Consider the following 40,632-nt stretch of genomic DNA (forward strand, 5'->3'; position numbering starts at 1 on the left):
GAAAAGATAACAACTTGACAAGAAAGAGCGGTGAGCAATAAAAACAATAAAGAAACAATTTTTTGTCTTTTGTGACGCGTGGTTAGCATTGATGTCGGTAATATTACCAATAAAAAAAGCCTGGCGGTTGCCAGGCTTTTTTGACACTCGAAAGAGTGAGCACCAAAAGCGAATTAACGCTTGGAGTACTGCGGACGCTTACGAGCTTTGTGCAGACCGACTTTCTTACGCTCAACCTTACGGGCATCGCGAGTAACAAAGCCTGCTTTACGCAGTTCGGAACGCAGGGTTTCATCGTACTGCATCAGAGCACGAGTGATACCGTGGCGGATCGCACCAGCTTGACCGGAGATGCCACCACCGTTAACGGTGATGTACAGATCCAGTTTCTCGGTCATCTCAACCAGTTCCAGCGGCTGACGAACTACCATGCGGGCAGTCGGACGACCGAAGTACTGCTCCAGGGAGCGCTGGTTGATTACGATCTTACCGCTACCCGCTTTGATGAATACGCGAGCAGTGGAGCTTTTGCGACGGCCGGTACCGTAGTATTGATTTTCTGCCATGTTGCCAGTTCCCGATTAGATATCCAGTACTTGAGGTTGCTGAGCAGCGTGAGCGTGCTCGGCGCCTGCGTAAACTTTCAGTTTACGGAACATGGCACGGCCCAGAGGACCTTTCGGCAGCATGCCTTTAACAGCAGCTTCGATTACCATTTCCGGTTTACGCTGAATCAGCTTGTCGAAGCTGATGGACTTGATACCACCCGGGAAACCGGAGTGAGCGTGGTACATTTTGTCGGTAGTTTTCTTACCGGTAACACGTACCTTCTCAGCGTTTACAACGATGATGTAATCACCGGTGTCAACGTGCGGAGTGTATTCAGCTTTGTGCTTACCACGCAGACGAGCAGCGATCTCGGTTGCGATACGACCCAGAGTTTTACCTTCTGCGTCCACAATGTACCAGTCACGTTTTACGGTTTCTGGCTTGGCAACGAAAGTTTTCATTAAGTTAAACCCAATTACCTGTTACAGACCCAATTGTTTATGGGGGCTCTCCCACAAACAACAAACGATGGCCTACCTGTACCCCTTCGAATACAAGTAAAGCTTAAAGTGTTGCTGTCTTATCGACAGCTGTAACGTGGGCCGGGCGATTATAAGTGAAGTTGCCTTAAATATCACCTGCTAATTTCACTGCCATGAAGCTAGCAAATGTCGCCCGGCCCTACCTGCCGCAGATGCCCATCCGACTGGCAGGCGCGGTATTGTGACTAAGGAAGGTGCACTCTGGCAAGGTATTCGTGCGATTGCATTTCCTGAAGCCGTGAAAGACAGCGTTTGAATTCGAAATTCAGCAGCCCTTCGCCGTAGAGTTCTGCCATGGGAACAGCTGCCGACATGATGAGCTTGACGTGCCGTTCATAAAACTCATCGACCATGGCAATGAAGCGGCGGGCCGCGTCATCCGTGCCTGTGCCCATTGGTTGAACATTGGCCAGCAACACGGTGTGGAACAGCCGGGCCAACTCGATATAGTCGTTTTGGGAGCGGGGAGTACAACAAAGTTGCTCGAAACCCATATAGAGCACCCCTTCTCCCATACCCAGCGACGTCAGCTGACGATGATTGACCTCGAACGCCCCCTCGCAAGCAGTGTGCCCACCGGTTAATTGCTGAAAATAGTGGTCAAGATTAGCTTTTGCCTGCAAATCCAGCGGGCAGTGATAAATCTCGGCTTGTTCCAGCGTGCGCAGGCGATAGTCGATACCGCCATCCACGTTAAGCACTTCACAATGACGCTCGATAAGCTCGATAGCTGGCAGAAAACGGGCTCGCTGCAGCCCGTTGCGATAAAGATCCTGTGGCGGAATATTTGAAGTGGCGACCAGCACGACGCCGTGACCAAACAGCTCCTGAAACAGCGTGCCCAGCAGCATGGCATCGGTGATGTCGGAGACAAAAAATTCGTCGAAACAGATGATGTCTGTTTCGCTAGCAAGCTTACTGGCTACCAGCTTGAGGGGATCGGATTGCCCGCTCAGCCCTTGCAGTTCATCGTGAATACGATGCATGAAACGGTGGAAATGGCTGCGCATCTTGCGCGTCCCCGGCAGGCTGTCGAAAAAAGTATCCATCAGCCAGGTCTTGCCTCGGCCCACTCCACCCCACATATATATCCCGAGGACGGGCTCCGGCGGCTTGGGCTTTTGCAGCCAGCCAAGCAACCCTCGAGATCTGGTCGGAGTCGGGCGCCGTAGCAAATCCTGATAGAGTCGCTCCAGCCTGCTAATAGCCATCCCCTGCGCGGGGTCGGCCATAAAGCCGGGGCGCTGCAGATCCTGCTGGTATTTTTGCTGCGGTGTCATCCTTAAGCGCCTCTCCAAGTCCCTGAATCGAGGACAAAATGGTATCACGGCCTCAGGACGCACGGTATAGTGCCATCAAGGCATGGCGGTTATGTCAACCGCATAAACCCACACTGTTTTAGCTGTAACAAGGAGCATCTATGAGTCTGTTAACTGGGATCCTGCTGGCTGTCGCGGCCTTGATTATCGGTATCGTTCTCGGCCGTTTTTCGGTGCGTAGTCGCGATGCCGGCCGTCTGGAACAGGAACTGAAAAAGGCCCACAAGGAGCTCGAAAGCTATCAGGGCCAGATCAACACCCACTTCGCCGACAGCGCCGCGCTGATGGAGCAACTGGCCGAGCAGTATCAGACCCTCTATCGCCATATGGCGGAGCAGAGCAAATTCCTGGCCAAGGCCCAGGAACCCCTGTTCCGTGAATCATTGGTAGAAGAAGCACCAACCAAAGAACCAGAGGAGCCGGGCGTACCGCCTCGCGACTATGCCGGTGCCTCTTCCGGACTGCTCAAACAACCAAACTAGTTCCTCGCGGAACTAATTGGCCTGCCCTGTGGTCTGACCTTGACGATTGCAATGCAACTTTTTCTGGGAGCTGTTTTTCATATGCGTAAACCTCTTTCCATGCTCAGTGTGCTAGCCCTCAGTGTCGGTATCGCCATGTCTGCGGCCCCCGCTCAGGCTGCACTGCCTTCCCTGTTAGGCTCGAATCAGGAGATGCCAAGTCTGGCGCCAGTGCTCGAACAGGTCACTCCTGCCGTAGTCAATATCTCTGTCTCCGGTAAGAAAGTGACCCGTCAGCGCCTACCGGAACAGTTCCGCTTTTTCTTTGGTCCCAACATGCCCGACGAGCAAGTGAGCGAACAGCCGTTCCAGGCTCTCGGCTCTGGCGTCATCATCGATGCCAAGAAGGGGTATGTGATCACCAACGCTCACGTAGTGCACGAAGCGGACGAGATCAAGGTCACTCTGAAGGATGGCCGTGAGTATGCGGCCAAGAAGATCGGTGAAGACAAGCAGTCCGACATCGCCCTGCTGCAAATCAAGGCCGAGGAACTGGTACAGATCAAGTTCGCCGACTCCGACGAACTGCGGGTGGGTGACTACGCGCTGGCTATCGGCAACCCGTTTGGGCTGGGTCAGACCGTCACGTCAGGTATAGTCAGCGCGCTCGGTCGAAGCGGCCTCAACATCGAGAATCTGGAGAACTTCATCCAGACTGATGCGGCCATCAACTCAGGTAACTCCGGTGGTGCCCTGCTCAACCTGCGTGGCGAGCTGATCGGTATCAATACCGCGATTCTGGGCCCGAACGGCGGCAACATTGGCATCGGCTTTGCCATTCCCTCTAACATGGTGCGGGATCTGACCGAGCAAATCGTCAAATATGGTGAAGTACGTCGTGGTCAGTTGGGTATTACCGGCACCGAGCTCACCTCAGACATCGCCAAGACCTTCGGCTACAACAAGAAGGATGGCGCCTTCGTCAACCAGGTCATGCCTGACTCCGCCGCAGACAAGGCGGGCATCAAGGCGGGCGATATCATCGTCAGCATCGATGGCAAGCCGGTTCGCTCCTTCGGCGAGCTGCGAGCCAAGATCGCCACCATGGGTGCTGGCAAGCAGGTCGAGCTGGGACTGATCCGCGATGGCAAGTCACAAACAGCCAAGGTAACCCTGAAGCAAGCCGATGACAGCGAAGTCCGCGCCAGCGTACTGCACCCGGCACTGGAAGGGGCCAAGCTGAGCACCACTACCGATCCGGTATCCGGCGTCGCAGTGGCTGACATTGATCCACGCTCTCCGGCAGCCGCTTCGGGCCTGCAGAAGGGGGACATCATCATCGGGGTCAACCGTCTGCGCATCAACACGTTGGGCGAGCTGAGCAAGGCGCTCAAGAACAAGCCTGACGTACTGGCGCTCAATATCCAGCGTGGTGACTCCTCGCTCTATCTGGTGATCCGCTAACACGCGGTTATTCGCCAACCGCTCTATCACCCGCGGCCTCGCCGCGGGTGATTTTTATCCATTGATAGTGTTATTCTCTGCCCGCAGCCAGCACGGATGAGAATGACATGAAAATCCCCTCTTTAGTCAGTTACTTGGGCAAGTCCATCGGTTTCGGTTTGACCGTCGCCGCACTGCTGTTGCTGCTGTTTCCCAATTTCCGTGGCGGGGCTCAACTGCCCGGCCTGATCACCAATGCCCGCGAACTGAGCTTCTCCTACGCCGCCCACCGCGCCGGCCCGGCAGTCGTCAACATCTATACCCGCAGCTTTGCCTCCAATCAGGGCAATCGCGGACAACTGCAGCCACAGGGGCTGGGCTCCGGCGTCATCATGACCCAGCGCGGCTACGTGCTGACCAACTACCACGTCATCGCCGATGCCGATCAGATCATCGTCGCCCTGCAGGATGGCCGCGTCTTCAGCGCCGAACTGATCGGCACAGACCCGCTCACCGATCTTGCCGTACTTTATATCGAGTCAGATAACTTGCCTGTGATCCCGCAAGATCCGGAACGCTTGCCAGAAGTGGGCGACGTGGTACTCGCCATCGGCAACCCCTATAACGTCGGCCAGACCATCACCCAGGGCATCATCAGTGCGACCGGCCGTACCGGCCTCTCCAGCATGGGGCCCGACAGCAATGGCCGACAGGATCTGCTGCAAACCGACGCGGCCATCAATGCTGGCAACTCGGGGGGGGCTCTGGTCAACGGTAGGGGCGATCTGGTTGGCATCAACACAGCCACCTATCACCTCAACGGCAATCAGGAGAGCTACGGCATCAGCTTTGCCATCCCCTACCGGCTGGCCAAGCGGATCATGGACGAGTTGATCGCCAACGGCCGCGTCATTCGCGGTTATCTCGGCATCTCCAGCGTCGAGATCAACCCCATCGTCGCCCGCATGATGAACCTGGGCGAACTGCGCGGTCTCATCGTCGAGAGTCTGGATCCTGTCGGTCCGGCGGCCAAAGGTGGCCTGCAACGGGGTGACGTGCTGCTCAAGATCAACGGTGAAGCGATCACCGGGGTACGTGCCGCCATGGACAAGATTGTAGAGAGCCGCCCCGGCACCCAGCTGACAATCTCGGTGTTGCGCTCTGGCAAGCCACTCGAGGTGGTAGTGACCATCGAAGAGGATCTGCGCTACCAGAACCGTGCTGCCGCCAGTGCGGCAGGCGCCAGCTAACCTCAACCCCATCTCATCGTTCAAGGGCGGTCAACCGCCCTTTTTCTTGCATGCTGTTTCATAAATACGCCCCGCCTGCGTGAGGCGACTCACACTTTTCGCCAAGGCTCAGCTGCCAGCTGAAAACGGAAAAGTGCGCCTTCGCTCACACTAACCCAGCCTCGTTCAGACCTTTTTCACTCTCTTTTGCCAACAAAAGGCCCTCTTTGACCCCGAATGATCGGGATTTCCGCTTCGAATCGGAAAAAAGCTGCCTCCACTCTCCATCCATGTCGGCTTAGGGTAGAGCCATCCCTTCTGCCAGCCTTGGAGAGCAGACATTGCAAACAGATACCTACGACCAGACCCTGACCCCGGACAGTCCGGCACTGCTGCGCCAGACCGATCAGGTCCTGGCACGCATTCATATTCTGCTGGGCGATCAGGGCATCCACCCCAACGAGGTACAGCAGCAGATGCTGGCCTCCCATATCAAAGCCATGGTGTGGCGCTCCCACAGCGGCGAACCGCTGCCGGAAGTTGACCTCAGCCTGTTTGAGGAGATCTCGCCCCTCTCTCTGCGTCTCGCCGAGCAGGTTGTCAGCTGGCTAGAGCGACTCGCCTACGAAGAGGCACACCTCTTGTCCGTCCATTTTGAAGTAGCCAAAGAAAACGAACTCAGCTCAGTAACAGGAGATAACTAAATGACTGCCATCAAACTCGTGATTGGAGATCGTCTCGGTAAAGGTCAGAAAGTAGGTGCAGGCGCGGAAGCTGCAGGTGCCAACGTGACCATCATCCCCGGCATGGCTGCCGATATGAAGCTCGGCGACGTGATGAACAAGGAGCAGGCTGATCTCGGCATCTCCTTCTGCGGCAGCGGCGGCGCCGGTGCCATCACCGCCCAAACCAAGTACGGCTACAAGTGCCGCTACGGCATGCGCTCCGTTGAAGAGGGTGTCACCGCCATCAACGAAGGTTGCGTGGTGCTGGGCTTTGGCTTCATGGACAAGGAAGAGCTGGGCCAGAAACTGGTCGAAGCCTTCGCCAAGAAGCACGGACGCGCCTGATGAAAGAGAACTTCACCACCAAGGTCACCGTCAGCGGCAAGGGAACCAGCCGTCAGCAGGCATTTGCCTCCGCTCTCAGCCAGGTGCAGCCAACGCTCCTCAAGGACAACCAGCAGGTACTGCTGCGCATTGAGCCGGTCGATGTACAGGTGCTTAGAGCCGAGGAGTCGGTCCGGGTGGAGAAGTTCCTGTTCTTCTTCCTGCCGCGCCAGCGCCGCGAATACCGCGTTCAGCTGGAGATCACAGTTCAGGCCACCAGTCTCGACGTCGCCAGGGTGACGTTCACCCAGGTGTGATCTCCTGACCGGCACCACCCCACAAGAAGGATACGTTGGATGTTTCTAATCATATTTATCAAGTCTCTCATCATTGGCGGCCTGGTTGGCGTCGGGGTGGGGGCCGGCGCGGCGCGGATGTTCCACGCCCCGACCGTACAGGGCATGGGCGCCTTCCGCACCCTGGGCGAACTCAACTCCTGCGAAGGGGATCCCGCTTCCCACTTCTCGTTTGGTCTCGGCTTTTTCTTCAACGCCTGGGCCTCCACCGTGGCGGCGGGCGCCTTCACCCAGGATGTGGATCACCGCATCATTCCGCACTGGGCCACGGCGGCACTGCTGTTCAAGAACCGGGATCTCGCCACCACCCTGCACGACCCGAAAAAGATGGCCATCGCTGGCGGCATCATAGGTGCCATCGTGGTCGCCTTCCTCAACAGCACGGCCGCCGCCGTTCCGGCTGCATTGCAGGTCACAGCAGTCAAGGTGCTGGTGCCAGCCGCCAACCTGCTGGTCAATACCGTCATGCCGGTGATCTTCTGGCTCGCAGCCATCGAGGCGGGCAAGAAATCCGGTTTCTGGGCCACCATCTTCGGCGGTCTGGCCCAGCTCATCATGGGCAACGCGGTACCGGGCCTGGTGCTCGGCATCCTGATCGGCAAGGGCGTGGAAGAGAGCGGCTGGAACCACGTCACCAAGGTGATGATGGCGGCCATCGTCCTGCTGTTCGTGCTGAGCGGCTTCTTCCGCGGCTTCGACATGAAACTGATTGAATCCTTCCATATGGGTGTCCCCCTGTGGCTGGAAAACGTCCATAACCTGCTGAGCGGCAAATAAGGGGTCACACCATGGATGAGAAACTGAAAAACAACTTCTGGTATGCCGACTGGTCTTTCCCCATCTTCGTCGGCCTGCTCTCGGCCGGGGTCTTTGCCGGTACCCACATGTTCTATCTGTACGGGGTCGGAGCCTTCAACGAGGTAGCCTTCGTCGCCATGCTGAAAGCCGGAATGGACACGGGTGCCTACGGCGCAGTAGCTGCGTTCGGAGCCAGCTTCCTGTTCGCCCGCATCATCGAGGGATCCCTGGTGGGGATCCTGGATATCGGCGGCGCCATCCAGACCGGGGTCGGCCTCGGCGTGCCAGCCCTGCTGCTGGGGGCCGGCATCGTCTATCCGGTGGAAAACTTCGGTGCCTCGCTGGCAACCGGCATGGGGATTGGTCTGGCCATCGGCTACGTCATCATTCTGGCGCGCAAGTTTACCATCAACCAGAGCAACTCCACCTACGGCGCAGACGTCATGATGGGAGCTGGCAACAGCTCTGGCCGCTTCCTCGGCCCCCTCATCATCCTTTCCGCCATGGGTGCATCGATCCCCATCGGTATCGGTTCCCTGCTGGGTGCGCTGCTGTTCTACGTGTGGGGCAAGCCCATCACCGGCGGTGCCATCCTGGGAGCCATGCTGCTGGGTACCTTCTTCCCAGTTGCACTTGCATAACCACCAGCCGCCCTGCGGGGTGGCTCGCCAGAGGTCATCAGCATGTACGACATCATCATCAAAGCCGGGCGCCAGGGAGATGGCCAGCTCGTCGATATTGCCATCAGAGAGGGCAAAATCGCCGCCATCGGCTCCCTGCCGGAGACGGCAACGGCGCAACAGTTCCTGGATCTCGCCGGCAAGATCCACGTCAGCGCCGGCTGGATCGATGGCCACACCCACTGCTACCCCGCCTCCCCCATCTATCACGATGAGCCGGACAAGGTGGGCGTAGAGTCCGGCGTCACCACCGTCATCGACGCCGGCAGTACCGGTGCCGACGATGTGGATGACTTCCAGCAGATCGCTGCGGGCTGCAAGACCCGGGTGCATGCCCTGCTCAACATCTCCCGCATCGGTCTGCTGCGCCAGAACGAGCTGGCGGATAGCCGGGACCTCGATATGGATCTCGCCTCGGCAGCCATTCGCCGCCACCCCGACTTTATCGTCGGCATCAAGGCGCGGATGAGCGGTAGCGTGGTAGGCGAGAACGGTCTGCAACCGCTGCGCATGGCCAAGGCGCTGCAACAGGCTCACGGCCAGCTGCCGCTGATGGTGCACGTGGGTAACACACCGCCGGATCTGGACGAGATCGTCGCTCTGCTGGGGGATGGCGATCTGCTGACCCACTGCTTCAACGGCAAACCGAACCGCATCCTGACTCCGGCTGGCGAGCTGCGGGTCGCGGTGCACGAGGCGATGAAACGGGGCCTGTTGCTCGACATCGGCCACGGCGGCGCCAGCTTCAGCTTCGAGGTGGCGGAGCTGGCTATCCGACAGGGGATCCTGCCCCGCACCATCAGCTCCGACATCTACTGCAAGAACCGCATCAAGGGGCCGGTCTACAGTCTGGCACACGTGATGTCGAAATTTCTCGCCATCGGCATGACGCTGGAGCAGGTGCTCGCCTGCGTCACCCATCAAGCGGCCGATGCCCTGCGCCTGTCCGGCAAGGGGCGGCTCGAGGTGGGCGCCGATGCCGATCTGACCCTGTTCGAGGTCGCCAGCGGCCCGACCCTGTTTATGGATACCGAAGCCCAGTCCCGCAGCGGTGACCAACAACTGCAGCCTCTCGCCGCCCTGGTCGGTGGCGAACTGGTTCTGACTCACTATGGGAAATCACACCATGCCTTCTGTGTATGAGAAATATCAGCTCAAACCGGTGATCAACGCCTCCGGGCGCATGACCATTCTCGGCGTCTCCACCCCCGAGCAGGAGGTGGTCGATGCGGTCAATTTTGGCCTTGGCCACTACTTCGAGGTCAAGGATCTGGTCAACAAGACCGGCACCTATCTGGCTGGTTTACTGGATGTGGAAGATGCTGTGGTGGTCTCCTGTGCCAGCGCCGGCATCGCCCAGTCAGTCGCCGCCATGATAGTACGCGGCGATCCCTATCGCCTCGAGCACCTGCATACCCACCCCCATGAGGTGCCGAGTGAAATCGTGCTGCCCAAGGGGCATAACGTCAACTTCGGCGCCCCGGTCGGTACCATGGTCAATCTGGGTGGCGGCAAAGTAGTGGAAGCCGGTTACGCCAACGAGTGCTCTGCTGCCCAACTGGCCGCCGCCATCAATGCCAACACCGCTGCGATCCTCTATATCAAGTCCCACCACTGCGTGCAGAAGAGCATTCTGTCGGTGGCCGAGGCCGCCGAGGTCGCCAAGACCCACGGGCTCCCGCTCATCGTCGATGCGGCTGCCGAAGAGGATCTGCGTCTCTACTACAACCTGGGGGCGGATCTGGTCATCTACAGCGGCGCCAAGGCAATCGAAGGGCCCACCAGCGGGCTGGTACTCGGCAAGCGCCAGTACGTGGAGTGGGTCAAGCAGCAGGCCAACGGCATCGGCCGTGCCATGAAGGTGGGCAAGGAGGGGATCCTCGGCCTCACCCATGCCATCGAGCGCTACCTGGCCAAAGAGAAGGAGAGCGGCGCCGCCATGGTCGCCAAGATGACCCCCTTCATCGAGCGTCTCAACCAGCTGCCCGGCGTCAACGCCAAGGTGGTGTGGGACAGCGCAGGACGTGACATCGCCCGCACCGATATCGCCTTCGACCACCAGCAGATCGGCATGACCACAGTGCAGGTCGTCAGCCGTCTGCAACAGGGCACGCCTGCCATCTACTGCCGTGGCTACAAGGCCAACGAGGGGCATATCGAGATCGATGTACGCAGCGTCACCGTGCCCCAGCTAGACCAAATCCACTCCGCCATTGCCAACCTCGTTCAGGAGAATCGCTGATGTCCCTTACCCCCAACTACTACCGTGATCGGGTCTGTCTCAACGTGCTGGCAGGTTCCAAAGAGAATGCCGTCGAGGTATACGACGCCGCCGAAGGCCACGTGCTGGTCGGTGTGCTCTCCAAAAACTACCCGGATATCCCCTCCGCTGTTGCCGATATGAAGGAGTACGCCAAGCTTATCGATAACGCTCTCTCCATCGGTCTGGGGGCCGGAGATCCACGCCAGTCCGCCATGGTGGCCGAGCTGGCCTGCCAGCTGCAGCCCCAGCACGTCAACCAGGTGTTCACTGGCGTTGGCGCCAGCCGGGCGCTGCTCGGCCAGTCGGAAACGCTGGTTAACGGCCTGATCTCCCCCACCGGCATGCCGGGCATGGTGAAGATCTCCACCGGCCCGCTCAGCGCCGGGCAGCCAGACGGGATTGTCCCCATCGATACCGCCATCGCCCTGCTCAAGGATATGGGTGGCAGCTCGGTCAAATTCTTCCCCATGGGCGGGCTGGCCTGCCGCGACGAGTATCAGGCGGTGGCCGAGGCTTGTGCTCGCCACGGCTTCTGGCTGGAGCCCACCGGCGGCATCGATCTGGACAACTTCGAGGAGATTGTGCGGATTGCGCTGGATGCCGGGGTCGAGAAGGTGATCCCCCACGTCTACAGTTCCATCATTGACAGCGCGAGCGGTCACACTCGCCCCGAGGATGTGCGCGCCTTGCTTGAAATGGTGAAACAGTTATTACCTGAACATGTAGGTAAAGGCTGATATGCCGCCAGCCACTGGCTGATAGAGTTGGCAGTGGCTGGTTTGTTGGTTGCCCCGTAGTTAACATTGATCCTTTATCTCTCGACAGGAGTCTCGCCCCCCCTCATGATCAAGCTGCCCCACCCCAGACTCCATCAGCTGCTCACGCAACTCCATGCGGCGCCGCTACCTCAGGAGGAGCTTGCTCGTCGCCTTAACGTCTCCACCCGTACGGTACGCACCGATGTGGCAACTCTCAACGAGCTGATTGCTAACCACGGAGCTCACCTTATCCATCAGCGTGGCAGCGGCTACCAACTGAAGATCTACAACCAGGGATTGTTTGATGGATTATTGGCCGCACAGGAGCAGGAGTGTACGCTGCCACGCACTAGCCGTGAGCGAGTACTGCATCTGCAGATCTTGTTGCTAACGGCAGAGCAGGGAATCAAGCTCGATGACTTGGCGGATACCTGGTACCTGAGCCGGACGGCACTACAGGGGGATATGGCGGAGGTACGTGAACAACTCGGCCACTTTAGACTCAGTGTCGAGAGCAAACCCCGACAGGGTATGCGCATCCAAGGCTGCGAAACTGCTATTCGCGCCTGCCTCACCCAATTGCTCTATCAGGAGCTATTGCACAGCACCCAGTTACAGAGCCTGCTGCCAAATATCTGTCCCAGCAAGACGATGGAGGTGGTAGGCAACCACATTCATGCCCAACTCGCTCGCCATCAGTTGCGTCTCGCTGACGAGAGCCTGCAGCAGCTCACGATCTACTGTGCCGTAGCTCTGCTGAGGCAAGCGTCCGGTCACGAACTGCACCAGTTCACCAGTGAAGACCTTACCACTCCACTGCTGGAAGCTGCCCGCGATATTTATACTGAGCTACCAACCCTGACGTCACCCACAGATGGCGAAATAGCTAGTCTCGCTATCCAGATCCAGGCTCGTCTGATGGCAGACAGTCCGAGCCTGAGCCCGGTCATGGCAGTGGAAAGCGAACAGCTTGTGACACATTTGCTGACCTACATCCATCAGCACTACCCCTATGACTTGCGTGGTGACCAGCAACTGCGAGCCGATCTGCAGAGCCACATTAGCGCCATGTTGCTGCGGGTCAAATACCAGATTGGCAGCCACAATCCACTGGCAGATCACATCAAGCAGTACTATCCCCTTGCCTATGACATCACCCTGGCGGCCATTTCGGAGTGGATCAAGCAGACCCCCTACCGACTGACCCACCACGAGATCGGCTATCTGGTGATCCATATCGGGGTAGGTCTGGAACGTAACTATGATATCGGCTACACCAGACGCCCGCTGGCACTGCTGTTATGCGACGCGGGAAATGCCACCTTCAGGGTGCTGGAGGCGCGCATCAGACGAGAATATCCCCAGCTACAGCTGACCACGCTGGAATCGGTGCGTGATTATGAAGGGTTGGCACACATCGAGCAGGACTTTGTCATTAGTACCGTCAAGGTGAGCGAGAAGGGGGGACCTGTCGTACAAGTCGACCCCTTCCCGACCCAGTACCAGCTGGAGCAACTCGGCAAGCTGGTGCTGATCGATCGCACCCGCCCCTACATGCTCGACAAATATTTCGATGCGAACCACTTCATGGTGGTGACTGAACCTCTCAGCCAATATCAGCTTTTTACACAGGTTTGCGATCAGCTGGAAGACGAGGGACTAGTCGAGCAAGATTTCCGCACGTCGCTGCAGGAACGGGAAAGCATCGTCTCCACCATGTTGGGAGAAGGGATCGCCCTGCCCCACTCCCTCGGCCTGCTGGCACGCCGCACTCTGGTTTACACCGTGCTGGCACCGCAGGGGATCGAATGGGGCAATGGCGAAGTCGCGACGCTCATCTTCGTACTGGCCATCAGCAAGGCCGACTACGAAGAGGCTATGGGTCTCTACGACCTGTTTCTGGCACTGATGAACGAAAAAGCCAACAGGAATCTGCTGGCTTGCAGGGATTTTGCCAGCTTCAAAGCGCTGGCGCGTACCGGTTCATAATATCGAGCGAGGAGTGACTACTCCTCGTTGAAGCCGGAGGTGAACAGCTCCACCACGGCAGCAAGGGCCTCCTCCTCTTCGGGGCCCTCTACCTGAACCTCTACCTGCCTGCCTTGAGCCGAATCGAGCATCAACAAGCCAATAATGCTGTCGGCATCAGCCTCCACACCATCTTCATTGCGCAGCAACACATGGGCATCGAAACCCTGCACCAGTTCGAACAGCATCATGGCCGGTCTGGCATGAATACCCAGCTTGTTTTTCACTTCAACCGAGGCGGAAACAGTCATCGGATCGTCCTATTGGTCCGTCAGGATTGGGGGGCACTCTTGTCGAGAGTGCGGTGGCGGATCTGCACGTTCTTGCCAAGCAAGCGGAAAGCACTCGCCAACCGCTCGGCGATAAAGACCGAGCGGTGCTGCCCACCGGTACAACCGATACCGACCGTCAGGTAGCTGCGATTATTGCGCTCCAGATGGGGCAACCAGGTCACCAGCATGTTTTCGATCTGCTGGGTAAACAGCATCACGTCAGCCTGCGCCGAGAGGTAGTTGGCAACCGGCTCATCCTTGCCGGTAAACGGCTTGAGTTCGGGAATCCAGTGTGGATTGGGCAGGAAACGGGCATCGAACACGAAGTCGGCATCCTTGGGAATGCCGTACTTGAACCCGAATGACTCGAAGACCAGCACCAGCTCGTTCTCTTTCTTGCCGAGAACCCGGGTCTTGATGAGCTCGCTCAGGTCGTGAATGCTGAGGGTGGTGGTGTCGATACGCAGGTCAGCAGTCGAGGAGAGTGGCGCCAGCAGGTGGGTCTCCTCCCGAATCGCCTCATCCAGCGATAGCTTGTTGCGCGAGAGGGGGTGCAAACGGCGGCTCTCGCCATAACGCTTGAGCAGGGTGCCGTTGTCGGCGTCGAAGAAAAAGCTGGAGAACTCTACCCGCCCCTCATTGCGCACCTGAGCCAGCAGATTTTCCAGTTTCTCCGGATCGCTCGGCAGGTTGCGCACATCGATGCTGACCGCCAGTTTGTCATATTGGCTCTCCACAGAGACAATCAGCTGGGGCAGCAGATTGACCGGCAGGTTGTCCACACAGTAGTAACCCAGATCTTCCAGCACTCGCAGGGCTACCGTTTTACCGGAGCCCGAACGTCCACTTACCACGATTAACTGCATCTTGTTCCCTCACGCCAAAACGGGTGTCTCATCCTTGGCCTGCTGTCAGGCCGAGGTCATGATCTGATAGAGCTCTTCGTCGCTGGTTGCCTGACGCAACTGGCGGCAAACCGCCTTGTCGCCCAGCTTGGAAGCCATCAGAGAAAGGGTCTTGAGATGCTGCTTGCACTCGCTTTCCGGCACCAGCAAGGCAAACAGCAGGTCAACCGGTTGATTGTCGATGGAGTCGAAAGGAATAGGATCGGCAAAGGTCATCAGGATCGCGGTTGGCGGGAACTCATCGTCAATGCGACCGTGGGGGATCGCAATACCGGCACCGATCCCGGTACTCCCCATCTTTTCGCGGGCCAGCAAGCATTCAAACAGCGCCTGACGGGAGGTGCCAAGGCGTTCGGCGGCCAGCTCGCTGATGATTTCGAGGGCGCGTTTCTTGCTGGTACAAGGGACTGCACTCTTGGTGCAGTCCCGACTCAGTATGTGTTCAAGTTGCATGGTTATTTTTTATTTAACTTATCTTTGTGCTTGATGATCTGCCTGTCGAGCTTGTCGAGCAGGGTGTCTATTGCCGCATACATGTCGGCATGCTCGGAATTGGCAAACACCTCGCCACCGCTGACATGCAGCTTGGCTTCGGCAATCTGGTTCAGTTTTTCCACGCTAAGCACCACATGAACATTGTTGATGTGGTCGAAGTGACGCTCGAGTTTGGCAAATTTGTTATTCACATAATCACGCAGAGCTTCGGTGATCTCGACATGGTGTCCGGTCAGGTTAATTTGCATAACATCATCCTTTTGTTTTGCCTAAACCAGGCGTTTGCGCTGATTGGAAGGTGGGATAAACAAGGATTCGCGATACTTAGCGATCGTGCGTCTCGCCACCATAATACCCTGTTCGGCCAGCAAATCCGCGATCTTGCTATCACTTAACGGCTTGGCAGGATTCTCTGCCGTGACCAGCTTCTTGATGAGCGCGCGAATTGCGGTCGATGAGCACTCTCCTCCTCCTTCGGTGTTCACATGGCTGGAGAAAAAAAACTTCAATTCGAAGATACCACGGGGGGTATGCATGTACTTCTGGGTCGTCACCCGGGAGATGGTCGACTCATGCATCTCTACCGCTTCGGCGATGTCATTGAGCACCATCGGCTTCATCGCCTCTTCACCATACTCGAAAAAGCCCTGTTGCTGCTCGACAATGCAACTGGCCACTTTCAGCAGGGTGTCATTGCGACTTTCCAGACTCTTGATGAACCACTTGGCTTCCTGCAAATGGGAGCGAATAAACTGGGTGTCGGTGCTGCTGCGAGCGTTGCGAGCCATGGCGGCATAGGTCTCGTTGACCCGGATGCGGGGGGCGGAGTCGGGATTGAGCTCGACCACCCACTTGCTGCCCTTCTTGACCACGGAGACGTCGGGGATCACGTACTGGGAGTCGCTCTGGATGATGCCGTTACCGGGACGCGGCTCCAGCAGCTGGATCAGATCCAGCACCTCCTTGAGGTCGCTCTCTTTGAGTTTTGTCTTGCGGGCGAGGGTGCGGTAATCCCGGTTGCCGAGCAGCTCCATGTGCTCGAGGATCACCTCCTTGGCCTCGTTGAGCCAGGGGGTCTGCGGGTCATACTGATCCAGCTGGATCAGCAAACACTCCTGCACAGAACGGGCAGCAATACCGACCGGATCGAAGTGCTGAACCCGCTTGAGTACCGCCTCGACCTCATCGAGTTCCACCTCTACGTCATCGCTGGTGACGGCAGCCTGGATATCCTCCAGCGCAACGGTCAGATAACCGGATTCGTCGATGGCATCGATGATGGCGAGCGCGATGGCGGCATCCACATCGCTGAACGGTGTGAGTCGCATCTGCCACAGCAGATAATCCTGCAGGTTTTCGGTGGTTTCACCCTGATAGACGCTATCTTCCCCATCGTGGATGGGGCCCGCGCTCTGGGCGGTGCCGGCAGAGTAAACCTCGTCCCAGGTGGTATCCACCGGCAACTCATCCGGCATCTGCTCTTGGGCCATGGCATCGCTGGAATCCAGCTGGCTGGCATCGACCGGCGCTTCCGGACTGGTCTCTTGCGCCTCGCTCTCTTCCTGCTCCAGCAGAGGGTTGTTTTCGAGCGCTTGCTGAATTTCCTGCTGAAGTTCCAGAGTGGAGAGCTGGAGCAGACGAATCGCTTGTTGTAATTGCGGCGTCATGGTCAGGGACTGACCGAGACGCAACTGTAATGTCGGCTTCATCTACGTCGGGATATCCTTATGTTCAGCGAGGCACTCGTCAAAGGAAATGAAGGCATGCCCCCTTACTATAGACTGAATTGATCGCCCAAATAGACGCGCTTGACCTGCTCATCGGCAAGGATGTCAGCCGGTGCACCTTCGGCAATCATCTTGCCGTGGCTGACGATATAGGCCTTCTCACATACGTCCAGAGTCTCTCTGACGTTGTGGTCGGTAATCAAGACGCCAAGGCCTCTATCTTTCAGATGCTGAATGATCTTCTTGATGTCTATCACAGAAATCGGGTCAACCCCTGCAAAGGGTTCATCCAGCAGAATAAAACGCGGCTCGGCCGCCAGCGCACGGGCAATTTCGACCCGACGGCGCTCACCGCCGGAGAGGCTCTGACCCAGGTTGTCGCGAATGTGGGTGATGTTGAACTCTTCCAGCAGTTGCTGAACCTTGTCTTCACGCTCCTCACGGCTCAACCCCTTGCGGGTCTGCATCACGCCCATCAGGTTGTCGAACACCGACAGGCGACGGAAGATGGAGGCCTCCTGTGGCAGGTAACCGATGCCGTTACGCGCCCGCACATGCATGGGCTGCAGGCTGATGTCCTGATCGTCGATGGTGATGAGACCTGCATCGCGCTGCACCAGCCCCACGATCATGTAGAAGGAGGTGGTCTTGCCCGCCCCGTTGGGGCCGAGCAGGCCGACAATCTGGCCAGTGCCCACTTCAAGGCTGACGTCACTCACCACCATGCGGCGCTTGTAGCTCTTCTGCAGACCCACTGCTTTCAACACTGCCATGGCTTATTTTCCCTGCTTCTTCTGGTCGGCGGGCTTGTCGAAATTCTCTACCTGATCCGGCAGGAACACGGTTTTGACCCGCTGGCTCGGGCTCTTGCTCTCGGCGATCATCTTCTGTTTGACGATGTCGTAGCGGATCAGATCGCCATTGACCTGGCTATCTTCCTGCTTGAGCTGACCGTTGCCGGTGATGGTCACCAGACGGTTCTTCAGCTCGTAGCGGATAGTGTTGCCGTGGGCATTGACCGGCTTGCCGTTATCCAGGATCTGGAAGAAGGTGGCGGGTTTGCCGTAGGCAGTCATCACCTCGGCCCCTTTCTCACCGGAACGGGTCACTACTACCTTGTCAGCTTTGATCCGGATGGTGCCCTGATTGATGGTCACATCCTCTTCGAAGGTGATGCGGTTGTCCTGCATCTCGGCCACCTGTTTGACGGCATCGACATAGACCTTCTCGGCAAAGTCGGACTCTTTGGCGGTCACCGCACCACACAACAACAGGGCTGCGAGGGCCAGATTAGCGTTTTTCATTGAAATAGATGGCATGGCCTTGATCCAGTAACTCAAAATATTTGCGGTCCAGATGGCCCTTGAGGCCAACCCCTCGGGTCTGGAAATCCCGACCCAGAATGTTCACTTCCCGGTTGCTGCGCACATCCTGTGTCACCAGATCCAGCTCCAGATAGGGGGTATCCAGTGTGGAGATAAAGGAGGTGGGCAGCAGACCATCCAGATGCACCTTGTCCCGCAGGATGACGTTGTCGCCGGTGTTGAGCACGCCGGTTTCGGCGGTCACCTTCCACTCGGCGGCACCCTGATCGTCATACATGTAGACCACCGGCTTGTCGAAGGTGGCCTGCTCGAGGATTTGATAATACTCGGCGTAGGTCGACTCCAGCCGCTCGGTGCGCTTGCCATTGATATCAAAACGGGTGGTCACCAGATCTTTGGCGACAAAATCCGGCTGATAGTTTTCGATTTTGACAGCGCTCTCCGGCACCAACTCAACCTTGCCCAGCTGCCAGGCAACCAGCGCAACCAGAAACAGCAGGGCAAACAACAGGGTCTGTCTGCTCATACCGAGGCCTCGGGCTGATAATCGTCGTGGCCCTGCGCCTGCAAAATGAGGTCACACACCTCGCGCACCGCCCCCATGCCACCGCCAAGCCGGGTCACCATATCGGCACGACTCAGCACCAGCGGATGGGCATCGGCCACGGCAATGCCGAGCCCACAGACCTGCATCACCGGCAGATCGATGGTGTCATCGCCCATATAGGCAGCCTGTTCCGGGGTCAGCCCCAGCTTGGCCAGCAGCGCTTCGAAGTGAGGCAGCTTTTTATCAGCCCCCTGCACCACATGAGCCACCCCCAGGCTTTTCATCCGATCGCTGACGATACGGGAGTTGCGCCCAGTGATAATGGCGATCTCGATCCCGGCATTGAGCAATGCTCGCATGCCCGCACCATCGCGGGTGCAGAAGGTTTTCAGCTCTTCGCCGTTGTTTCCCATGTAGATGAGGCCGTTGGAGAGCACCCCGTCCACATCGCACACCAGCAGGCGGATTTGCGCCGCCTTGTCGAACTGGCTGCGCGTCACCGGACCATAGAGGGTCGGTACGTTTTGCATCAAATTACTCCGGCTTTCAGCAGGTCGTGCATGTTGAAGGCGCCGAGCGGGCGCTTATCACCATCCACGACCAGTAATCCGTTGATTTTTCTCGTTTCCATCAGCTTGACGGCTTCTGCCGCCATCATCTCTGGGCCTACGGTAACACAGTTGGCCGTCATCACGCGGCTGATGGGGGTGTGATGGATATCGATCTGCTGGTCGAGAATGCGGCGCAGGTCGCCGTCGGTAAAGAGCCCGGCCAGCAGGCCATTGCCATCGACCACCGCCGTCATACCGAGCCCCTTGCGGCTCACTTCCAGCAGTGCCTGGCTGATGGTGGCATCTATCCCCACCCGGGGCAACAGCTCACCGCTGTGCATCAGGTCGCCGACCCGCAGCAACAGACGCTTGCCAAGGGAACCGCCTGGGTGCGAAAGCGCGAAGTCATCGGCGGTAAAACCGCGCGCTTCCAGCAGAGCCACCGCCAGGGCATCGCCCATCACCAGCGTCGCCGTGGTGCTGGAAGTGGGTGCCAGACCCAGCGGGCAGGCCTCTTTCTCCACCTTGATGCACAGGTGCACGTTAGCCTCTTTGGCCATGGTGGAGGCGGGATTACCGGTCATGCAGATGAGCGGAATGCCGCGGCGCTTGAGCACCGGCAGCAGGGCCAGGATTTCGTCGCTCTCGCCGGAGTTGGAGATGGCGATAATAAGGTCGCCGCTGGAGATCATTCCCAGATCGCCGTGACTCGCCTCCCCCGGATGGAGGAAGAAGGCCGGGGTACCGGTGCTGGCCAAGGTGGCGGCAATCTTGCTGCCGATATGACCCGACTTGCCCATGCCGGTGACCACTATCTTGCCACCACAGCACAGCACCATCTCGCACGCCTTGTCGAAGGCGTCGTTCAGATACTGATAGAGTCCATCAATGGCTTGCTTTTCTGTGTCCAGCACCGCGCGGGCACTGCGACGAAAATCGAACAGTTCAGACACTTTCTCAGGCTTTACAGACATAAAGACACAGCTCCGGGCCGAAATTAGCTGCGGGATTATAAAAAAGTCTGCCCGGATAAGCGAATCGGATGGCAAGTCCTGCACCCAGCGACGCACTTTGTTACAGAAAACTGTCGCGCAAACGGGTCCAGGGGCTGTTCAATAGTTGTTCCTTGCTGTTGCTTAGACCTAGACTAGCCCATAAAATTCGCACCTCATTTACACCGGATGGACAATTGTTTGAACAATGACCTGATCACCATCTCCGATCTGACCTTCAGTCACGGAGATCGGCTGTTGTATGACGGGATCAACCTGACCATTCCTCGTGGCAAGGTGACCGCCGTCATGGGCCCGAGCGGCATCGGTAAAACCACCCTGCTGCGGCTGATCGGTGGCCAGCTCAAGCCGGAGTCCGGTCACATTCTGTTTGACGGGGAAGATATCCCCACCCTCTCCCGTTCGCGCCTCTATGAAGTGCGCAAGCGGATGAGCATGCTGTTCCAGAGCGGAGCCCTGTTTACCGGCATGACGGTCTACGACAATGTGGCCTTCCCGCTGAGGGAACACTCCGGCCTGCCGGAGGAGCTGATCCACACCATCGTCATGATGAAGCTGCAGGCGGTGGGCTTGCGCGGCGCGGCGAAACTGATGCCCTCCGAGCTCTCCGGCGGCATGGCGCGCCGGGCAGCGCTGGCACGGGCAATTGCGCTCGATCCTGACCTCATCATGTATGACGAGCCGTTCGTCGGGCAGGACCCCATCACCATGGCGGTGCTGGTCAAGCTGATCAAGGAGCTAAACGATGCCCTTGGTATCACCTCCGTCATCGTCACCCACGACGTGAAAGAGGTGCTGAGCATCGCCGATTACGCCTACATCATTGCCAATCGCAAAGTAGTGGCGCACGGCACGCCGGATCAGCTGCGCGAGGAACACAATCCCGAAGTCGAGCAGTTCCTCAAAGGATTGCCCGATGGTCCTGTTCCGTTTCATTTTCCGGCAGGCGATCTGCTACAGGATCTCTGATGTTGATAAGTCAAATAAGCAAGCTGGGGCGGGTCGGAGTGCGGTTTATCAGCTCCGTCGGTCGCGCCACCATAATGTTGTTCCATGCGCTGGCGGGCAAACCCGAACCGCGCAAGCACTTCCCGCTGCTTGTCCAGCAGCTCTATGTGGTGGGCGTGCAGTCGGTGGCCATCATTCTGGTCTCCGGCCTGTTCATCGGCATGGTGCTCTCGCTGCAGGGTTACAACGTATTGAAGGATTTCGGCGCCGAGCAGAGCCTGGGGCCGCTAGTTTCCCTCTCCCTGCTGCGGGAACTGGGGCCTGTGGTCACGGCGCTGCTGTTTGCCGGCCGTGCCGGTTCGGCCCTGACCGCCGAGATCGGTCTGATGAAGGCCACCGAGCAGCTTTCGAGCCTCGAGATGATGGCGGTCGATCCGCTGCGCCGAGTGGTAGCCCCCCGCTTCTGGGCTGGCGTCATCAGCATGCCACTGCTGGCTTTTATGTTCAGCCTGATCGGTATCTTCGGCGGCAAACTGGTCGGCGTGGACTGGCTCGGCGTGGACGAAGGGGGCTTCTGGTCTGCCATGCAGGCCTCCGTCGATTGGGGTGAAGACATCATGCAGGGCGCCATCAAGAGCCTGATCTTCGCCCTGGTGGTTACCTGGATTGCGCTCTTTAACGGCTATGATGCCAAGCCGACCTCGGCCGGGATCAGTCAGGCCACGACCCGTACCGTGGTCCACTCATCCCTCGCCGTACTCGGCCTGGATTTTATACTCACTGCAGTCATGTTTGGATAAGGTAAAGATGAAGTTCAGTAAAGTAGAATTCCTGGTCGGCACCTTCATGCTGGCTGGCATCGGTGCCATTCTGGCACTGGCCCTGCAAGTGGCCGGTTTGAGCTTCAAACCGGAAGGAGAAACCTATACCCTGCGCGCGCATTTCGATAATATCGGCGGCCTGAAAGTCCGTTCGCCGGTCAAGGTCGGCGGCGTGGTGGTCGGTCGGGTCAGCGATATCGTACTGGACCCGAAAACCCAGGTGCCTGAAGTGACCCTGATGATGCAAAAGAGCGCTGGCGAGTTCGCCGATACCAGCACCCTCTCCATCCTCACCTCCGGTCTGCTCGGCGAGCAGTACATCGGTCTGGCCCCCGGTTTCAGCGATGAGGAGATGGGCACCGAGATGCTCAAGGATGGCGACCTGATTGAAGACACCAAATCCGCCATCGTGCTGGAAGATCTGATTGGCAAGTTCCTCTACAGCCAATCCTCCGACAGCAAATCAGACAGCAAGAAGGAGTAACCATGTTCAAGAAAATCGCCCTGCTGCTGGGTCTGATGACCAGCATGCTCTTTTCCCTGTCTGCCCAGGCCGCAGTCGATGCCACCGACCCTAACGCGCTGGTTGATCAGGCTGCCAAGCAGACCTTTGCCCGCCTGAAGGCCGATCAGGCCCAGGTGAAGAGCAATCCGGATCACCTGCGGGTGATCATCCGCGAAGAGCTGCTGCCCTATGTCGACAACCGCTTCGCTGCATACAAGGTGCTGGGCAACCAGATCAAGGAGACCACTCCGGCCCAACGTGACGCCTTCGTCGCCGCCTTTACCGAGTACATGGTGAGCTCCTACGCCGACGCGCTGGCCCACTTCGACAAGCAGACCGTCAAGGTCGAGCCGGGCAAGGCACCGGGCACCAGCAACATCACCGCAGTCAATGTCAGCGTGAAAGAGGCCGGCAAGCCGGACATCTTCCTCGAGTTCAAGCTGCGCAAGAACAACAAGACCGGTGAGTGGAAAGCCTTCGACATGGTGGCAGAGGGGATCAGCCTGCTCTCCGCCAAGCAGAGCGAGCTGGGCGGCCTCATCCGCCAGAATGGCATCGATGCCGTGATCAAGCAGCTCAACGAACACAATGCCAAGCCGCTGGTACTCAAGAAATGATCCTGAGCGGTGATCTGCAGGCGCCACAGGTCAATGACCTGTGGCAACGCCGCGCCGAATGGTGGCAGGACGACCAGCTCGAGCTCAGCGGCGTCGCCACCCTCGACTCTGCCGGACTGGCCCTGCTGGTCAAATGGGCCAAAGCCGTATTAGCGCGAGGCGCCACACCGCTACTGGTGGGCGCCTCCAGTGATTTCTATACCCTGGCCAACCTCTACGGGGTGGCCGGGCTGTTTCAGTCAACCCCGCTCACAACTGAGGACGCATAATGCAAGTCTCTGAAATTGAAGCGATACTCCTTGAGGCTCTACCATTGTCCGAAGTCCATGTCAAAGGGGACGGTAGTCACTACCAAGTGATCGCCGTCGGTGACATGTTTGACGGCATGAGCCGGGTCAAGAAGCAGCAGGCCATCTATGCCCCGCTGATGGACAAGATCGCCAGCAACGCCATCCATGCCCTCTCCATCAAGGCGTTCACCGACGCCGAGTGGAAACGCGAACGTAAATTCCTATTGCCCTCCTGATTTGGTAACGAAGTAAAAATGGACAAATTCAAAATCGATGGTCGTTGTACTCTCAACGGCGAAGTGACCATCTCTGGCGCCAAAAACGCAGCCCTGCCGATCCTGTTCGCGACCCTGCTGTGTGATGAAGAGGTGCACCTCTCCAACGTGCCGCGCCTGAAAGATGTGGGCACCACTATCAAGCTGCTGGAGATGCTGGGAGCGACCACCAAGGTCAACGGCAACGTCACCGTACTGACCGGTGCGGTGAACAACCACGTCGCCCCCTACGAGCTGGTGAAGACCATGCGCGCTTCCATCCTGGCGCTGGGCCCGCTGGCTGCCCGTTTCGGTGCTGCTGACGTCTCCCTACCGGGCGGCTGCGCCATCGGCGCCCGTCCGGTCAACCTGCACGTCCACGGTCTGGAGCTGATGGGCGCCAAGATCACCATCGAGGATGGCTACATCAAGGCCCGCGTTGACGGTCGCCTGAAGGGTGCCCATATCCTGATGGACATGGTCTCCGTCACCGGTACCGAAAACCTGATGATGGCCGCCACCCTGGCCGAAGGCCGTACCGTGATCGAAAACGCCGCGCGCGAGCCGGAAGTGGTCGATCTGGCCCACTTCCTCAACGCGCTGGGCGCCAAGATCCAGGGTGCAGGCACCGACACCCTGATCATCGACGGCGTCGAGCGTCTGCACGGCGGCAGCTACAGCGTCCAGCCTGACCGTATCGAAACCGGTACCTTCCTGGTGGGCGCAGCGGTTACCGGCGGCAAGATCACCTGCCGTAACACCGACCCTACCCTGCTGGAAGCGGTACTGGTCAAGCTGGAAGAGGCTGGCGCCCTGATTGAGAAGGGTGAAGACTGGATTACCCTCGACATGACTGGCCGCACCCTCAAGCCGGTCACCATCAAGACTGCCCCCTACCCGGCCTTCCCGACCGACATGCAAGCCCAGTTCACCGTACTGAACGCGGTGGCCCAAGGTACCGGCATGATCACCGAGACCATCTTCGAGAACCGCTTCATGCACGTTCCCGAGCTGGTGCGGATGGGCGCCGACATCGAGTTGCAGGGTAACGTGGCCATCTGCCGCGATACCGCCCAGCTCAAGGGTGCCCAGGTGATGGCGACCGATCTGCGCGCCTCTGCCAGTCTGGTGCTGGCCGGCTTCGTGGCTGAAGGTTCCACCATCGTCGATCGCATCTACCACATCGACCGTGGCTACGAGAACATCGAGCAGAAGCTGCAAGGTCTGGGTGGCCACATCGAGCGCATCAAGGGCTGATAGCTCCCTGATCGCTGGCCGATAAAAAGGCCCCCTCGCTAATGCAAGGGGGCCTTTTTACATTCGCCTGGTCTGCCGAGATTTAATGCGGTCGAGAGTGGCCCATATCGTGTCAGGCTATTTACCAGCCCCCCTGGCGGCCAATGTTCATTGGCTCGAGACTCGCCAAAGAACCAAAAAAGTGGGGTGACATGTCCATGTCACCCCCTCGCAAATAGCATGTTCCATATTGGAGTCCGGCCACGCCGAGCTTCTGTTTCACTTTCCGATAGTTCGCGACCCATCTGAAGTGCGCGCCAATTGCAGCGATGCAACCGGCCAGCTACCCGTTACAACCTTCGTCCACACGGCAGACAAGCCACCGTGTTTGTCCTTGCAACTGAAATATTACGCATAAAAACAAAATAAAAAACGTTTTTATGCCCATTCCATTCACATTGAAGTACAAAAAACAGCCTTATCATCACCACTAAATTGTTATAAAACAGCTAGATAGATTCAATCATAGTTATTAACCCGCAAAGGTCATCAGCAATGACTTACAAGGCTTTGCGAGATCTCGCACAAAAAATGGCCGCCTCACAGCCAACGGCGCAGTGGCAACCAGTCGCTCAGGCGGGCTATCAGCCGCCTTGACCACCCCTCGGGTTTGCGCGGCAATCCACCGGCCTGCACCTGCCAGCGAGCCAGCCACATTCGCAGCGCCTCGCAGATCGGCGGGCAGTGCAGATGCAGCATCAGCTCGGTATTGAGAAACAGCGAGCGGGGGTCAAGGTTGAGGCTGCCAAACAGCGCCCGCGCCTCCCCCAGCAGGATCAGCTTGGCGTGCAGGCTGCCGTGGCCATGATCAAACTCGGCGACCCGGATCCCGCGACGCAGCAACCAGCCGAGATAGCGTTGGTAGGCGCCATAGACCAGCGGCACATCGGTACTGGCCAGCGAGTTGGTGAGAATATGGATGGCAACACCCTGCTGGCGCAGCCGCGCCAGACGATGCCGAAACCCGCGGGTCAGGATGAGGTAAGGGGTCACCAACCCCAGCGAGCCGGGATTGTCAGCCAGCTGGCGCCACAACTGGCGAGCGGTGGTGGGGCGGGAGATCAGCCCCTTGCCGGGACGATCGAACCACACCTCGGCAAGACCCTCATGCCATTGCAGCGGCACATCGCTTTCGTCGAACAGTTCCGCGGGCAGATCGTAGACCGTCGCCACCGTCGGATCCGTCATGGTGAACAGGAAGTCGTTGACCACCTCTATTTCGGCGGGCAGCAGCTCGCGGCGCAGCAGATGGCGGATGGGGTGACTCCAGCGGCTGCGCCAGAACTGCTCGAACCCCTGCGTCATCTGCTGGCATAGCCTCCCCTGACAGGCGAGATCGAGATCCACGAAGGGAGCTTGCGGATCCAGACCGAAGTAGCGATCGCCGATGTTACGCCCGCCAATCAGTGCCAGCTTGCCATCCACCAGCAACAGCTTGTTGTGCATCCGGTGGTTGATACGGCGAAAGCTGAACAACCCCTCCAGCAGCAGTGCCAGCGGGCGCCAGCCCCGCAGCCAGAAAGGGTTGAACAGCCGCACCTCGATCCCCGGATAGTGAGCCACCATCTCCAGAAAGCGGTTGTCACCGGCATAAAGATCATCCACCAGCAGCTGCACCTTGACGCCGCGCCGGGCGGCATGAAGCAGCTCGCTCAGCAGCAGCTTGCCGCTGCTGTCCTCCTCCCAGCTGTAGTACTGCGCCTGGATCCGCTCGCGGGCATGGCGGATCCAGTGACAACGCACCTTGAGCGCCAGCTGGGGATCGTCGATCAGGGCAAAGGAACCGGGGATCATGGTGTCATCCTGCTGTCATGGCCGGGTGTCATAACGCTGGCGAGCCTCTCACATACTCAAAAGGAGTTGCTGATGGAACTGCATGATACCCCGATGTTGCGCTATCTGGGCCAACTCAGCCAGCCAGATCTCATCCCGGCCACCGGCCCCGCCCACTGGTTCCTGCAACACAGGGACGGTGGCTGGCAACTGCCGACCGTGCAGGCGACCCTGCTAGTCAACCGGCTCAGGGCTGAGCCGCTTCGATAGCGGCAGCCTTGCCCTCGATCTGGGGCAGGCTGAAACGATAGGCCACGTAGTACTTGTAGATGGTGCCAACATAGTTGATCGGCCCCTGCCCGACTTCGTTGGCCACCAGTTGATCCACGTTGCCGAACCAGACGTTAGGATCGAGCCCCTGCTTCTCCGCCTTGCCTCGCAGCGCCTGCACCCGGTTCGGCCCGGCGTTGTAGGCGGCGAGGGCAAACAGGTGACGGTTGAGCCGATCCAGCTCGGGATCATTGAAGTAGGTATCGAGGATCAACCGCATGTAGCGGCAGGCGGCTTCCACATTGCCCTCAAGGGTGGTCAGTCTGACGCCGTTGATGCCGACCTCCCGCCCCGTGCTAGGCAGCAGTTGCATGATGCCCACGGCCCCCTTGTGCGAACGCACCTTGGGATTGAGGCCGGACTCCTTGTAACCGAGCGCCGCCAGCATCAGCCAGTCGAGATCGTATTGATTAGCGTACTTCTCCAGCACCTTGCGAATGGTCGCCAGTCGCCCCATGGGATCCGGCGCCAGGATATTGCTCATCTGATCGCTGTGAACCAGCAACCGGCGCAGAGTCATGTCGCTGTAGAGGCTGTTGCGGCTGACGCTCGCCAGATAGCCATTGACCGCCTTGAGCAGCTCGGGGCTGTTCTTGCGCAGCGCCCAGCCACTGGTGCCATTGCTGCGCAGGGGGATCAACTTGTGAGCCTTGAGACCGGAGATCATGCCACCCAGCCAGATCCGCCCCTTGTAGCTGTCGGTCACCGTCAGAGGAATAATGCCTGCAGCCACCATCTCCAGCAGATCGCCATCCTGTAGATATTCGGGCACCGTTTCGATATAGACGGGGGGCAGCCCCAACTCACGAAACAGCCAGTTGAGCTGACGCAAACTCTCGTAGTAGCTGGAGCTGGCGCGCACCCAGACCCGCCTGCCGGAGAGCTGGGTAATGCGGTTGAAGGCGGGCAAGCTGTTCTGGCTCACCACCCACTCCTCGATGGAGGAGATGAGCGGCCGGGAGAAGGCCACCTGTTCACGCCGGGTCGGGGTCACCGTCATGGTCGCCGCCACCAGATCGCCGCGCCCCTCGGCCAGATAGTCCAGCAGCTTGTCCTGGCGCACCGGGATGTAGACCACCTTGAGTTTGACCTTCTCTTTGGCAAGATAGATGTTGTTCAGCCAGCGCTCGAATCCTTGCAGCTGATTGACCAGAATGCCGTACTGGGAGCCGCGATCGAGAAAATAGAAACCACGCTCATAGACCACCAGAGCCCTGAGTTCGCGCTTTTGCAGAATGCTTTCGAGGTCCCCGGGTTGGGGCAAACGCACCGGCTTGAGCTCAGCCGCCAGCAGGGGAAAACAGCAGAGGGCCAGCAGAGCCCAGATCCAGCGTCGCATCACGATGGCTGCCCCTGTGCTGAGGTCACGCCTGCTGCCTGTTGGCAGCACGGATCACGATAGAGAGTGGGATTGGGGGCAGAGATCCATCGCTGCGTCATGATGTTTACGCCTTCTGTTGGCCGACTCGCGCCGGGCAAAAACGTCTGTGGGATAGAGTAACTATAGAACGCCGACCCACAGCAGAAGGGTCAACACGGCAGGCAAACCTGCCGCGTTATCAGACCACTCAGATAGAGCGGGCCCGCATTTCGAAAATCAGTTTTTCGGCAGTGCAGGTGAATTGCAGGCGGGCTTTCAGGATCACGCCGTTGGCGCCCTGGGTCAGTTCGCTGCTAACTTGAGCTTCGGCAGTGACCTGTTTGGCCAGTGCTTCATAGGCAGCCAGCTTGGCGCGGGCATCAGCCTCGGCAGCGGCTTCAATAACCAGATCCATCACATCGTCGCCTTCGCCGATGATGGTGCCGATCTCGGCAAAGCAGCCGCAGCTGTCACAGGTTTCGTTCAGTTCAACTTTCTCGTCTACAGACATGTTCTACTCCTACTGCTTATTTCGGATGATTTGCGTCGTCACGCATCGCCTTGCGAAAATCTTTGATGGCGGTACCCAGATCCTCACCTGCACTAGCAAGACGCTTGCTGCCGAAGACCAGCACAACGACCAGCAAGAGGATCAACATATGCCAGATATGAATTCCACCGAGTCCCATAGGGATACTCCCTCACAAAGAGATATCTGTTACTTGTATCAAAATAGAGCGCAGGGATTGTTGGGCAAAATCAAGGCAGGTGCAAGTGAGCAAATAAATCATAGCCAAAAAATAGGGCGACCCTGAGGTCGCCATATTGATTGTGCTACATGTCCCCTCAACCGCTACATCCTGTACCAGTGGTTCATGCGAACCTGAGACCATTCGAGGATAAGATCGCCAAGATATGAAAACAAATGGTATAAATTCATCTTAGAATTGAAGAGGATTCATATCATGCTGCTGGAACAACTAGGTCGTATTGATCTTAATCTGCTTATTATCCTGCAGGTGCTGCTGGAGGAGCGCAACGGCAGCAAGGCAGCACGCCGCCTTCACCTGAGCCAGTCAGCAGTCAGCAAAGCCCTCGGCCGTCTGCGCGATACCTTCAACGATCCCCTCTTCATCCGCTCTGCCTACGGGCTGGAACCCACCGGCCGTGCCCTTGCGCTGCAACAGCAGTTGCAACCCATCCTGCTGTCGCTGGACAACCTGATCCAGCCGCCCGAGTTCGACCCCGCCAGCTCGGAGCGAGAGTTCGTCATCGCCAGCATGGACAGCGCATTTACCCTGTTTGCGCCGCTCTACCTGAGCGAGCTGAAACGGCAAGCGCCGCGGATCCGGCTGCGTTACGAAGAGTGGACCGAGAACAGTCTGACCGAGATGAGCCAGGGGCAAGTGGATATCGCCTTCGCGGTGCGGGAAAACTGCATCAACTCCGATTATCGGCTCGACACCCTGCCCGGTAGCATCTGTCAGCGACTACTGGCTATAGACGATCTCACCTGTCTGGTGCAACAGCATCATCCGGCGTTGCGGGAGCAGGAGTGGGATCTCGATCGCTACCTCAGCTATCCCCATGTTCAGACCTACTGCGAGGGACGGGATCGCTGGATGCTGGACCACAAGCTGGCGGAACAGGATCTCTACCGACGCATCGAGGCCACCGTGCCCTCCTTCGAGGCAGCGCTGCGGATGGGGATGCACTCCGACATGATTGTGACCCTCTCCAAGCTCTACGCGCGCCATGCTACTCAGGTCTACCCGCTGTTGCAGCTCCCTCTTCCCATCGAACTGGACAGCATTTCCCACCTGCTGATATGGCATCAGCGCCACAGTGAAGATCCTGGCCACCGCTGGCTACGGGAGACCCTCCTCTCGCTCATCATGAACAAACTGGAATCCTCCGTCATCGGGCACTCCTGACTAATCATTGCTGAAAGTCAGATAGCAAAAGGGGCTCGATAAGAGCCCCGTTCCATCGTGCCGGACAGTCAGTTCTGGCCCGTCACCGCCAGATAATGATGTACACCATCCAGCAACATCTGCACCGAGATCATCACCAGCAGCATGCCCATCAGCCGTTCCACCGCAGTAAGTCCCCGCTCACCCAGCAGCTTGTTGAATACCTCGTAGAACATCAGGATCACCGCGCTGGCAGCCCAGGCCAGAAAGAGTGCCAGCGACCAGTCCACCATTCGGGCTGGCTCCTGATTGGCCAGCAACATCAAAGAGGCCAGGATCGAAGGGCCAGCGATCATCGGAATCGCCATCGGTACCAGGAAGGGCTCCTCACCCGCCGCCAGCCCGGTCACGCCCCCCTCACTCGGGAAGATCATCTTGATGGCGATCAGGAACAGGATAATGCCGCCTGCGATGCTGACCGCCTCCTGCCGCAGATTGAGGAAACCGAGGATCTGCTGACCGACAAACAGAAAGAGCATCATGATAGCCAGCGAGAAGAGCAGTTCGCGCACCATCACCTTGCGGCGTCGCTTGGGATCGATATGACGCAAGATGGAGAGGAAGACCGGCAAGTTGCCCAGCGGGTCCATGATCAGAAACAGCATGACTGCGGCAGAGAAAGTATCCATACAACGCCCGGACTACGCCTTGAACAGAGAAAAGACAAGGGGCGAAATATAGCAAAGGGTGAAGAATTGAGCGAGCGCCATGATGCGCTCGCAGCGGGGTTAACCGTGGTTGCAGATCTTGTCGGCGCGGGTCTGGAAGCCCTCTGCCGAATCGATGAATTTGCCGCGGGCCGCCAAAAAATCAATCAGAGCCTCTGCATCCATCTCTCGAGCACTACAGGTATGGAAGCGAGCTTCGGCACCGAACCTTTCGGCCATCGCCTGTTTCAGGCTGGCAGGGGTAAATTGCCCCCCCTGTACCAGCATCATCTCCATCACTTCATGACCATGTATCGATTGCGACATTTTCAAGCCTCATAAATAAACATATTTAATGCCAATTAAATATCGCCCTGCCCGTAGGGATCTTGATATAAACCAATAAATTGTGCATTACCTGGCCGGAGGAGTGGTCAGCGCCGCCGCTTTGTCGATAATGTGGCAACCCGCGTCAGGGATCGCTACACTGACGCCCCTTTTTCGCCATCGCAGACAATTTATAAGGATATTGGCGTCATGCTGTTCCATGGAGAGGCTCTCAAGCCCTGGCAGATCTGGACCCGCCGCCCACTCTGGCTCAAGACCCTGATCGGCATGCTGATTGGCGTCGGCCTGGGCGTCGGCTTTGAAGAGCAGGCTCTGCTACTCAAACCCCTTGGGGTCTTGTTCGTCAATACCATCCAGATGCTGATGGTTCCTCTTATCTTCTGCTCGGTCATCGCCGGTCTCACTTCTCTACTCAAGGGCAAGGGACTGGATCGCATCGGCAGCAAGGCGATCTGCCTCTACTTCTGCTCGACCGCCATCGCCATCTGCATCGGCCTGATGATGGGCTGGCTACTGGAGCCCGGCATGGGCGCCAATATGGGCCCACATCAGCGACTGGGAGGAGAAGCCCAACCAGCCCTGGCGAGTGTGCTGAATCAACTAGTGCCGAGTAACCCGGTACAGGCAATGGTGGATGGCAAGATTCTACAGGTGATCGTCTTTGCAGTCGCGCTGGCAGTGGCCCTTAACGCCAGTGGACGCCGCGGCCGGCCAGCCATCCTCTTCTTCACCTCATTGGCCGAAGGGATGTTCAAGTTGACCCAGATGGTGATGGCGCTAGCCCCCTATGGAGTCTGCGCTCTGATGGCCTGGATGACCTGTAAATACGGTCTCGACCTGCTGTTACCGCTGCTCAAGGTGATCGGTGCCGTCTACCTGGGTTGTCTGCTGCACGTGCTCGGAGTCTACAGCAGCCTGCTACTCCTGCTGGCGCGGCTCAATCCCTTGCACTACTTCAAGAGTATCGTCGATGCCCAGGCGGTGGCTTTCACCAGCAGCTCCAGCAGCTCTACCCTGCCCATCAGTCTGGCCTGCGCCGAGAAGCGGCTGGGGGTCTCACCCGCCATCACCGCCAAAGTGCTGCCCATCGGCGCCACCATCAACATGGATGGCACGGCCCTCTATCAGGGAGTCACTGCACTGTTCGTGGCTCAGGCATTCGGGGTGGATCTGCACATGGTCGATTACCTGACCATCATCAGCATCGCCACCCTGGCCAGTATCGGCACCGCCGGCACGCCAGGCACCGGGTTAATGCTGTTGACCCTGACACTGACGGCTGTCGGACTGCCACTGGAAGGGGTTGCACTAATTGCTGGTATTGACCGGCTCCTCGACATGGCGCGCACCACGGTCAATGTATCGGGGGATATTTTGGTGTCGGTGCTGATCGCCCGCAGTGAGAACGAGCTGGATCTGGCGACCTATCACGATGCCAGCGCGGGGGAAGATATCGAGTTTCCACCACGCTAGCATAAGATTAGCTGTCGTGGGGATCGTGATGACAGCGCCAACACACTTCGAAGTTGGCGCCGTTCTCCTCCCCGCACTGACCGCACAGCCAGCCATTACCTTGCCGCTGCTGGTAACGCTCGATAACCCGCCCTGCTCTGCTGCGATCTTCGGCCCTGACCATCAAGGTCACCTGCAGCAGGTCAACGGGCAGATCGCCAAAAGCGCCTGACAGGCCATCGCCATTGAGACGCACCGCCACCCCTTCGACCTCCAGCGCCCCTTTCAGGGCGTGTGCCTCCAGGGTATGAGAGGCGCGATAGAGATTGATCCAGTTATCCATAGCTCCCCCTTATAACAGCTTGTCGATGCCAAACTCGGCGCCGTTCTCAATCATGAAATCGATGAATGCCCGCAACTTGCGCGGCATCAGTTGCCGCTCCGGAAACAAAAGATAGATAGGGACTCTGGGTTGCTGCCACTCGGACAGCAGGGTCACCAGTTCACCGCTGGCCAACTCCTCCTGACAGAGCATAGCGGGTAGCGAGGCCAACCCCAGCCCCGCCTTCGCCGCCTCTCGGGCACAGGTAATATTATTGACCCGAAAACGGGATGGGGGGTCAACCAGTACCTCTCTGCCATCTCGCTCGAAGCACCAGTGAGAGGCGAGAAATCCGCTGCTCACCGTCACCCGCTCATGGTTTGCCAGATCTTCCGGTCGCGTGATGGCCGAGCTGCGCGCCAGATAGTCCGAGCTGGCACAGAGCAACCGCCCAGTGCTCCAGAGTCGGCGAGCCGCCAGATTGGAGTCACTCATGTCACCTATCCGCACCACGGCATCCAGACCTTCGCTGATGGGATCCACTACCCGGTTGGTCAGTTCCAGTTCCACCTGCAGGGTGGGATAGCGTTGCAAAAACTTGGCGACGATCCGCCCGATCACCAGCTGACCCGTCTCGATGGGTACCGCCAGCTTCAAGGTGCCAGTCACCTCCTGCTGGCTGGCGCTCAGCATCAGCTCGGCTTCGGTCAGGGCATCGACGGCCTTGCTGCAGTGCAGGTAGTACTTCTCCCCCTCCTCGGTCAAGGTGAGCTGACGTGTGGAACGGTAGAGCAGGCGAACCCCGAGCCGCTGTTCCAACTCGGCGATACGGCGGCTGACCATCGCCTTGGTCATTCCCAGCTCTCGGGCGGCTCCCGTAAATGAGCCCTTATCGACGATACGAACCAGAATTAACGCGGCATTGAGGTCCATTGTTGCACCAGTGAAACTATATATCTCGATATCTCATACTAATCGAAACAGTTGACCAGTGTTAGCCTGCGCCCCTTAAGTTCAGGAATCACAAAAATGAGTCAACACAAAAAAATTCCCCTGCTGGCAGCCATGATATTGGCGCTGCTCGGTCTGCTGTTCGCCGGTTACTGGTATCTTCACGGCCGCTATTTTGAAAGTACCGACAACGCCTACCTGCAGAGTGAAGTGACCGGGATCAGCTCCAAGTTGCCCGGCTATATCCGCGAAGTGCTGATCACCGATAACCAGCCGGTCAAAGCGGGTCAGTTGATCGCCCGTCTCGATGATCGCGAATACAAAACCAGGGTTGCGGAAGCAGAAGCCGACCTGCGCCTCAATCAGGCGACGGCCGAAAATCTGGCCGCCACCCGCACCCAACAACGGAGCCTGATCCAGCAGGCCGAGGCCAAGGTCGCCTCGGCCAATGCCGAACAGCTGCGCGCCAGCCAGCAGGTCAACAGGATCAGTCAGCTCAACCAGCGCCACTACAGCTCGCAAGATAGCCTTGATGAGGTGAACGCCTCCCTTCAGGTGGCGAGGGCGCAGGCCGAAGAGGCCAAAGCCGCCCTGCAGGCGGCCCGTGAGCGACTGCTGGTACTGGATGCCGAGCGCAAACAGAACCTGGCCAAGCTGGCATTGAGCGAAGCACAACTGGAGCAGGCCAAGCTGGAGTTAGGTTATACCGAGCTGCGAGCACCGGCCGATGGCATCATCGGCAAGCGCAGTCTGCGGGAAGGGCTCTACGTCCAGTCCGGCATGCAGGTCGCCAGTCTGGTGCCGCTGCAGCAGGTGTGGGTCGAGGCCAACTTCAAGGAGACCCAGCTCGCCCATATGCAGCGAGGCCAAAAAGTAAAAGTGGTGCTGGATGCCTACCCGGATCAACCGGTCGAGGGGATCATCGACAGCCTAGCCCCGGCCACCGGTGCCAAGTTCGCCCTGCTGCCGCCGGAGAATGCCACCGGCAACTTCACCAAAATCGTGCAGCGGGTACCGGTCAAGATCCGCATCCCCCAGCCGGGCCTGCTGGCAGGCAAGCTGCTGCCGGGTCTCTCTACCGAAGTGATCGTGGATACCCGCACGCCTGATCCCGTGGTTGCCGCCAACTGATGGAACCCATTCCACGTCGCAACTGGATCGCGGTCATGGGGGGGCTTATCGGCGCCTTCATGGCCATCCTCGATATCCAGATCACTAATGCCTCCCTGAAGGATATTCAGGGGGCGCTGTCGGCCACCCTGAGCGAAAGCTCCTGGATCTCCACCTCCTATCTGGTGGCGGAGATGATCGCCATCCCCCTGAGCGGCTGGCTGAGCCGAGGGCTGAGCGTGCGCCGCTACCTGCTCTGGAGCACCGGCGCCTTTATCGCTGCCTCCGTGCTCTGCTCGTTCAGCTGGAACCTCACCAGCATGATCGTCTTCCGGGCGCTGCAGGGCTTCACCGGCGGGGCACTTATCCCGATGGCCTTTTCCCTTATCGTCACCCTGCTGCCGCTGCAGAAGCGGGCCACCGGCATGGCCCTGTTTGGCCTCTGCGCCACCTTCGCCCCCGCCATCGGCCCGACCCTCGGCGGCTGGCTCACCGAGCAGATGTCGTGGCACTACATCTTCTATCTCAACGTACCGCCAGGACTGCTGGTGATGGCCATGCTGGCCCACGGGCTGGATAAAAAACCGGTGGACTGGGCCGTGATCAAGCGGGTGGACCTTATCGACATCGTCACCATGGCGCTCGGGCTCGGCTTACTGGAGGTGGTACTGGAGGAGGGCAACCGAGAGGACTGGTTCGGCTCAAGCTTCATCGTGCGACTGGCAGTCATCTCGGCGGTGGCGCTGGTGTTCTTCGTCATCAGCCAGCTGATCCGCCGTCACCCGCTGGTCAATCTGCGGCTGCTGCACAACCCGCGCTTCGCGCTGGCCTGCTTCGCCTATCTGATCCTCGGGATGGCGTTGATGGGCTCTATCTATGTGTTGCCGCTCTACATGACCCAGATCCACAACTACAACGCGCTGGAAATCGGCGAGGTACTGATGTGGATGGGACTGCCGCAACTGCTGGTGCTGCCGCTGGTGCCCAAACTGACCCACAAGATAGACCCGCGCTATCTGGTGAGCTTCGGCTTCCTGATCTTCGCCGTCAGCTGCTTTATGAACGTCAACATGAGTGCCGACTACGCCGGGCCACAGCTGATCCAGTCGCTCATCGTGCGGGCGCTGGGGCAACCCTTCATCATGGTGCCGCTGTCACTGGTCGCTACCGCCAGCCTGAGCCACGACGAAATCCCCTCCTCCTCGACCCTGCTCAACGTGCTGCGCAACCTCGGCGGCGCATTCGGTATCGCCATCATCGCGACCCTGCTCGACAACGATACCCGCACCCATGTGCTGCAAATTGGCAGCACTCTGGCTGCCAGCAGTCTCGAGGGGCAGAGCTATCTGCTGCAGCTGGCCCAGAGCATGATGGCGCAGGGCTCAGGCCCCGAGATTGCCCAGCAGCAAGCTCGGGCCATGCTGGCCAATACCATCAACCGGGAGGCGGCCATCATGGCCTACAACCAGGTGTTCTACATCATGGGGATCTTCCTGCTGATCGCCAGCGCCCTGATGCTGTTGCTCAAATCCCCCGTCCCACGGGCAGCCGATGCCGAACCGCTAGAGGCGTGAAAAACCGCAGGGCATAAAACGAAAAACGGGCGAATACCCGTTTTTCTTTATCTGTTACCTGTACTCAACCACGTGGTGTTATCCCGCCAGCGACCCTGCAATCAGGAATTGCGCGGCGAAGTAGCTGCTCATCACCCAGGCTCGAGCGTGGGGAAAGGGGCGGCGGAAGCGATCGAGCGCCAGCATGCTGTCGGAGAAGAGGAACATCAGTGCTCCCACCAGAGCTGCGGCAGAACCGGCTGTAAGAGAGGCGTGCCAGGCACCGGCGGCCACCCAGGCCATGCCGATGATCACCAGCATGTAGCAGAAGACCGGGATCCGCATCTCTCCCAGCTTGCTCCACAGCAGGCCAAATACCATGCCGGCAATCAGCAACAGCAGCAAACCGTCCACCAGATTGAGCAACAGCGGCCCCTGGGCAAACCCGACGATATAGCAGAGATGCGCGACAAGAAATGCCGCCAATCCCTGAATGAAGCGATCGCTTGGCAGCATCAGCAACACATCCCCCGCCAGCGAGAGGCAGAGGCCGAGCAGGATCCAGGCGTGAGAACCGTCGTGGTCATAACTTTGGTAGCCGAATGCCAAGGCGATGATAAACAGCATGGTCAGCGGCTTGCTGATATAGAACTGGCGGCTGTCTGAACCGTAGGCAGCACGGATGTGCCACCAACCTGAAGCGATGATCAAGAAACTCAATAACATGCCCTGCTCCTCACCTGTTGCTCGCAGTCATACGACAACTATTTTTATCATGGTGCAGGGTAACAAATTCCCTCTCCCAGTGGCAGGGATGCCTAGCAAATAGCCAGACTAAGCCTAAAGTCTAATTGCCGCCCCGAGCGATTCAGGGGATAAGTGACGGGTCTGGAGGATCACCATGGATGAAGCTATGAAAAACTATCTACCCGCCATCGACATCATGATGTGCCATCTGGGGATCAGCTTTGAGCAGGCCTGTGAACAGCTGGGACTGAGCCCACTGGAGCAGCAAACCCTGAGCCTGCTACAAGAACAGGATCGACCCGAGTAGCAAACAACCTGCTGCCTCCGCTACACAAAAGAAGACCACCTGACGGCGGTCTTCTTTTTCATCCAGCTAGGCAGCCCGTGTAGTGATACCTGCCAGCAGGCGGCTCCAGCTGCGCTTACCTGCGATAAAGCTGTCCCGCAGGGCTCTGTACTCCAATTGCAGCTTGAGACGGTCATAGCGCGCCAGAGCCTTGCGCTTGCGCTGTTCCAGCAGCCGTTTGCGACTGGCGTAGTAGTGCTGCAGCTGCTGGCTCAGCTTTGAATACTCTTCCTGTAACAGTGCCTGCCACAATTCACGGTCATCCTGCTTGCAGAGTTGCGCCTGGGCCCGTTTCAACTGCATCTCCAGCCTTGCCTGTTCAATCCGCTCTTCCGGCACAGAACGAAGGTTTGCCGCCAAGCCACACCAGGAGGCAAATCGAATCAACCACTTGGTCGGATCGAACTGCCACCAGTGAATGCCATTGCGGTAATCATGCTCGAACAGATGGTGAAAATTATGATACCCCTCACCAAAGGTAAAAAAGGCCAAAATACCGTTGTCGCGGGCCGTGTTACGGTCGGTATAAGGCTGACTGCCCCAAATATGTGCCAGTGAATTGATAAAGAAGGTGGTGTGGTGGGTCATCACCATCCGCAGCACGCCCGCCAGCAGCAGCATGCCGAGCAGATCCCCGTGCCACAGGCCAAGCAACAGCGGCAGGCCCAGATTGGTCGCCAGTACCAGCACCAGATAGTGGCGATGCTGAAACGCGACTACGGAGTTATTCTGCAGGTCCCGTACATTGCTGTAATCGCCATACACATCTCCCTGATACTCTCGTAGCATCCAACCAATATGGGAGTACCAAAAACCGCGCCCGGCGCTGTAGGGATCCTTATCGTTGTCATCCACATGGCGGTGATGGCGACGGTGGTCGGCAGCCCAGTGTAACGCCGAGTTCTGCAATGCCAGCGCACCGCCAATCGCAAACAACCACTGCAACGCAGGATGCGCCTTATAAGTCTTGTGCGACCAGAGACGGTGATAGCCAGCGGTGATGGATAGGCCACTCAAACAGAACAGCAGCAGGAGCGTGACCCACTGCCAGATGTCGTAACCGTGGCTCATGCCATACCAAGGCACGGCAACCAGTGCAACCAGTCCGGAGAGGGAAAACAACAGGGTATTGGTGATAATAATCGGGGGTTTAGCCATCTTCTTGCATCCTTTCAGCGAACAGCTGTTAGCCATTTTCCATGGCAACTTCGCCATGGTCAATGGTAAAAAAGTAGGATACAAACCTGATCCGAAGGCGCCTTCGGGTTATCATTTGGCCTCGTTAAGCTGAAGGTGACTGATTTCGTGGGTATTCGCGCTCAACAAAAAGAAAAAACACGGCGTACATTGATTGATGCTGCATTCAGCCAACTATGCGCCAACCGAAGTTTCTCCAACCTCAGTCTGCGGGAAGTTGCCCGTGAAGCGGGTATCGCTCCCACCTCCTTCTATCGCCACTTCCGCGACATGGAGGAGCTGGGACTCACCTTGGTTGATGAGGGGGGACTGACCCTGCGTCAACTGATGCGCCAGGCACGACAGCGCATTGCCGGTGGTGGCAGTGTCATCAGCACCTCGGTGCAGACCTTTATGGAGTTCGTCGAGAACAATCCCAATATCTTCCGCCTGCTGTTGCGGGAACGTTCCGGCACCTCGGCCGCGTTTCGCCAGGCGGTAGCACGCGAGATCCAGCACTTTATCGCCGAGCTGACCGACTACCTTGAAGCAACGACCAGAGCGCCACGGGAAGATGCCTACATCCAGGCAGAAGCCATGGTTACCATCGTCTTCAGTGCCGGTGCCGATGCGCTCGACATGACCAGCGAAGAGTGCCGGGCGCTCTCCGACCGAACTATTCGCCAACTGCGGATGATAGCCATGGGCGCAGAGGTACAAAACCAGAAGCGCCGTGAACCCCACCCATGACCACAGGATGGAGAATGACATGTCTGAACAGCTTATGATCCCCAAAAAACCGCTCGCCATGGCCATGCTGATAGGCATCTGTGGCGATGCCTCTCTGACCGTGCTGACCAACTCGGTCGTGCCTTTCTCCTTCTTCCCGCTGATTGCCCTCTGGCTGGCGGCCTACCAGCTTTTTCAGCACTATCGCCATGAACCCATGGTGGGCAACACCCCCATCTGCACCCTGCTCTGCTTCTTTATCGGTGTCTTCGGCCACTCCGCGCTGCTCAAGGTGCAATACCCGGAGCTTGGCAGCAACTTCTTCTCCCTGATCATGATGCTGCTGCTACTGGCAGCCCTCTCCATCAAGCTCGGCCTGAGCATTGGCAACAAAGAGAAGCCCTGATAAATCGACCGAGTGATGGTAATCAGCTGATAGATAAAGCAAAGAGGTCTTCCCGACGGGAAGGCCTCTTTGCTTGAACGGTACCTGATTAATCCGGCAATCTCGGTATTCCCAACCTCACCAAGCAGCTTGGCCTCCAAGATAGAGGAGAGGGAGCAATATGGAGCTGTCTTGTAGCCAGCATGCAGATAAAGCCTGAGTTGGTTGGCCATAGCACCACTCGAATGGCTGTAAATTGAGCTGATAACGCTCTGATATAACTAGAAAATAGTGATAAGAACAGGCTGTCTGGTTCTCTTCCTGCAGATAAATACTAACACTGGCTGTCTAACACGCTAAAAACACCAAAGCCCTGTCGTCAGACTGGG

General features: G+C 58.2%; 50 protein-coding genes. 27 read left to right on the forward strand and 23 right to left on the reverse strand.

Going from position 1 to position 40,632, the window contains the following annotated elements:
- Window positions 1-173 precede the first annotated feature (173 nt).
- The 3 genes from rpsI to zapE form a co-directional block, all read right to left on the reverse strand.
- Window positions 174-566, reverse strand: coding sequence for a 30S ribosomal protein S9 (gene rpsI, locus G5367_RS14815; RefSeq protein WP_005336286.1), 393 nt, complete (start codon window positions 564-566; stop codon window positions 174-176).
- A gap of 15 nt (window positions 567-581) precedes the next feature.
- The gene (rplM, locus tag G5367_RS14820; RefSeq protein WP_005341737.1) at window positions 582-1,010 is read right to left on the reverse strand and encodes a 50S ribosomal protein L13; all 429 of its coding nucleotides are present in this window, start codon (window positions 1,008-1,010) and stop codon (window positions 582-584) included.
- Between the two features lie 266 nt (window positions 1,011-1,276).
- Window positions 1,277-2,371: a cell division protein ZapE gene (gene zapE, locus G5367_RS14825; protein ID WP_421244524.1), complete on the reverse strand. Its 1,095-nt coding sequence runs from the start codon at window positions 2,369-2,371 to the stop codon at window positions 1,277-1,279.
- A 140-nt stretch (window positions 2,372-2,511) separates the two neighbouring features.
- On the opposite strand from zapE, the gene G5367_RS14830 reads away from it, so the two are divergent.
- From G5367_RS14830 to G5367_RS14885, 12 genes are all read left to right on the forward strand, one after another.
- Window positions 2,512-2,892: a YhcB family protein gene (locus G5367_RS14830; protein ID WP_005341739.1), complete on the forward strand. Its 381-nt coding sequence runs from the start codon at window positions 2,512-2,514 to the stop codon at window positions 2,890-2,892.
- Between the two features lie 81 nt (window positions 2,893-2,973).
- Window positions 2,974-4,335 (forward strand): Do family serine endopeptidase, encoded by a 1,362-nt coding sequence (locus G5367_RS14835; RefSeq protein WP_421244525.1) that lies wholly within the window; start codon window positions 2,974-2,976, stop codon window positions 4,333-4,335.
- A 107-nt stretch (window positions 4,336-4,442) separates the two neighbouring features.
- Complete coding sequence (degS, locus tag G5367_RS14840) at window positions 4,443-5,564, forward strand: outer membrane-stress sensor serine endopeptidase DegS (RefSeq protein WP_005341742.1); 1,122 nt, start codon at window positions 4,443-4,445, stop codon at window positions 5,562-5,564.
- A gap of 320 nt (window positions 5,565-5,884) precedes the next feature.
- Complete coding sequence (locus tag G5367_RS14845; RefSeq protein WP_216979968.1) at window positions 5,885-6,247, forward strand: PRD domain-containing protein; 363 nt, start codon at window positions 5,885-5,887, stop codon at window positions 6,245-6,247.
- Entirely contained in the window at window positions 6,248-6,613 is a 366-nt protein-coding gene (locus tag G5367_RS14850) for an SFCGS family glycine-rich protein (protein WP_005355141.1), read from the forward strand.
- Entirely contained in the window at window positions 6,613-6,909 is a 297-nt protein-coding gene (locus G5367_RS14855; protein WP_421244526.1) for a DUF4312 family protein, read from the forward strand. Before G5367_RS14850 ends, G5367_RS14855 begins: the two co-directional genes overlap by 1 nt.
- A gap of 39 nt (window positions 6,910-6,948) precedes the next feature.
- Window positions 6,949-7,725, forward strand: coding sequence for a DUF4311 domain-containing protein (locus G5367_RS14860; protein ID WP_005341754.1), 777 nt, complete (start codon window positions 6,949-6,951; stop codon window positions 7,723-7,725).
- 11 nt (window positions 7,726-7,736) lie between these two features.
- Entirely contained in the window at window positions 7,737-8,387 is a 651-nt protein-coding gene (locus tag G5367_RS14865) for a DUF4310 family protein (RefSeq protein ID WP_011707606.1), read from the forward strand.
- A gap of 42 nt (window positions 8,388-8,429) precedes the next feature.
- On the forward strand, window positions 8,430-9,569 hold the full coding sequence (locus G5367_RS14870; RefSeq protein ID WP_421244527.1) for an amidohydrolase/deacetylase family metallohydrolase: 1,140 nt from the start codon (window positions 8,430-8,432) through the stop codon (window positions 9,567-9,569).
- Complete coding sequence (locus tag G5367_RS14875; RefSeq protein ID WP_421244528.1) at window positions 9,553-10,668, forward strand: DgaE family pyridoxal phosphate-dependent ammonia lyase; 1,116 nt, start codon at window positions 9,553-9,555, stop codon at window positions 10,666-10,668. Before G5367_RS14870 ends, G5367_RS14875 begins: the two co-directional genes overlap by 17 nt.
- Window positions 10,668-11,426 carry a 2-dehydro-3-deoxy-phosphogluconate aldolase gene (gene dagF, locus G5367_RS14880; RefSeq protein WP_421244529.1) on the forward strand — a complete coding sequence of 253 codons (759 nt, stop codon included), beginning with the start codon at window positions 10,668-10,670 and terminating at the stop codon, window positions 11,424-11,426. Before G5367_RS14875 ends, dagF begins: the two co-directional genes overlap by 1 nt.
- A 105-nt stretch (window positions 11,427-11,531) precedes the next feature.
- Window positions 11,532-13,436: a BglG family transcription antiterminator gene (locus G5367_RS14885; RefSeq protein ID WP_421244530.1), complete on the forward strand. Its 1,905-nt coding sequence runs from the start codon at window positions 11,532-11,534 to the stop codon at window positions 13,434-13,436.
- A gap of 17 nt (window positions 13,437-13,453) precedes the next feature.
- Here G5367_RS14885 and npr read toward each other — a convergent pair whose 3' ends face one another.
- The 10 genes from npr to G5367_RS14935 form a co-directional block, all read right to left on the reverse strand.
- Window positions 13,454-13,726 (reverse strand): PTS phosphocarrier protein NPr, encoded by a 273-nt coding sequence (gene npr, locus G5367_RS14890; protein ID WP_042024530.1) that lies wholly within the window; start codon window positions 13,724-13,726, stop codon window positions 13,454-13,456.
- A gap of 20 nt (window positions 13,727-13,746) precedes the next feature.
- Window positions 13,747-14,613, reverse strand: a complete 867-nt coding sequence (gene rapZ / locus G5367_RS14895) for an RNase adapter RapZ (protein ID WP_040068818.1) — start codon at window positions 14,611-14,613, stop codon at window positions 13,747-13,749.
- A gap of 45 nt (window positions 14,614-14,658) precedes the next feature.
- Window positions 14,659-15,105, reverse strand: a complete 447-nt coding sequence (gene ptsN, locus G5367_RS14900; RefSeq protein ID WP_005336322.1) for a PTS IIA-like nitrogen regulatory protein PtsN — start codon at window positions 15,103-15,105, stop codon at window positions 14,659-14,661.
- Window positions 15,106-15,107: 2 nt separating this feature from the next.
- Complete coding sequence (gene hpf, locus G5367_RS14905; protein WP_005336323.1) at window positions 15,108-15,395, reverse strand: ribosome hibernation promoting factor; 288 nt, start codon at window positions 15,393-15,395, stop codon at window positions 15,108-15,110.
- A 21-nt stretch (window positions 15,396-15,416) separates the two neighbouring features.
- Window positions 15,417-16,856, reverse strand: a complete 1,440-nt coding sequence (locus tag G5367_RS14910; RefSeq protein WP_005336331.1) for an RNA polymerase factor sigma-54 — start codon at window positions 16,854-16,856, stop codon at window positions 15,417-15,419.
- Between the two features lie 65 nt (window positions 16,857-16,921).
- Window positions 16,922-17,647, reverse strand: a complete 726-nt coding sequence (gene lptB, locus G5367_RS14915; protein ID WP_005336333.1) for an LPS export ABC transporter ATP-binding protein — start codon at window positions 17,645-17,647, stop codon at window positions 16,922-16,924.
- A gap of 3 nt (window positions 17,648-17,650) precedes the next feature.
- On the reverse strand, window positions 17,651-18,178 hold the full coding sequence (lptA, locus tag G5367_RS14920) for a lipopolysaccharide transport periplasmic protein LptA (RefSeq protein ID WP_040068817.1): 528 nt from the start codon (window positions 18,176-18,178) through the stop codon (window positions 17,651-17,653).
- On the reverse strand, window positions 18,165-18,725 hold the full coding sequence (gene lptC, locus G5367_RS14925) for an LPS export ABC transporter periplasmic protein LptC (protein ID WP_337073410.1): 561 nt from the start codon (window positions 18,723-18,725) through the stop codon (window positions 18,165-18,167). The genes lptA and lptC overlap by 14 nt, the downstream gene beginning before the upstream one ends.
- On the reverse strand, window positions 18,722-19,276 hold the full coding sequence (gene kdsC, locus G5367_RS14930) for a 3-deoxy-manno-octulosonate-8-phosphatase KdsC (protein WP_236324299.1): 555 nt from the start codon (window positions 19,274-19,276) through the stop codon (window positions 18,722-18,724). The genes lptC and kdsC overlap by 4 nt, the downstream gene beginning before the upstream one ends.
- Window positions 19,276-20,271 (reverse strand): KpsF/GutQ family sugar-phosphate isomerase, encoded by a 996-nt coding sequence (locus G5367_RS14935; protein WP_005341785.1) that lies wholly within the window; start codon window positions 20,269-20,271, stop codon window positions 19,276-19,278. The genes kdsC and G5367_RS14935 overlap by 1 nt, the downstream gene beginning before the upstream one ends.
- A gap of 207 nt (window positions 20,272-20,478) precedes the next feature.
- Between G5367_RS14935 and mlaF the strand changes: the two genes are divergently transcribed.
- Genes mlaF through murA form a run of 7 tightly spaced genes read left to right on the forward strand, consistent with a single transcriptional unit; the run spans window position 20,479 to window position 25,002 of the window.
- Window positions 20,479-21,279, forward strand: a complete 801-nt coding sequence (gene mlaF / locus G5367_RS14940; protein ID WP_005336343.1) for a phospholipid ABC transporter ATP-binding protein MlaF — start codon at window positions 20,479-20,481, stop codon at window positions 21,277-21,279.
- Window positions 21,279-22,058 (forward strand): lipid asymmetry maintenance ABC transporter permease subunit MlaE, encoded by a 780-nt coding sequence (gene mlaE / locus G5367_RS14945; protein ID WP_005341787.1) that lies wholly within the window; start codon window positions 21,279-21,281, stop codon window positions 22,056-22,058. Before mlaF ends, mlaE begins: the two co-directional genes overlap by 1 nt.
- A 7-nt stretch (window positions 22,059-22,065) precedes the next feature.
- Window positions 22,066-22,563 carry an outer membrane lipid asymmetry maintenance protein MlaD gene (gene mlaD / locus G5367_RS14950; RefSeq protein ID WP_005341789.1) on the forward strand — a complete coding sequence of 166 codons (498 nt, stop codon included), beginning with the start codon at window positions 22,066-22,068 and terminating at the stop codon, window positions 22,561-22,563.
- Window positions 22,564-22,565: 2 nt separating this feature from the next.
- The gene (mlaC, locus tag G5367_RS14955) at window positions 22,566-23,201 is read left to right on the forward strand and encodes a phospholipid-binding protein MlaC (RefSeq protein WP_216979960.1); all 636 of its coding nucleotides are present in this window, start codon (window positions 22,566-22,568) and stop codon (window positions 23,199-23,201) included.
- A complete protein-coding gene (locus G5367_RS14960) occupies window positions 23,198-23,470 on the forward strand; it encodes an STAS domain-containing protein (RefSeq protein WP_216979959.1) in 273 nt (90 codons plus the stop codon). The genes mlaC and G5367_RS14960 overlap by 4 nt, the downstream gene beginning before the upstream one ends.
- On the forward strand, window positions 23,470-23,727 hold the full coding sequence (gene ibaG, locus G5367_RS14965) for a BolA family iron metabolism protein IbaG (protein ID WP_005306001.1): 258 nt from the start codon (window positions 23,470-23,472) through the stop codon (window positions 23,725-23,727). The genes G5367_RS14960 and ibaG overlap by 1 nt, the downstream gene beginning before the upstream one ends.
- An 18-nt stretch (window positions 23,728-23,745) precedes the next feature.
- On the forward strand, window positions 23,746-25,002 hold the full coding sequence (gene murA, locus G5367_RS14970) for a UDP-N-acetylglucosamine 1-carboxyvinyltransferase (RefSeq protein WP_005341797.1): 1,257 nt from the start codon (window positions 23,746-23,748) through the stop codon (window positions 25,000-25,002).
- 579 nt (window positions 25,003-25,581) lie between these two features.
- On the opposite strand, the gene G5367_RS14975 is transcribed toward murA, so the two are convergent.
- Window positions 25,582-26,835, reverse strand: a complete 1,254-nt coding sequence (locus G5367_RS14975; protein WP_421244531.1) for a phospholipase D family protein — start codon at window positions 26,833-26,835, stop codon at window positions 25,582-25,584.
- Window positions 26,836-26,907: 72 nt separating this feature from the next.
- Here G5367_RS14975 and G5367_RS14980 point away from each other — a divergent pair, with 72 nt between their 5' ends.
- A complete protein-coding gene (locus G5367_RS14980) occupies window positions 26,908-27,084 on the forward strand; it encodes a hypothetical protein (RefSeq protein ID WP_337073412.1) in 177 nt (58 codons plus the stop codon).
- Here G5367_RS14980 and G5367_RS14985 read toward each other — a convergent pair.
- The 3 genes from G5367_RS14985 to tatA form a co-directional block, all read right to left on the reverse strand.
- The gene (locus tag G5367_RS14985) at window positions 27,062-28,483 is read right to left on the reverse strand and encodes a lytic transglycosylase F (RefSeq protein WP_337073413.1); all 1,422 of its coding nucleotides are present in this window, start codon (window positions 28,481-28,483) and stop codon (window positions 27,062-27,064) included. The two genes, G5367_RS14980 and G5367_RS14985, sit on opposite strands and share 23 nt — an antisense overlap.
- Window positions 28,484-28,712: 229 nt before the next feature.
- On the reverse strand, window positions 28,713-29,015 hold the full coding sequence (locus tag G5367_RS14990; protein ID WP_005339945.1) for a YfcZ/YiiS family protein: 303 nt from the start codon (window positions 29,013-29,015) through the stop codon (window positions 28,713-28,715).
- A 16-nt stretch (window positions 29,016-29,031) separates the two neighbouring features.
- A complete protein-coding gene (gene tatA, locus G5367_RS14995) occupies window positions 29,032-29,193 on the reverse strand; it encodes a twin-arginine translocase TatA/TatE family subunit (RefSeq protein WP_005339944.1) in 162 nt (53 codons plus the stop codon).
- Window positions 29,194-29,469: 276 nt separating this feature from the next.
- Here tatA and G5367_RS15000 point away from each other — a divergent pair, with 276 nt between their 5' ends.
- Window positions 29,470-30,438, forward strand: coding sequence for a LysR substrate-binding domain-containing protein (locus G5367_RS15000; RefSeq protein WP_216979955.1), 969 nt, complete (start codon window positions 29,470-29,472; stop codon window positions 30,436-30,438).
- Between the two features lie 68 nt (window positions 30,439-30,506).
- Here the strand turns inward: G5367_RS15000 and G5367_RS15005 are convergent, their stop codons facing one another.
- Together G5367_RS15005 and G5367_RS15010 are read right to left on the reverse strand one after the other, a co-directional pair.
- Window positions 30,507-31,106 carry a YhgN family NAAT transporter gene (locus tag G5367_RS15005; protein WP_005341806.1) on the reverse strand — a complete coding sequence of 200 codons (600 nt, stop codon included), beginning with the start codon at window positions 31,104-31,106 and terminating at the stop codon, window positions 30,507-30,509.
- 99 nt (window positions 31,107-31,205) lie between these two features.
- The gene (locus G5367_RS15010) at window positions 31,206-31,451 is read right to left on the reverse strand and encodes a YecH family metal-binding protein (RefSeq protein WP_216979954.1); all 246 of its coding nucleotides are present in this window, start codon (window positions 31,449-31,451) and stop codon (window positions 31,206-31,208) included.
- A 210-nt stretch (window positions 31,452-31,661) separates the two neighbouring features.
- Between G5367_RS15010 and G5367_RS15015 the strand changes: the two genes are divergently transcribed.
- Window positions 31,662-32,945 carry a dicarboxylate/amino acid:cation symporter gene (locus G5367_RS15015; protein ID WP_005341810.1) on the forward strand — a complete coding sequence of 428 codons (1,284 nt, stop codon included), beginning with the start codon at window positions 31,662-31,664 and terminating at the stop codon, window positions 32,943-32,945.
- Window positions 32,946-32,952: 7 nt separating this feature from the next.
- Here the strand turns inward: G5367_RS15015 and G5367_RS15020 are convergent, their stop codons facing one another.
- Both G5367_RS15020 and G5367_RS15025 read right to left on the reverse strand, forming a co-directional pair.
- On the reverse strand, window positions 32,953-33,267 hold the full coding sequence (locus tag G5367_RS15020; RefSeq protein WP_005341811.1) for a DUF2007 domain-containing protein: 315 nt from the start codon (window positions 33,265-33,267) through the stop codon (window positions 32,953-32,955).
- Between the two features lie 9 nt (window positions 33,268-33,276).
- Window positions 33,277-34,179 (reverse strand): LysR family transcriptional regulator, encoded by a 903-nt coding sequence (locus G5367_RS15025; RefSeq protein ID WP_216979952.1) that lies wholly within the window; start codon window positions 34,177-34,179, stop codon window positions 33,277-33,279.
- Between the two features lie 96 nt (window positions 34,180-34,275).
- Here G5367_RS15025 and G5367_RS15030 point away from each other — a divergent pair, with 96 nt between their 5' ends.
- Together G5367_RS15030 and G5367_RS15035 are read left to right on the forward strand one after the other, a co-directional pair.
- A complete protein-coding gene (locus G5367_RS15030; protein WP_216979951.1) occupies window positions 34,276-35,328 on the forward strand; it encodes an HlyD family secretion protein in 1,053 nt (350 codons plus the stop codon).
- Window positions 35,328-36,881 (forward strand): DHA2 family efflux MFS transporter permease subunit, encoded by a 1,554-nt coding sequence (locus tag G5367_RS15035; protein WP_421244532.1) that lies wholly within the window; start codon window positions 35,328-35,330, stop codon window positions 36,879-36,881. Before G5367_RS15030 ends, G5367_RS15035 begins: the two co-directional genes overlap by 1 nt.
- 78 nt (window positions 36,882-36,959) lie before the next feature.
- On the opposite strand, the gene G5367_RS15040 is transcribed toward G5367_RS15035, so the two are convergent.
- Entirely contained in the window at window positions 36,960-37,586 is a 627-nt protein-coding gene (locus G5367_RS15040; RefSeq protein ID WP_194494934.1) for a lysoplasmalogenase, read from the reverse strand.
- Between the two features lie 187 nt (window positions 37,587-37,773).
- Between G5367_RS15040 and G5367_RS15045 the strand changes: the two genes are divergently transcribed.
- Entirely contained in the window at window positions 37,774-37,914 is a 141-nt protein-coding gene (locus G5367_RS15045) for a hypothetical protein (RefSeq protein ID WP_216980339.1), read from the forward strand.
- Between the two features lie 66 nt (window positions 37,915-37,980).
- Here G5367_RS15045 and G5367_RS15050 read toward each other — a convergent pair whose 3' ends face one another.
- On the reverse strand, window positions 37,981-39,111 hold the full coding sequence (locus tag G5367_RS15050) for a fatty acid desaturase (RefSeq protein ID WP_421212479.1): 1,131 nt from the start codon (window positions 39,109-39,111) through the stop codon (window positions 37,981-37,983).
- Window positions 39,112-39,258: 147 nt separating this feature from the next.
- Between G5367_RS15050 and fabR the strand changes: the two genes are divergently transcribed.
- Together fabR and G5367_RS15060 are read left to right on the forward strand one after the other, a co-directional pair.
- Entirely contained in the window at window positions 39,259-39,879 is a 621-nt protein-coding gene (fabR, locus tag G5367_RS15055) for an HTH-type transcriptional repressor FabR (protein ID WP_005341820.1), read from the forward strand.
- Between the two features lie 19 nt (window positions 39,880-39,898).
- Complete coding sequence (locus tag G5367_RS15060; RefSeq protein ID WP_005341821.1) at window positions 39,899-40,264, forward strand: YijD family membrane protein; 366 nt, start codon at window positions 39,899-39,901, stop codon at window positions 40,262-40,264.
- Window positions 40,265-40,632 lie beyond the last annotated feature (368 nt).

This window comes from Aeromonas sp. 604282 (assembly GCF_049170575.1).
Classification (GTDB): domain Bacteria; phylum Pseudomonadota; class Gammaproteobacteria; order Enterobacterales; family Aeromonadaceae; genus Aeromonas; species Aeromonas veronii_A.

Coding starts and splice junctions, on each gene's coding strand:
- rpsI (WP_005336286.1), bottom strand. CDS start 566: ATGGCAGAAAATCAATACTACGGTACCGGCCGTCGCAAAAGCTCCACT.
- rplM (WP_005341737.1), bottom strand. CDS start 1,010: ATGAAAACTTTCGTTGCCAAGCCAGAAACCGTAAAACGTGACTGGTAC.
- zapE (WP_421244524.1), bottom strand. CDS start 2,371: ATGACACCGCAGCAAAAATACCAGCAGGATCTGCAGCGCCCCGGCTTT.
- G5367_RS14830 (WP_005341739.1), top strand. CDS start 2,512: ATGAGTCTGTTAACTGGGATCCTGCTGGCTGTCGCGGCCTTGATTATC.
- G5367_RS14835 (WP_421244525.1), top strand. CDS start 2,974: ATGCGTAAACCTCTTTCCATGCTCAGTGTGCTAGCCCTCAGTGTCGGT.
- degS (WP_005341742.1), top strand. CDS start 4,443: ATGAAAATCCCCTCTTTAGTCAGTTACTTGGGCAAGTCCATCGGTTTC.
- G5367_RS14850 (WP_005355141.1), top strand. CDS start 6,248: ATGACTGCCATCAAACTCGTGATTGGAGATCGTCTCGGTAAAGGTCAG.
- G5367_RS14855 (WP_421244526.1), top strand. CDS start 6,613: ATGAAAGAGAACTTCACCACCAAGGTCACCGTCAGCGGCAAGGGAACC.
- G5367_RS14860 (WP_005341754.1), top strand. CDS start 6,949: ATGTTTCTAATCATATTTATCAAGTCTCTCATCATTGGCGGCCTGGTT.
- G5367_RS14865 (WP_011707606.1), top strand. CDS start 7,737: ATGGATGAGAAACTGAAAAACAACTTCTGGTATGCCGACTGGTCTTTC.
- G5367_RS14870 (WP_421244527.1), top strand. CDS start 8,430: ATGTACGACATCATCATCAAAGCCGGGCGCCAGGGAGATGGCCAGCTC.
- G5367_RS14875 (WP_421244528.1), top strand. CDS start 9,553: ATGCCTTCTGTGTATGAGAAATATCAGCTCAAACCGGTGATCAACGCC.
- dagF (WP_421244529.1), top strand. CDS start 10,668: ATGTCCCTTACCCCCAACTACTACCGTGATCGGGTCTGTCTCAACGTG.
- G5367_RS14885 (WP_421244530.1), top strand. CDS start 11,532: ATGATCAAGCTGCCCCACCCCAGACTCCATCAGCTGCTCACGCAACTC.
- npr (WP_042024530.1), bottom strand. CDS start 13,726: ATGACTGTTTCCGCCTCGGTTGAAGTGAAAAACAAGCTGGGTATTCAT.
- rapZ (WP_040068818.1), bottom strand. CDS start 14,613: ATGCAGTTAATCGTGGTAAGTGGACGTTCGGGCTCCGGTAAAACGGTA.
- ptsN (WP_005336322.1), bottom strand. CDS start 15,105: ATGCAACTTGAACACATACTGAGTCGGGACTGCACCAAGAGTGCAGTC.
- hpf (WP_005336323.1), bottom strand. CDS start 15,395: ATGCAAATTAACCTGACCGGACACCATGTCGAGATCACCGAAGCTCTG.
- G5367_RS14910 (WP_005336331.1), bottom strand. CDS start 16,856: ATGAAGCCGACATTACAGTTGCGTCTCGGTCAGTCCCTGACCATGACG.
- lptB (WP_005336333.1), bottom strand. CDS start 17,647: ATGGCAGTGTTGAAAGCAGTGGGTCTGCAGAAGAGCTACAAGCGCCGC.
- lptA (WP_040068817.1), bottom strand. CDS start 18,178: ATGAAAAACGCTAATCTGGCCCTCGCAGCCCTGTTGTTGTGTGGTGCG.
- lptC (WP_337073410.1), bottom strand. CDS start 18,725: ATGAGCAGACAGACCCTGTTGTTTGCCCTGCTGTTTCTGGTTGCGCTG.
- kdsC (WP_236324299.1), bottom strand. CDS start 19,276: ATGCAAAACGTACCGACCCTCTATGGTCCGGTGACGCGCAGCCAGTTC.
- G5367_RS14935 (WP_005341785.1), bottom strand. CDS start 20,271: ATGTCTGTAAAGCCTGAGAAAGTGTCTGAACTGTTCGATTTTCGTCGC.
- mlaF (WP_005336343.1), top strand. CDS start 20,479: ATGGACAATTGTTTGAACAATGACCTGATCACCATCTCCGATCTGACC.
- mlaE (WP_005341787.1), top strand. CDS start 21,279: ATGTTGATAAGTCAAATAAGCAAGCTGGGGCGGGTCGGAGTGCGGTTT.
- mlaD (WP_005341789.1), top strand. CDS start 22,066: ATGAAGTTCAGTAAAGTAGAATTCCTGGTCGGCACCTTCATGCTGGCT.
- mlaC (WP_216979960.1), top strand. CDS start 22,566: ATGTTCAAGAAAATCGCCCTGCTGCTGGGTCTGATGACCAGCATGCTC.
- G5367_RS14960 (WP_216979959.1), top strand. CDS start 23,198: ATGATCCTGAGCGGTGATCTGCAGGCGCCACAGGTCAATGACCTGTGG.
- ibaG (WP_005306001.1), top strand. CDS start 23,470: ATGCAAGTCTCTGAAATTGAAGCGATACTCCTTGAGGCTCTACCATTG.
- murA (WP_005341797.1), top strand. CDS start 23,746: ATGGACAAATTCAAAATCGATGGTCGTTGTACTCTCAACGGCGAAGTG.
- G5367_RS14975 (WP_421244531.1), bottom strand. CDS start 26,835: ATGATCCCCGGTTCCTTTGCCCTGATCGACGATCCCCAGCTGGCGCTC.
- G5367_RS14980 (WP_337073412.1), top strand. CDS start 26,908: ATGGAACTGCATGATACCCCGATGTTGCGCTATCTGGGCCAACTCAGC.
- G5367_RS14985 (WP_337073413.1), bottom strand. CDS start 28,483: ATGCGACGCTGGATCTGGGCTCTGCTGGCCCTCTGCTGTTTTCCCCTG.
- G5367_RS14990 (WP_005339945.1), bottom strand. CDS start 29,015: ATGTCTGTAGACGAGAAAGTTGAACTGAACGAAACCTGTGACAGCTGC.
- tatA (WP_005339944.1), bottom strand. CDS start 29,193: ATGGGACTCGGTGGAATTCATATCTGGCATATGTTGATCCTCTTGCTG.
- G5367_RS15000 (WP_216979955.1), top strand. CDS start 29,470: ATGCTGCTGGAACAACTAGGTCGTATTGATCTTAATCTGCTTATTATC.
- G5367_RS15005 (WP_005341806.1), bottom strand. CDS start 31,106: ATGGATACTTTCTCTGCCGCAGTCATGCTGTTTCTGATCATGGACCCG.
- G5367_RS15010 (WP_216979954.1), bottom strand. CDS start 31,451: ATGTCGCAATCGATACATGGTCATGAAGTGATGGAGATGATGCTGGTA.
- G5367_RS15015 (WP_005341810.1), top strand. CDS start 31,662: ATGCTGTTCCATGGAGAGGCTCTCAAGCCCTGGCAGATCTGGACCCGC.
- G5367_RS15020 (WP_005341811.1), bottom strand. CDS start 33,267: ATGGATAACTGGATCAATCTCTATCGCGCCTCTCATACCCTGGAGGCA.
- G5367_RS15025 (WP_216979952.1), bottom strand. CDS start 34,179: ATGGACCTCAATGCCGCGTTAATTCTGGTTCGTATCGTCGATAAGGGC.
- G5367_RS15030 (WP_216979951.1), top strand. CDS start 34,276: ATGAGTCAACACAAAAAAATTCCCCTGCTGGCAGCCATGATATTGGCG.
- G5367_RS15035 (WP_421244532.1), top strand. CDS start 35,328: ATGGAACCCATTCCACGTCGCAACTGGATCGCGGTCATGGGGGGGCTT.
- G5367_RS15040 (WP_194494934.1), bottom strand. CDS start 37,586: ATGTTATTGAGTTTCTTGATCATCGCTTCAGGTTGGTGGCACATCCGT.
- G5367_RS15045 (WP_216980339.1), top strand. CDS start 37,774: ATGAAAAACTATCTACCCGCCATCGACATCATGATGTGCCATCTGGGG.
- G5367_RS15050 (WP_421212479.1), bottom strand. CDS start 39,111: ATGGCTAAACCCCCGATTATTATCACCAATACCCTGTTGTTTTCCCTC.
- G5367_RS15060 (WP_005341821.1), top strand. CDS start 39,899: ATGTCTGAACAGCTTATGATCCCCAAAAAACCGCTCGCCATGGCCATG.